This window comes from Flammeovirga agarivorans (assembly GCF_012641475.1).
In the GTDB taxonomy this organism is placed as follows: Bacteria; Bacteroidota; Bacteroidia; order Cytophagales; family Flammeovirgaceae; genus Flammeovirga; species Flammeovirga agarivorans.
Window position 1 is genome coordinate 671331 of the sequence record NZ_JABAIL010000003.1, and the last position, 57671, is coordinate 729001.

Annotated in this window: 35 protein-coding genes and 1 other RNA gene (2 of these 36 cut by a window edge); 18 read left to right on the plus strand and 18 right to left on the minus strand. The window is 34.9% G+C overall.

The annotated features are described in order from the left end of the window. The 3 genes from HGP29_RS11630 to HGP29_RS28725 form a co-directional block, all read left to right on the plus strand. On the plus strand, positions 1-1094 hold the 3' portion of the coding sequence (locus tag HGP29_RS11630) for a glycoside hydrolase family 2 protein (RefSeq protein WP_168882577.1). 1600 nt of this gene lie to the left of the window's left edge; only the last 1094 of its 2694 coding nucleotides appear in the window; its start codon lies off the left edge, out of view; it ends in the stop codon at positions 1092-1094. Between the two features lie 451 nt (positions 1095-1545). Further along, on the plus strand, positions 1546-4131 hold the full coding sequence (locus tag HGP29_RS11635; RefSeq protein ID WP_168882578.1) for a family 78 glycoside hydrolase catalytic domain: 2586 nt from the start codon (positions 1546-1548) through the stop codon (positions 4129-4131). A gap of 39 nt (positions 4132-4170) precedes the next feature. After that, a complete protein-coding gene (locus HGP29_RS28725) occupies positions 4171-5817 on the plus strand; it encodes a sulfatase (protein ID WP_211093274.1) in 1647 nt (548 codons plus the stop codon). A gap of 65 nt (positions 5818-5882) precedes the next feature. Here HGP29_RS28725 and HGP29_RS11645 read toward each other — a convergent pair whose 3' ends face one another. Beyond that, entirely contained in the window at positions 5883-6767 is an 885-nt protein-coding gene (locus HGP29_RS11645; protein ID WP_168882579.1) for a catalase family peroxidase, read from the minus strand. Between the two features lie 265 nt (positions 6768-7032). Between HGP29_RS11645 and HGP29_RS11650 the strand changes: the two genes are divergently transcribed. After that, positions 7033-7866, plus strand: a complete 834-nt coding sequence (locus tag HGP29_RS11650) for a Cof-type HAD-IIB family hydrolase (RefSeq protein WP_168882580.1) — start codon at positions 7033-7035, stop codon at positions 7864-7866. Positions 7867-7935: 69 nt separating this feature from the next. Here the strand turns inward: HGP29_RS11650 and glsA are convergent, their stop codons facing one another. Both glsA and HGP29_RS11660 read right to left on the minus strand, forming a co-directional pair. Continuing rightward, positions 7936-9003, minus strand: a complete 1068-nt coding sequence (gene glsA, locus HGP29_RS11655) for a glutaminase A (RefSeq protein ID WP_235958292.1) — start codon at positions 9001-9003, stop codon at positions 7936-7938. A gap of 267 nt (positions 9004-9270) precedes the next feature. Beyond that, positions 9271-10065: a hypothetical protein gene (locus tag HGP29_RS11660; RefSeq protein WP_168882582.1), complete on the minus strand. Its 795-nt coding sequence runs from the start codon at positions 10063-10065 to the stop codon at positions 9271-9273. Positions 10066-10402: 337 nt separating this feature from the next. Here HGP29_RS11660 and HGP29_RS11665 point away from each other — a divergent pair, with 337 nt between their 5' ends. From HGP29_RS11665 to HGP29_RS11690, 6 genes are all read left to right on the plus strand, one after another. Continuing rightward, on the plus strand, positions 10403-11785 hold the full coding sequence (locus tag HGP29_RS11665; RefSeq protein WP_168882583.1) for a TolC family protein: 1383 nt from the start codon (positions 10403-10405) through the stop codon (positions 11783-11785). A gap of 117 nt (positions 11786-11902) precedes the next feature. Then, the gene (locus HGP29_RS11670) at positions 11903-12997 is read left to right on the plus strand and encodes an efflux RND transporter periplasmic adaptor subunit (RefSeq protein WP_168882584.1); all 1095 of its coding nucleotides are present in this window, start codon (positions 11903-11905) and stop codon (positions 12995-12997) included. 82 nt (positions 12998-13079) lie between these two features. Beyond that, positions 13080-16238, plus strand: coding sequence for an efflux RND transporter permease subunit (locus HGP29_RS11675; protein ID WP_168882585.1), 3159 nt, complete (start codon positions 13080-13082; stop codon positions 16236-16238). 111 nt (positions 16239-16349) lie between these two features. After that, positions 16350-19511, plus strand: a complete 3162-nt coding sequence (locus tag HGP29_RS11680) for an efflux RND transporter permease subunit (protein WP_168882586.1) — start codon at positions 16350-16352, stop codon at positions 19509-19511. A 390-nt stretch (positions 19512-19901) separates the two neighbouring features. Next, positions 19902-21566, plus strand: a complete 1665-nt coding sequence (locus tag HGP29_RS11685; RefSeq protein WP_211093275.1) for a hypothetical protein — start codon at positions 19902-19904, stop codon at positions 21564-21566. A 318-nt stretch (positions 21567-21884) separates the two neighbouring features. Further along, positions 21885-23228, plus strand: a complete 1344-nt coding sequence (locus HGP29_RS11690) for an FN3 domain-containing metallophosphoesterase family protein (RefSeq protein WP_168882588.1) — start codon at positions 21885-21887, stop codon at positions 23226-23228. A gap of 97 nt (positions 23229-23325) precedes the next feature. On the opposite strand, the gene HGP29_RS11695 is transcribed toward HGP29_RS11690, so the two are convergent. After that, on the minus strand, positions 23326-24546 hold the full coding sequence (locus HGP29_RS11695) for a GTP-binding protein (RefSeq protein ID WP_168882589.1): 1221 nt from the start codon (positions 24544-24546) through the stop codon (positions 23326-23328). Between the two features lie 120 nt (positions 24547-24666). After that, complete coding sequence (locus HGP29_RS11700) at positions 24667-25332, minus strand: murein L,D-transpeptidase catalytic domain-containing protein (protein WP_168882590.1); 666 nt, start codon at positions 25330-25332, stop codon at positions 24667-24669. 215 nt (positions 25333-25547) lie between these two features. On the opposite strand from HGP29_RS11700, the gene HGP29_RS11705 reads away from it, so the two are divergent. Then, a complete protein-coding gene (locus HGP29_RS11705) occupies positions 25548-26360 on the plus strand; it encodes an SDR family NAD(P)-dependent oxidoreductase (RefSeq protein ID WP_168882591.1) in 813 nt (270 codons plus the stop codon). Positions 26361-26431: 71 nt separating this feature from the next. On the opposite strand, the gene HGP29_RS11710 is transcribed toward HGP29_RS11705, so the two are convergent. Both HGP29_RS11710 and HGP29_RS11715 read right to left on the minus strand, forming a co-directional pair. Continuing rightward, complete coding sequence (locus HGP29_RS11710) at positions 26432-30925, minus strand: cadherin-like beta sandwich domain-containing protein (protein ID WP_168882592.1); 4494 nt, start codon at positions 30923-30925, stop codon at positions 26432-26434. Positions 30926-31533: 608 nt separating this feature from the next. Continuing rightward, positions 31534-33174, minus strand: a complete 1641-nt coding sequence (locus HGP29_RS11715) for a leucine-rich repeat domain-containing protein (protein ID WP_168882593.1) — start codon at positions 33172-33174, stop codon at positions 31534-31536. 447 nt (positions 33175-33621) lie between these two features. On the opposite strand from HGP29_RS11715, the gene HGP29_RS11720 reads away from it, so the two are divergent. Further along, positions 33622-35085, plus strand: coding sequence for a sulfatase family protein (locus HGP29_RS11720; protein WP_168882594.1), 1464 nt, complete (start codon positions 33622-33624; stop codon positions 35083-35085). A 274-nt stretch (positions 35086-35359) separates the two neighbouring features. On the opposite strand, the gene HGP29_RS11725 is transcribed toward HGP29_RS11720, so the two are convergent. The 3 genes from HGP29_RS11725 to HGP29_RS11735 all read right to left on the minus strand — a co-directional run bounded on the left by HGP29_RS11725 (position 35360) and on the right by HGP29_RS11735 (position 40653). Then, a complete protein-coding gene (locus tag HGP29_RS11725; RefSeq protein WP_168882595.1) occupies positions 35360-39427 on the minus strand; it encodes a caspase family protein in 4068 nt (1355 codons plus the stop codon). A 209-nt stretch (positions 39428-39636) separates the two neighbouring features. Then, positions 39637-40046: a transfer-messenger RNA gene (gene ssrA / locus HGP29_RS11730) on the minus strand. A 220-nt stretch (positions 40047-40266) separates the two neighbouring features. Further along, complete coding sequence (locus HGP29_RS11735; RefSeq protein WP_168882596.1) at positions 40267-40653, minus strand: hypothetical protein; 387 nt, start codon at positions 40651-40653, stop codon at positions 40267-40269. A 327-nt stretch (positions 40654-40980) separates the two neighbouring features. Here HGP29_RS11735 and HGP29_RS11740 point away from each other — a divergent pair, with 327 nt between their 5' ends. From HGP29_RS11740 to lysS, 3 genes are all read left to right on the plus strand, one after another. Continuing rightward, positions 40981-41868 carry a bile acid:sodium symporter family protein gene (locus HGP29_RS11740; RefSeq protein WP_168882597.1) on the plus strand — a complete coding sequence of 296 codons (888 nt, stop codon included), beginning with the start codon at positions 40981-40983 and terminating at the stop codon, positions 41866-41868. 114 nt (positions 41869-41982) lie between these two features. Next, a complete protein-coding gene (locus HGP29_RS11745) occupies positions 41983-43308 on the plus strand; it encodes a coiled-coil domain-containing protein (RefSeq protein WP_168882598.1) in 1326 nt (441 codons plus the stop codon). A 196-nt stretch (positions 43309-43504) separates the two neighbouring features. Continuing rightward, a complete protein-coding gene (lysS, locus tag HGP29_RS11750; RefSeq protein ID WP_168882599.1) occupies positions 43505-45259 on the plus strand; it encodes a lysine--tRNA ligase in 1755 nt (584 codons plus the stop codon). Between the two features lie 114 nt (positions 45260-45373). Here the strand turns inward: lysS and HGP29_RS11755 are convergent, their stop codons facing one another. Continuing rightward, positions 45374-45826: a VOC family protein gene (locus tag HGP29_RS11755; protein WP_168882600.1), complete on the minus strand. Its 453-nt coding sequence runs from the start codon at positions 45824-45826 to the stop codon at positions 45374-45376. Between the two features lie 353 nt (positions 45827-46179). Between HGP29_RS11755 and HGP29_RS11760 the strand changes: the two genes are divergently transcribed. After that, a complete protein-coding gene (locus tag HGP29_RS11760) occupies positions 46180-47070 on the plus strand; it encodes a 3-hydroxyacyl-CoA dehydrogenase family protein (RefSeq protein WP_168882601.1) in 891 nt (296 codons plus the stop codon). 290 nt (positions 47071-47360) lie between these two features. On the opposite strand, the gene HGP29_RS11765 is transcribed toward HGP29_RS11760, so the two are convergent. The 3 genes from HGP29_RS11765 to HGP29_RS11775 all read right to left on the minus strand — a co-directional run bounded on the left by HGP29_RS11765 (position 47361) and on the right by HGP29_RS11775 (position 49650). Continuing rightward, on the minus strand, positions 47361-47957 hold the full coding sequence (locus HGP29_RS11765) for a hypothetical protein (RefSeq protein ID WP_168882602.1): 597 nt from the start codon (positions 47955-47957) through the stop codon (positions 47361-47363). An 88-nt stretch (positions 47958-48045) separates the two neighbouring features. Next, positions 48046-49335, minus strand: a complete 1290-nt coding sequence (locus HGP29_RS11770) for a lysophospholipid acyltransferase family protein (protein ID WP_168882603.1) — start codon at positions 49333-49335, stop codon at positions 48046-48048. 108 nt (positions 49336-49443) lie between these two features. Next, positions 49444-49650: a hypothetical protein gene (locus tag HGP29_RS11775; RefSeq protein ID WP_168882604.1), complete on the minus strand. Its 207-nt coding sequence runs from the start codon at positions 49648-49650 to the stop codon at positions 49444-49446. 217 nt (positions 49651-49867) lie between these two features. Between HGP29_RS11775 and HGP29_RS11780 the strand changes: the two genes are divergently transcribed. Beyond that, complete coding sequence (locus tag HGP29_RS11780) at positions 49868-50395, plus strand: DUF4442 domain-containing protein (RefSeq protein WP_168882605.1); 528 nt, start codon at positions 49868-49870, stop codon at positions 50393-50395. Between the two features lie 296 nt (positions 50396-50691). On the opposite strand, the gene ggt is transcribed toward HGP29_RS11780, so the two are convergent. Continuing rightward, positions 50692-52398: a gamma-glutamyltransferase gene (gene ggt / locus HGP29_RS11785; protein WP_168882606.1), complete on the minus strand. Its 1707-nt coding sequence runs from the start codon at positions 52396-52398 to the stop codon at positions 50692-50694. 153 nt (positions 52399-52551) lie between these two features. Here ggt and HGP29_RS11790 point away from each other — a divergent pair, with 153 nt between their 5' ends. Then, positions 52552-53673, plus strand: a complete 1122-nt coding sequence (locus HGP29_RS11790) for a GNAT family N-acetyltransferase (protein WP_168882607.1) — start codon at positions 52552-52554, stop codon at positions 53671-53673. Positions 53674-53750: 77 nt separating this feature from the next. Here HGP29_RS11790 and HGP29_RS11795 read toward each other — a convergent pair whose 3' ends face one another. The 3 genes from HGP29_RS11795 to HGP29_RS11805 all read right to left on the minus strand — a co-directional run. Further along, positions 53751-55370 (minus strand): flavin monoamine oxidase family protein, encoded by a 1620-nt coding sequence (locus tag HGP29_RS11795; RefSeq protein WP_168882608.1) that lies wholly within the window; start codon positions 55368-55370, stop codon positions 53751-53753. Between the two features lie 10 nt (positions 55371-55380). Next, entirely contained in the window at positions 55381-57183 is a 1803-nt protein-coding gene (locus HGP29_RS11800) for a thiamine pyrophosphate-binding protein (RefSeq protein WP_168882609.1), read from the minus strand. Positions 57184-57345: 162 nt separating this feature from the next. Continuing rightward, positions 57346-57671 carry the 3' end of a carbon starvation CstA family protein gene (locus HGP29_RS11805; protein ID WP_168882610.1) on the minus strand. The gene runs 1132 nt beyond the window's last position, so the window shows 326 of its 1458 coding nt (coding positions 1133-1458); its start codon lies beyond the right edge, outside the window; its stop codon occupies positions 57346-57348.

Consider the following 57671-nt stretch of genomic DNA (forward strand, 5'->3'; position numbering starts at 1 on the left):
AGGCCATGCATTACTTTAAAGAAGAATGGATGGAAGATGGTGAACTACAAGAATGGCCGTCTATGACGATGATTTACGGAGCAAGTGAATCACTATTCGGAGCAACATTATGGCATTCATTTGATCATCAAAGAGGGTATCACCCCGATCCATTTTGGGGAGGGATTATGGATGCATATCGTCAACCAAAGTTTTCATATTACCTATTCAAATCACTTTTACCGACAAGCGGATTAGAAGATGTTCCTCATGTAGATGCAGAACCATTTGTTTACATCGCACACCTGATGACACCATTTTCACCGAAAGATGTAGTAGTTTTTACCAACTGCGATGAAGTGAAACTGACCATGTATGGAGAAGAAATTGGTATCAAAAAATCAACAGACCCCAACAGTCCAGTACCCAGAGTTCCAGTTGTTTTCACAGATGTCTTTAAGAAAATTGATGCAAGAAATAAAAACAAAAAAGGCTATGGCAAGATTGATCAGAAATGGGTAGAAGGTGCTGTGATGAAAGCTGAAGGTATAATAGATGGAGAAGTAGTAACTGAACACAGTCGTTGGCCGGCCGGAAGAAAAAGACGTCTCCTCTTAAAAGTAGACGATATGGGCATTACTCCACAGGCAGACGGTAGCGATATTACAACTGTAGTAGCTTATTTAGTAGATGCTGGCGGTGCCATTAAAAGACTAAGTGATGAATATGTTCGCTTTACTGTTGAAGGCGAAGGGGAATTGATCGGAGGAGTAAACAATGAAATCAACCCTCAAAAATTACTATGGGGAGAAGCAGTTGCTCTAGTGAAATCTTCTACCAACCCAGGTAAAGTGAAGGTGAGAGCAGAGGTACTAAAAGACGGAATTAATGCACCTAGTTTTGCAGAAATTGAATTCAATACCGTTGGTCCAAAGCATCAATTACACTACACTGAACTACCTCAAAAAGAACAAGAATATATCCCAACACCTCTACTTGTAAATGAAAGCGAGGAAATGAAAAAACTCCGAGTTGAATTACAAGAAGTAAAAAAACAACTTCAAGAATACAAACTGAATGAAGTAGGGAAGCAGCAAGATACTTTTATTGAGTAGGTCATTCAATTCTTCTATTTATGAAATAGTATGAAAAGCAATTTAGGACTTATAGTAATGGGATCTTTTATAGGCGAGACCATCAATAAGTATTTTTATTGCCAATACTAACCTTATTTTGACTGAAAAATAAAGAAGCAATTGGGGATGTGTCAGTATTTATCCAAATAACTTTATTTTTAAATTATATAGTAAAAACAGCAACTATATAGTGATTTTTGTAAATACTAAAAGACCTTACATTGTACCGATAACCAGCAGTGTATTCGGTAGGATAAGATCAAGATTGTATTACTTTTGTAATAAGCAATTACTTATTTTTTGAAATGAAATGATTGGAGCAAGGAGAACCTAATGTCTTCTTTGTGAAATAGATAAGAGTGCTTATAAGTAATGAAATGTGACTTCAAAAATCAATTCAATAGAAAACAGAGATTAATTAACTAACAAAATGATAGGAGCAAAGAAAATATCAGTAGCCTTGTTATGTGCATTGCCTTTTTTTAGTTGGGCACAAACATCGGACTTAGATAATGGTATTACCGGACATTGGGAAGAATCTTATGCCCCTCAAAAACAAGATTGGCAGGCCTATTGGATTTGGAACACTGATGATGGAAAAGAAGAAACAAAGCAACACAAAGTTTTGTTTAGAAAGTCTTTCCAACTTTCAGAAATACCTGCTGATGCTATATTGAAAATAACAGCGTCCTCTTTGTATAAGCTCTATATTAATGGTGAGTACATCAATAGAGGTCCAGCAAGGTCAGCTCCTCATCATCAATCATATGATGTGTTAGATATTAAATCAGCTTTACAAACCGGTAAAAATGTAATAGCGGTGGAAGCACATTACCAACAAGGAGAAAATGCATACCACTTGAAAGGTAGAGGTGGGTTTCTAGCAGAACTGTCTATCGGTGATCAATTGATTTCAACGGATAATACATGGAAAGTTGCAGTAGATAAAACTTGGAATAACGAGGCTCCAAGAATCAACCGTTTTCAGTTGGTGGTTACAGATCAGGTAGATTTGAGAAATAAAGAAGAAGGCTGGAATCAACTAGATTTTGATGATTCGAAATGGTCTTCTGCAGTGGGGTTACAAAGGAATTCTGGTTGGCCCTCTGCACAAAAGAATGCAAAACCAAGAGCAATCACAACCCCATGGACCAACTTAGAACAAAGACATATACCCTATCTTATTGAGCAAGATGTAAAAGCAACATCACTTATTGATGCCGAATATGTTGATAGCTATTTTACCTCTGAAGAAAAATGGGATAGAAAAGTGAAGCTGAAACGTTCTGTGCTTTCAAATATCAAAACCAAAAACTATCTAAAGGGTAAAGGTCCTTTGGTATTAGAAGTATCTGATCAACCTTATTTATTGGTTTTCGATTTTGGAACTTTGCTTAACGGTATGCCTAAATTCGACATCGAAGGAGAAGCAGGCACAAAGGTAGAAGTGGTAGGTATTCCTTATATGGTTGATGATCAGTTTACTTGCAAAGTAGTTGATTCTCGTTTAGTAGATGAGGTAATATTATCCGGAAAGAGAGAGCAATGGGAGGCCCAATATTTTAAACCTACTCGATATTTGGCGATGGTTATTCATCCTCAAAAAAATCCTGTAAAAATATATGATTTCTCTCTGCACCAAATTAAATATCCTTTTGCTACAGATGGAGATATCAGTTCAACAACTGCAGATTGGGTGAAAGCATATACTGAAGCTACAGAAGAAACAATAGATGTGTGTACTACCGACGGATATACTGACAATTATCGAGAACGTAGACAGTATGCTCAGACAGGGTATTATGGTGCAATGGGTAACTATTGGACATTCGGAGACTATGCATTACAAGCAGCAAAACTTGTTCAAGTAGCTCAAGAAGCAGAATCCAATGGACTATTTCCTGCTTATGGGCCATTACTGAATAATGATTTTATGGTGATCTTAGACTCCGATATTTTATGGGTCAGAAGTTTACATAACTATCTACTTTATTCAGGAGATCAGGAAACAGTAGAAATGTTGATTCCAGCAGCTCAAAAATTAATGAACCTGTTGGAAACGTATACCAATTCTGATGGTTTGATTGATAACCCTGCATACGCCTATTGGTTAGATCATGCCAAAAATGATAGAAGAGGTGCGAATCTAAACTTAAACGGCCATTATATTGGTGCACTTCAGGATTTTGCAGAAATTTTATCATGGATGGGTCAAGAAGGTGGTGAAAAATATATTCAACAGGCCAATAAGGCAAAACAGGCCATCCAAGACAAATTTTGGAACGAAAAGAAAGGATTATTTGCCGATGCTTTAATTGACGGACAACAATCCAATCAGTTTAGTGAGCATGCACAAGCAATGGTACTGACTTTTGGGATCGCAACAGATCAACAGGCGGAAAAGCTTATTCCACAACTACTAAAAAAGGATGAGTTGAATTATGTAAAAAGAGAAAACGGCATGTTTATGGTGACTCCGGCAATGTCTTATTTTTTACATAAAGGATTGGCGAATTATGGTTTTATCGATGAATCTTTTGAGCTATTCAGAAGAAGATTTGATGAAATGTTGGCTCCTGAAATGAACGGGACTTTATGGGAAGAATGGTGGAGAGATGCTTCAGGAAGATTTGGCAAAAAAGGTATGATTGGTAGAACAAGGTCTGATGCTCAAACAGAAAGTGCTTTTGCAACAGCTTTATTCGCAGAATATCTAGTGGGTATCCAACCAACAAAACCCGGTATGACGGAATTGGTATTGGCAAAAACGGAGGCCTCAATAGAAGATATCTCTGCTACAATTCCTACCCCACTAGGGATGCTGAAAATAAATTGGAAAGTGAAAGGAGGCGTAACCTCTTTAGAGGTGGAAGTGCCAAAAGGTACTACGATTAAGCTGGATCAAAAATCATTGGGTTCCCAAGTGGAAATCAATGGCAAAAAACAAGATAATAAAGAAAACTATGTTCTTTTGGAAGAAGGTAAATACCAAGTTTCGTCTTCAAAAGAGATGTAGAATTCAATAAAGAAAAATCACAAAGTAGAAAATATAATTATGAAGAAGTTATTCGTTACTCTTCTTTCAGTACTGGCCATAAATAGTTATTGCAGTGCTCAAAATACGCAAGACAAACCCAACGTATTGTTCATTATTGTGGATGATCTAAACGACTTTGAAGGTAAATTCGGAGGGCATCCACAAGCGAAGACACCAAATATTGATAAGTTGGCAGATTCTGGTGTTACCTTCAATAATGCACAAACCAATGTGCCTGTTTGTCAGCCTGCAAGAAATAGCCTATTTACAGGTGTCTACCCTCATGATTCTAGAGATTTTGGCTGGACACCCCGTAAGCAACAATATGTAGTAAAGAACAATAAAACGCTTTTTGAATTATTTAGAGAGAATGGATATGCGTTATATGGTTCAGGGAAACTATTGCATAAAAATGATAAAAAACTTTGGGATGAATGGGGTGTGCCTGAGCGTATTAATTATGGTCCACATGCTTATAATGGAGAAAAAATCATTCCTCACCCATCAGTACCAGAGCCGTTTAGAAGTATAAATATCGTAGATGGTTCGTTTGCGAGATTATCAGATGTACCTCAATTTGACAGTACGAAAACAACATTAAATCCGGGTTGGGGTTACCCGAAGAAAGAGTTCAGATATGTCAATGATGAAGACAGAGATCTTTTTCCGGATGAGCAGCATGCGAATTGGGCAGTAGAAAAAATAAAGGAATTAGAGAAGAGTGGATCAAATGAACCGTTCTTTATGGGTATTGGTTTTGTAAAGCCTCATACACCTTTGTATGCTCCTGATAAGTATTTTGATATGTTCCCTTTGGAAGACTTGAAATTACCGGTCATCAAAAAGGGAGATGCTGACGATAGCTTCTTTAAAGACAACTACCCGATGTCTCAAATGGGATTGAAATATTATAAGGCCTTGTGTGATTCTTATGAAGATGACGAGGAGGGTTTAAGAAAAGTGATTCAGGCCTACTTAGCTTGTATAGCCTTTATGGATGATCAAGTAGGTAAAGTGATGGATGCTTTAGATCAATCAAAATTTGCAGAAAATACGATAGTAGTTTTTACTGCCGATCATGGTTGGAACTTTGGAGAGAAGGACTACCTATATAAAAATTCACCTTGGGAAGAATCGGCAAGAATCCCAATGATTGTTCGTTATCCTAAATCACAAAAAACAGGTAGTGAGGTAGATCAGCCGGTTTCGTTAATTGATATTTATCCTACACTAAAAGATATGTGTCAATTAGAAGGAAGTACTAAATTAAACGATAATGCAGCAGCACTTGGCGGATATTCTTTTGCCCCTTTTATGACAGATAAAAATGCAACTTGGGAAGGACCTGAAGGTGCTCTTACAGTAATGGGAGTAGGTATTTCAGAGCCTATCGAAGGATTAGCAGTATCAACGAACCCTCAGGCTTTATGGCATATCAAAGTGCTAAAAGATCTTGGGCAAGAATTTATTTTACAGCAGACTTATTCGTACAGGACGAAAGATTTCAGATACATTCTCTACAAAGACGGGCAAGAAGAACTATATGACCACCGTAAGGATCCTTACGAATGGAAAAATGTAGAGGCAAAGAAATCTTATGCTAAGGTTAAGGCTGAACTGAAAAGACAAATGTTTGATATTATTGGGGTTAGTGCACCGCAATAAATAATGAAAAAGAGTTAGTGGTTAGATATAAATGTCTAATCACTAACTCTTAAAATCTATATATCCTATTGTCTATTTTCTTTTGAAATAGGATAAGTTTTATCTCTGATTTTGACCATTGGGTCAGCTGCTTCAATACCTTCTACAAGGTTGCCAGGTAAGAACATCAAGTTTTTATCTGTGGCTTCTTCGGTATTTACTTCATTAATTTTTAAGATCCCTAACTCTACAATTTCATTGTGATCGCTCCAAACCACTGTAGGGTTATCGATCACATCATTATCATTAGCCAATTGCAAAACGAGTCTCAAGTTGATTGTTTTGTTTGCGACCCTATCACTAATTTCATTCATTAGAAAATTATTAGCTAAAGCTTTTACTTGATCGTCCGGATAATATTCTTCTACCTCAGGTAGAACCTGGTATCTACCAAATCGAACAGCTCCATCTTTATTGATAAACTTAAATGCATTAACCCCATAGTAAGGTAATGTTGCAAAACTCTTTGGCATTGGTTTGTGAGCTGTAAGAAATGCCTTCGCAGTAGAGTGCTGTTCTAGATAATCGTTTAAGGTATCTCCGCCTTGCCCCAAAGCCATTAAAAGGTTTCTAAAATCTAAGGCTGTTGGTGAGGGAAAACCATTAAAAGAATGACAAACAATATCTGTACTTTCTTCGTTGGCTAGATGAAATTTTATACCTAAACCTTTGGGGTTAGACATCTCATCGTTATCTGGAATTGTTGGTACACCTGCAAAGTTAGAAAAACGTATCGTTACCGGACTAGATTTTTCTTGTAAGTGTATCGCCTTTGTAATGTTTTGAGCTGATGAACTCGGTTGAAAAGATCCTGTTAAAATAATGCCTTTTGCATGTACAGCCCTAGCTTTATGCTTTCCAAATACACCGTTTAATGATTGGACTAATTGAGAAGGTAAGTTATTTTCCATAATGTTTTAAGGGAATGATTGTGTGTGATATAAAAGATATTCTTATCCTTTTTTAACGGCATTCCCTATCAGCATTTATGTTATTATTAGCTTATTCTATACAAGGATCTTATCAATTTTTGCTTGTAGCAATACCTTTTTCTATTCAAAAGAGCCTCTATATAAGATTAATAACGAATTTTTGAATCTGTTAATAGTAGTTCTGAGAAAATAATCGTAATAATGCATGTTTTTATAAAAGCGGTTGTGAATTAACAAACTAAATATGTACTTAGGTTATAAAATGTTGGTCCTAGATATGGACGATACTCTCTTAAACGACGATCATATAATATCTGAGAGAAATAAAGAAATGCTCATGAAAGCACAGGAGGAAGGCATTAAAGTCGTATTGGCTTCAGGTAGACCTACTCCAGCGATGTTATCGTTTGCTAGAGAATTAGAATTAGATAGATTTGGCTCTTATATCATTTCCTACAATGGAGGGACATTGATCGATATGGCTGATGAAAGTGTTGTGTTCTCACAAAGTTTATCGGTAAATAATATCCATACATTGTATGATTTTGCCAATGAGAATAATGTAGATATCATTACTTATTCTGCAGATAGTATTATCAGTGAGTCGCACTCAAAATATATTCAAGTAGAATTGGATATTACTAAAATGAGTTTCGACCAAGTGACAGACTTCAAAGGTGCAGTAGACTTTGAACCAATCAAATGTATTATGTTAGAAGAGCCTTCAAAATTACAAGAGGTGAAACCTGTTTTGGAAAGTAAATTCCCAGAACTTAGTGTTTCTTTCTCCAAGCCGTTCTTCTTGGAAGTTACACAAACAGGAATTGATAAGGCAGCAACACTATCTAAATTAGCAGAAATTACAGGAATCAAGAGAGAAGAAATCATTGCCGTGGGTAATGCTGGAAACGACCTTTCTATGGTAGAATATGCTGGTTTAGGTGTTTGGGTTGACAATGTAACAGAAGAATTACGTCATAAAGCAGATGTTATTGTTGCCTCAAACAATGATGACGGAGTAGCGGAAGTCGTAGAGAAATACCTATTGAAGCAAGAAATGAGTTTAGAAGTACTCTAATAAAAAAGGAGTCAGGGATTAATCAAATATCCCTGACTCCTTTGTTTTTACATATATATTATTTCCTTTTTATTTAGGCTCAACTAAATAAGGATTAACACCTAACTTCTCGATAATATAATGGATAGCAAGTTTTGCTTTCACACTATTACCCGCTTCGTCTAATGGAGGAGCGATGGCAGCAATTCCGAATTTTCCCGGAACGACAGCAACAATACCTCCACCTACACCACTTTTGGCAGGGATACCTGTATAGAATAACCATTTACCTGCATCATCATATAAACCTGACGTTGCCATCACAGAAAGTGCATGTTGAGTAGCATCGGGTAAAATCACTACTTCATGAGATAAAGGGTTAGTACCACCATTTGCTAACGTAGATCCCATTACTGCTAAATCTTTTGCATTGACACTTACCGCACATTGTTTCGTGTAGATGTCTGTAGATTGTAGAGGATCAAAATACATTCTTCCATAAGAAAGTAATAACATAGAGATGGCCTGATTTCTCTTATTGTCATTCGCCTCACTATTGTAAACGTTCCAATCGATATCAAGGTCTCTTCCTGCAAAGGAGTTTAATGTATTTCTGATGTTATACCATTTTTGAACAGAGTCTCTACCTGCCATTAAGGAAGTAGTAGCAATAGCACCAGGGTTTACCAATGGATTAATTTTTTTTCCTTTTGAGCGCTCTATGGCTGTGATGGAATTAAAAACCTCGCCAGTAGGTTCAACGCCAACAGCATGAGCAATACTATCTGCTCCGATTTCGTCAATCACTTTTGCCATGATAAATGCTTTAGATACACTTTGGATGGAAACTTCATCGGTTACATCTCCGATAGAATACACTTTACCTTCTACAGTAACGATCACAATTCCGAAGAGATCTGACGGTACATTGGCTAATTCTTTTATGTAGTCGGCATTTTTACCTTCCTCTACATCTTTATATTTAATATATGCTTCATTTAAAACAGCTTCAATGTTTTTCCCCTTTAGCTTTTGTGCCTGTGAAGGAGACACAATAAAGAAAGTTGAAATAAAGAAAAATAACGGTATGTATTTAGTAACTAATTGCATATTTCTTTTGGGATAATTAAAAAGTGATGGATATACGATCCTTTTCATTAAAACGCTAGTATTCAGTACATCAGATTATATATTTCGATTGTAAATATATAAAATTCGGCTATTTAGAATTCAGACTCCAATGCAAGTGATTTTAGTATCAATATAAAAGCCCCTCTCCATATCATGAAGAGGGGCAGGTAGCTGTTTGTTAGTAGTAGTCCTTATTAAAAGGAAGGAATTTATGGTAACGAATCATCAAGCAGTACATCATTAAGCTGACTGAACAATTCATGTTGGTTTTAAATTAAGCTAAGTGTTAAAGGTTTATTGTACTCTTTCTGAAGTATGGAATGTAAATTCTTCACCATCGCTTTCGATTGTGATAGTCCCTTTATAATCTACATTAACTAAAGTGGCATCATAGTCTGTTCTCTCACCATGTTCAAACTGTCTCTTAAAATATCTTACTTGATTATCGTCTGTCATAGCAAGTATATCAATTACTTTTTCACCGTTATTATCATAGGCATTCACTTGTTCGTATATTCTTAGTTTGGCATCCAATGTTTCTTGTTGAGTATCATGTTTTGTATGACCTAACCATTGGTTGATAGCTTTTTGGTTGTTAGTGACTGCTTTTTTTCCGTAGTTATCCACTAACTGTTGTTCTTGAGCTTGTTGTCTACCTTTTAAAGCACTAACACTAGCCGTATATTTTTGATTATTTGTCGCCAATTGTGCATAATCACTGTTTTTACTATGATCTAACGAAGGTACTTTATTACCATAAACTTGATCAGGAGTTGCAGCTTTTTGCGGAGCGACTACTTTTTGTTGTTCAGGAACCGGATAATCATTGGTTTCTTTGGTGGGTTGCTGTGCAACATTAGTATTTTTTTGATCGGTATTTTTGGTTTCCGTTGTACTTGCTACATGGTGTGTAGTAACAAAGTTCTTAGTACTATCTTTTTCAGAATTAGTATTGTTTTGATTCTTGTTATGATTAATGACTTGATGAGTATTTTTTGGAACTATCGGAGTAGGTTCATTATCATGTGAACAAGCAAACATTGTAGAAGCGATAACTAACGTAGCGATAGTAGTAGATAAATTTTTCATGATTGAAATATGTTTTGTAATTAAGAATGATAATTAGTCTAACGCCGATACTGATATCTAGATGTGTGTTTTTACAGTGCTTGACATTGGAGGGAAGAATGGTCATTAAATGGGAAAAATTGTTAACCAAATGGAGGTGTTTTCTTAAAATTATTTAAAAATAGCTGTAGAATATCATTATTTATAGAGAGCCTTCTAACACCTTTTAAGAATTGATTCTATCAGCATCCGATTTATTAATATCAAGATCTGACTTTGGAAGGGGGCTTTTCATGAAAATATGAAACGATGTTTCTAAAAGTGCGTTTGTGAAATCAAAATCTATTCAACGCGCATCATGAAAAATTATTTACTTCTGATCATTGGCATTTTAATGTCATCTCAAATATTCGCTCAATCTACTTTAGATTCTATTCCAGAAGAATGGTCTTCACCATTAGATAGTATTCAGACAGTAGAAGAAATAACAGGATGGTACAAGACATTTAACGATCCTATACTTAATGAGCTCATTCAAAAGACAGCTGAAAACAACCTTAATGTGGCTCAAGCAGTCAACCGAATTGAAAAAGGAAGAATTATGCATCAACAAAGTCAAGCAGGATATTTTCCTAGTATTGGCGTAGATGTATCGACAACATATAGTAACAACAACAGATTGGATGCTTTAACTCCAGATGATGTAGAAGACCAAGGCGATTGGTATTACAATGCAGGAGTTTCTATGAATTGGGAAATTGATGTTTTCGGAAGAATTCGAAAAGGGGCTAAGGCAGCAAAGTATTCCTACGAACAAGCTCAAGAAGATAAAAACGCTGTAATGGTAAGTATTTTATCAGAGGTGTCTACCGCTTACTTAAACCTTAGAATTTATCAGAACCAAATTCGAGTAGCTGAACAAAACGTCTTTTCTCAACAGAGAGCTTTAGATTTAGCTAGAGATCAATACCAATCAGGTACAAAGTCAAAACTTGCCGTTTTACAGTCTGAAGGAATTTTATTCCAAACGCAGTCAACGATAAAGACTTTAGAAGCAAGAGTCGTTTCTCAAATCAATATGATTCAAGTGTTGATGGGTGACCTACCTCAGGGGTTAAAGTCAGCATTAAGTCAGTATGCGCCACTTCCTGATATTCCACAGGAGTTGCAAACACTTTTACCCGCTCAAGTGATTCGTCAACGTCCAGATGTTCGTTCTGCAGAAAAAAACATGATGAAACTTTCAGCGACTGTAGATATGGCTACCGCTCAACAATTACCTGTTATTGCCATTCAAGGTAAGGTAGGTTTTGTTTCCAAAGAACCGGATGAGTGGTTTACTTCTGAATCGCTGAGTTATTTTATTGGGCCGAAATTGACATGGAATGTATTCTCAGGTTTCTATCAGAAAAGAGAGAAGCAGATTTCTAAAATAGAATGGCAAAATGCTCAAATCAAATATCAAAATACAGTATTAACGGCATTCAAAGAGGTAGAAAATAGCCTAATGAATATCAAACAGTTAAAAGAATCTGCGAATTGGATGGAACAATCTGTTTCTGCTACTTCAGAGGCGTTAGACATCTCATTGAACCAATACCAAGAAGGTCTAATTGATTATACACCTGTCTTGAATTCCCAACAAAACCTCCTAATGGTACAGAATCAGGATGTTGAGATTAAAGGAGATTTACTGATCCAAATCGTTAAGTTGTACCAATCTCTAGGAGGAAATCTATAAGAATATGATCGGAAACTATCATGATGTGACTTTAGAAATTAATATTAGTAACATCGTGATAGTTACATCGTTACAGAATATATACACTACAAATACTGAAAAAATTTATTCTCAATAATGAAAAAAATTCTCTCACTTATATTGATGGGCGCTGTTTTCACTTCATGTTACAAGAAGCCCGACTTATACCAGGCACCCAAGGTTCCTACGGTAAAAGTAAGTCATCCACACAAAGAAGAAATTGAACTTTATGATACGTATACAGGGTATACTGAAGCTTTAGGTAAAGTAACGATCGTTCCGAGGGTAACAGGAACATTAGAACGTCGTTATTTCGAACCCGGTGAAAAAGTTCGTAAAGGACAAGTATTGTTTACGCTGGAAAAAGAGCCTTACTTATCTCAGTTAAACCAAGCGAAAGCCAAAGTGGAAAGAGCAAAGGCAGACCTTGAAATGAAAAAAGTAACTTACCAATCGTATGCAAAATTAGTCAATACAAGTGCTGTTTCTGAGTTAAAATACTTACAATCGAAAGCAAATGTAGATGAGGCGGAAGCTGGTTTACTAAATGCTATTGCTGATTTGGAAGCACAGAAGAACACTTATAGTTATACTAAAATCAAAGCTCCTATTTCAGGTACAATTTCCAACTACTATGTAGATAACGGGAACGTAGTAAAAGCAGAGTCTTCTACAGAGTTAGCGTATATCGTGAACAGCTCAAAGATGAACATTTTCTTTACAGTGCCTGCGACAAAATATTATGAATTACAAAAATTACATGAGTCGCTAGATGGTATGTCAGTTGATGTACTTGCAGATGATAATGAAACGTTATTAGCGGAAGGTAAGGTTATCTACCATGACCCTAATGTTGATTTGAAATCGGGTTCGATTACTTTAAAGGCTCAGGTAGAAAATAAAGACGCTGTTTTGATTGACGGTACTTATGTTCGTATCAAATTGATCAAAAGAGAACATGAAAATGCAATGTTGATTCCTCAAGTGGCCATTGAAAGAGACCAAGTAGGACCATATGTATATACTGTAGAAAGTGATACTGTACGTCAGCATAGAGTAAAATTAGGTGAAGAAATTGGCGATCAGATTATTGTAAAATCTGGTGTTAAAGAATCGGACGACCTCATTGTATCAGGTATTCAGAGAGCAAGAGATGGGATTAAAGTAAACCCTGTCACTGCTTCAAAATAATAACTCATAAAAGAGAGTGTAGTTGAAAAAGACTACACTCTTATTTCAACCTACACATTCACACTATCAATCCTATTCAAAGATGCTTTCTCGGTTTTTTATTCGTCGACCAATATTTGCCGCTGTATTAGCGATTGCAATATTGATTATCGGTGGTCTGTCGATTGTAGAGCTGCCGATTGCACAGTATCCTCAAATTACCCCTCCAACAGTAGTTGTAAAAGGGTTATATCCAGGAGCTGATGCAACAACCATCGCCCAAACAGTGGGTGCTCCTCTAGAAGAAGCTATTAATGGCGTAGAGGGCATGATCTACATGTCATCTACAAGTAATAATGATGGTACTTACAGCTTAACCATTACTTTTGAGGTGGGTACAGATGTAAATATCGCCACTGTACTTGTAGAGAATAAAGTATCACAAGCCCTTCCTATGTTACCGTCGATTGTACAGCAATTGGGGGTGACCACAGAGAAGAAATCAACCAATATGGTTATTCTTGCCAGCTTATATGCTGATGAGGGGTCAGGAATGGATTCCACTTTCTTAGTGAATTATGCTGATGCATATATTGCTGATGAGCTGCGAAGAATTGAAGGTGTGGGTGATGTATCCATCTTCGGTGTTGGAGATTATAGTATCCGTATCTGGCTTAATCCTAAAGCACTAGAAGATCATCATTTATCTGCTACAGATGTAATGAATGCAGTGAAGAACCAAAATGTAGAAACAGCTGCAGGACATGTTGGACAGTCTCCAGAAGTGTCCAAACAAATCAACACTTTTGCTATAAACTTATACCCAGGCCGTTTAAAAACGGTAGAAGATTTTGAAAATATCATCGTACATACCAATTCAGATGGAGGAAGTGTCTTCTTAAAAGACGTTGCCCGAGTTGAATTAGGAGCACAACAGTATACCATGTCATTTAAAAGTACAGGTATGCCAGCTGGTGGTATTGGTGTTTATCAGTTGCCTGATGCCAATGCATTAGATGTGGCCGATGCACTTATTGAAAAACTAAATAGTCTAGAAGAAAAATTCCCAGAAGGATTACATTATAAAATTAACCTAGATACAACCACTTTCGTTAGAGCTTCAATCCATGAAGTAGTAGAAACATTGGTGATTGCAGTGATTCTGGTATTTGTTGTCATGTACATGTTCTTACAAAGTTGGAGAGCGACAATTATACCTTCTGTAACGATTCCTGTGGCATTGATTGGTGCTTTTGCAGCCATGTTAGCTTTCGGATTCTCCATCAATCTATTAACGTTATTCGGTATTGTGTTAGCCATTGGTATTGTAGTAGATGATGCCATTGTGGTAGTAGAAAACACCTCAAGGTACTTGGAGCAGGGGATGTCCTCTAAAGATGCAGCGATCGAGGCTATGAAAGAGGTAACAGGTCCTATCATTGCAACAACATTGGTATTGATGTCGGTATTTATTCCAGCTGCAATGATGTCTGGCATTACCGGAGCACTGTATGAACAATTTGCTTTAACAATTGCCTTTTCAACCTTCTTTAGTGCTTTAAACGCACTTACTTTAACACCTGCACTTTGTGCATTAATTCTTAGAAAAGAAGAGCCAAGTAATTTTATCGTAATGAGATATTTCAATAAAGGATATGATTACTTGGTCCATAAATATGAAAAAGGAGTAGTTTTCGCGATTCGTAAGTTTGTGATGTTCTTAATTATTTATGTAGCAATCACAGTACTTTCAGTGGGTGGTTACGGAATTTTACCAGCTACATTTATACCTAATGAAGACCAAGGGTATATGTTGGTATCCGCTCAGCTTCCTGATGCTTCTTCTTTGAATAGAACATCAGAAGTTTCAACAAAACTTGATAGTGTTTTTACACATGTTGAAGGCGTTGATAATTGGGTATCAATTATTGGTTACTCAGTAATTGATGGGGCCACAGCATCCAATCAGATCACTGTCTTTGTAAGATTAAAAGATTGGGATGAAAGATTAGAAAACGGAAGAGACCTTTTAACCATTCTAAATGATATCAACGAACATGCCTATGCGATAGATGATGCAGTAATATTTTCTTTTATTCCTCCTGCAATTAATGGTTTGGGAGCATCTGGAGGTATTCAATTAGTACTTCAGGATAAAAAAGGAGATCAGTTTGGTAAGCTACAGTCTGTCGGAGCCAAGTTTTCACAAAAGGCACAGGAAAGCGATACCTTCAAAGGAATTAACTCTACATTCAGAGCCAATATCCCCAATGTGAAAATCTTTATCGATGCCGAAAAGGCCATGATGTATCAGATTCCTCTCAATGAAATTTACGCTTCATTAAACTCAATTACAGGTGTTTCTTATGTCAATGATTTTTCTAAATGGGGTAGAACATACCAAGTGAATGTTCAAGGTGAAATGGAATACCGTAAGGTAGTAGACGATATCTATAAGATTAAAGTGAAAAACAAAAAAGGAGATTTGGTATCACTTGATAATATCGTTCAAACTCATTACTCATTTGCTCCCCAAGTAGTTACGAGATACAATATGTTTAATGCCAGTAATTTGATTGCTCAAGTAAGCCCGATACATAGTTCTGGTGATGGTATTGAGGAAATGAACAAATGGGTAAAAGAAGAATTAGACATCACCATGGATGCAGAATGGACCAATATGGCTTACCAAGAAATCAAAGCCGGATCGAATGTAGTATTCATCTTTGTAATGGCAATTCTGTTAGTATACCTTGTTCTGGCAGCACAATATGAATCTTGGTTAGATCCTTTTGCAGTAATTCTTGCCGTACCAATAGCCTTATTTGGAGCTGTATTATTTGTAGCTTATAAAGGGCAAATGAATAGCGTTTACATGCAAATTGGTGTTGTTTTATTGGTGGCATTATCTTCAAAAAACGCCATTCTTATTGTCGAGTTTGCCAGAGAGAACCTGTCTAAAGGAATGTCGCTAAAAGAGGCCATTATTCATGCTTCAGTACTTCGTTTTAGACCTATCTTAATGACTTCCTTTGCTTTTATTCTTGGTGTATATCCATTAGTAATTGCAACCGGAGCTGGCGCCAATGCAAGACATGGTCTTGGTTCTACAGTATTCGGAGGGATGCTTTCATCCACCTTATTATCCATCTTCTTTACACCAGTTATCTATTATGCTTTGCATTATGTATTTAACAGGAAGAAACACAAAAGTAACGAAGATACAAATAATGTTAAACAAATAGAACAAGATAATAAATAACAGCGTTTCTTATAGTGTATTCATCTTATGAACACACTCTCAATTCGCTAATATTCAGTAGGTAGTTTACTATTTTCTGATTTATATACACACTATTCATACACACTTAAAATGATCTCAAAATTTTTCATCAACCGCCCGATATTCGCAGCAGTATTGGCTATAATTATCGTACTCACCGGTAGTATAGCACTGTTTGAACTGCCGATCGCAGAATACCCGAATATCACACCACCAACTGTAAGTGTTACTGCTTCTTACCCTGGTGCTAGTGCAGAAGTTATTGCAGAAACAGTAGGAGCCCCTATTGAACAGTCTGTCAATGGCGTAGAAAATATGTTATACATGAGTTCTACTTCCAATAATGATGGTACTTATTCTTTAACCGTGACCTTTGAAGTAGGTACTGATTTGGATATTGCTACAGTATTGGTTCAGAATAAAGTAGCTCAGGCCTTACCAAAGATTCCAGATATCGTTCAAAAGTTAGGTGTTGTGACAGATAAATCTTCTTCTGGAGTGTCTGTACAAGCAGCCAATCTAGTAATGATTGCCGCAATACAATCGGATGATGACATTGTAGATTCTTTATTCTTAAGTAACTATGCTAAAGTATATATCGCTGATGAATTGAAAAGAATTCCTGGTGTAAGTAACGTGAGTATTTATGGTGTGAATGACTACAGTATCCGAGTGTGGATGGACCCTTCGAAATTAAAAGATAGAGGTTTATCTACAGATGATGTGAAAAATGCTATTTTATCACAAAACGTTCAGGTAGCGGCAGGACAGTTGGGTCAGACTCCTTCTGCAAGTAATCAAAAAAATCAATATGCTTTAATTGTTTCACCTGGCCGTTTGTCAGATGTAGAACAATTTGAAAATATCATTATCCGAGCGGATGAAAAAGGTAGATCTATTCATCTAAAAGATGTAGCCAATATTTCTTTAGGTAGTAAGGATTATACCATGTTTTTCCACCTAAACGGAAAACAAGCAGCAGGTATAGCGATCTATCAATTGCCATCAGCCAATGCACTGGAAATACAAAAGCAGGTAACGGAAAGATTAACAGAATTAAGTAAGAAATTCCCAGAAGGGATGTCATATACAGTACCTTTAGATACCACAAAATATGTAAAAGTATCTATCGATGAAGTAATTGAAACATTGGTGATTGCCATTATTTTGGTATTTATCGTGATGTACATGTTCTTGCAAAGTTGGAGAGCTACTTTAATTCCTGCAATCACAATTCCTGTCGCCTTGATTGGTACCTTCGCAGTAATGAGTGTGCTAGGTTTCTCCATCAATATTCTTACGTTGTTTGGATTAGTATTGGCCATTGGTATCGTAGTAGATGACGCTATTGTAGTAGTAGAAAATACCTCTAGACACTTGGAAGAGGGGATGAATCGAAAAGAGGCAGCCATCCAGGCCATGAAAGAGGTAACAGGGCCTATTATCGCGACAACATTAGTATTAATGTCGGTGTTTATGCCTGCGGCTTCAATGAGTGGAATTACAGGGCAACTTTATAAACAATTCGCCTTAACAATTGCAGTGTCAACCTTGTTCTCCGCTTTCAACGCTTTAACCTTAAGTCCATCTTTATGTGCATTAATCTTAAAACCTAATGAAGAGAAAAAGCAAAGTTTTATCTTTAGATGGTTCAATAAAGGATACGACTATGTTTATGGTGGATATTCAAAAATCTTATTATTCTCAGTAAGAAAATACGGTCTTTCATTGTTAGTCTTTTTAGGTGTTGCTGCCTTTGGTTTGGTAGATTTCAATATGTTACCGACATCATTTATCCCTCAAGAAGATCAAGGGTATGTGATGACATCAGTAGAACTGCCAAAATCGGCGTCAATGAACCGTACAGCAGAGGTCAACAAACAATTGGATAAAATTTACGGTAATACTCCAGGTGTTGCTTCATGGATGACAGTGGATGGTTTCTCTATTATGGACGGAACAACAGCACCAAACAGAGCGACAGTCTTTGTGATTTTTGAACCATGGGACGAACGTATCGATGAAGGGTTGGATATCGACCACATCATGCAAGACCTATCAAAAAGATATGAGGAAGTATTTGATGCAAAAGTTACTTCTTTTGTTCCCCCAGCAATTAGTGGTCTTGGTAATACTGGTGGCTTCCAAATGGTGATCATGGACAAATCAGGAGCGGAGTATGCGAACTTACAGAAAGTAGCAAAAGGATTTGTTAGCGCAGGACAGCAACAGCCTTCACTTACAGGCGTTGGTACAACCTTCGACGCTAAGATTCCACAACTTCGTTTGGATGTCAAAAAAGAAAAAACAGAGATGATGGGCGTATCATTGAATACAATTTATGATGCTTTGAACGCCTTTACAGGACAACAATATATTGATGATTTCACAAGATGGAACAGAACCTACCAAGTGAACATCGAATCAAAAGCAGAATACAGAAACAAGGTAGATGACCTTTGGAATATGTATGTGAAATCTGATAAAGGAGAGATGATATCTATCGGTACGCTTGTAGATATTTCTTACGAAGAAGCCCCTGAGATGGTGACGAGATACAACCTTTATAATGCAGCATACATCAATGGAGATGCAAAGTCTGGTTTTAGTTCTGGTGATGCCATTACAACGATGGATCAACTATCTCAGAAGCAACTAGACGAAGGTATGGTGGCAGAGTGGACAGGCCTAGCCTTCCAACAAATTCAGTCGAATGGTAGTGTCATCTTCGTCTTCCTTTTGGCAGTAGTCTTTGTATACCTTGTATTAGCAGCACAATACGAGTCTTGGTTAGATCCTCTGGGTGTAATTCTTGCCGTTCCATTAGCTTTATTTGGAGCAGTAGTAGCCGTCCAACTAAGAGGTTTAACAAACGATGTCTATATGCAAATTGGTATTGTATTACTAGTGGCACTTGCCTCTAAAAATGCCATTCTAATTATTGAATTTGCAAGAGACAATATCGCAGAAGGTGAGAAACTATTTGATGCCATTATAGATGCAGCCAAAGTACGTTTCCGTCCTATCTTAATGACATCATTTGCCTTTATTCTTGGTGTTTACCCATTGGTAATTGCTTCAGGAGCGGGTGCAAATTCAAGACATTCATTAGGAACAACAGTATTTGGAGGTATGTTGGCAGCCACATTCTTAGCCATCATTTTTGTTCCTTCCAATTACTATATCCTACATAAATATTTAGGAAAAAAAGAAACTGAAAAGTTAGAAGAAAATAAAGAAAAATCAGAATAGATTTTTGAGTAGTGTAGAATAGTAAAAGTCATCCTCACCTTTGGAGAGGATGACTTTTTTTGTGGTAGAAAAACCTGACCTTTAAAAGTTGCTGCTAACCTTTACTTAAACAATATGTATTCAAAAAAATCATCTATTTTATCTTATTGTTACTGTATATTATTCATTTGTCATAATATTGATTTATAGATAATTAATGTTGATAGATTGTTGTTATAAGCATTTTTTAGGATTGAATTTTTTAATTATTTGAGTAGAAATATATCCAAAGATTAAGATTTTTTACTTCAATGATGAGCTGCGTTTTCTAAGGATATAAGCTACTCTTTTTCATTAGAAAATTATAATTAAATTATGTATTACAACAGACAAATTCTAAATGTTTGCTTCTTGCTAACTCTACTTATAGCCTCTTGTTCAACAGAGAAAAAAGAAGAAGATTTACCAGCCCCTACAACAATAATTTCAACAGATATGCTTCCAACATTAACATTGGAAGAATCGGATTTTTTAAGAGGGACTACCTCTTTTGAAGTCGAGGTGACCAATGAAAACATCGACTTAGTAAGTGTAGAAGAAATACAGCTTTTATTGGAAGGAAAAGACTTAGATTTTGATGTGAGTAATGAAAACAACAAATGGCTGTTTACTTTTAATTCCCTACAATTAGAAGATGGTATGCATGAGCTTACTTTTAGTGCTTCATTATCGAGTGAGTTTGAGTTACCTGAGAATGAAGTGTTAATTCAGCATACTGTAGAAGTAGATAACTACCTTCCGACAATTACGGTACAACAAGGTTATATTGGAGGCTACTTTTATGAAGATATTCAAGATAACCAATATTATTCTTCTGTAAATAGAAGAAACAACCATGAGAAAAGTATTTTTATCATCGATAAAGAAGGAACAAAAATATCTGAAGTATACGATCTTAACTTCAGTGAAGGGAACATAGACATTGCTATCCCTGAAACAACACGAGATAGAGATTTCTTTTTAGTAGACTTCTTTACATACGACCATTATTTTAAGACAGATCATCATGCCTTTGATGATTTGGATCAAGAATCAATGATTACTTACGGCGAATTAACATACACAGCAATCAACTCTATCAGTGAAACATCTCCAAAATATGAGCATATAGAAAACGAAATAGTAGAAAATGAGACTAAGGAAGTAACAATAGCTTATCCTACTGATGACAATATTTCTATTACTCTTAAGCTCATCAATGAGAATGAAGAAAACATTACTGAAACTATTGAAAATGGAATGCGTTATGTTACTATCAAAACAGAATATTCTTCTTTAGGAGATAATTATCGAGAAACAAACTGTTTGATGGTGTCTGAAGATGAAACAAACAATCACGCAATTGTTATTCTGAATTTATTGAATGATGGGGATACATTAACTGTATCTAAAAATGATTTAAAAGATGATGTAGAAACATTCAATGTAAGTAATGAAGAAAACTTTAGACAAGTTGTCCTTTCAGATGACTTAAATTTTATCGGCAATGGATTTTATTCTTTTGATATTCTAGAAGACAATATCATGGAAAGAACATATTTCAGAAATGTAATTAACAGAAATGTTGAGGTGAAATATTTCTCTCTAAAGAGAAAGATCGAAAACCGTTTCTTATATGCGTTTACCAATCATGTAAGTTCTGCATCAGAGTTTAATAGCATTCAAGAATTTACAGAAAACGATATTCAAGTCACATTAGAAAATGATCTCTTGACTATAAAAACAGACCTCCAAATAGCTAGTGATGTAGAAGTAAATGGATTAATATATTATGATGAAATTTTCGTTGGTGAACATGAATTTAGATTCAAACAAAAGTTTGTGTCTCCATTTAATACATCAATTGCTTTTGACATCAAAACACTAAATAGTATTGATCACATTAAGACACTTCATAATAGTAATTATGCTAATGTAGATGACTTTACACAATCGGCTGTAGGAGGACAGATATCTAACGATTTACTGTATTATGATGATGGTCGAATCTTGATTTCGAAATCAATAGAATTATAATTTGAATTAATAAATAGTATTTGATCGAGAAATAGTCTACCAGTTTTGGTAGGCTTTTTTTATTTCTTTTGTGATATAGCATATATAAAGTATTACGAATATTAATAGTAGTTATTAATACAAGAAATTCATGCAGATATATGTTCATATAATTGATTAATAATGGTTTATATTTTTGTGAATTCTTCCATGTGTAATAGAACTTGTAGCAGTATAATATTCAGATAAGAAATGATTAATCAAAAATTAATCGATTATGCTTAGTTTGGTGATGACAATACGTTAATATTAGATTCTAAATCATCAAGCATATTATTTATGAAATTTCTTACAGTACTCTTCTTTTCATTTTTTCTATATCAGAATACGTTAGCACAACATCATCACCATGATCATGGACATGATCATTATAAAGGACTTCATCATTGGGAAATTCCAAGTAGAGACCCAGACAGAATTATATTAAACTTTAATGGTGACCCAGCAACGAGTAGAGCTGTAACTTGGAGAACCGATAGTACTGTAACCAATGCCTATGCCCAACTTGCTGTTGCTACCGTTAATTCTAAGTTTACAGATAAAGCAAAGCAATTAGAGGCAGTAACTGAACCTTTTAATTTAGGTCAATATAAGGGGAATGCTTCCTTAACTGTCCACTATCATAGTGTTGTTTTTACTGAGCTTAACCCTGATACACAATATGTATATCGAGTAGGAGATGGTAAAGACCATTGGTCAGAATGGATACAATTTAGAACCGCAAAAACGGAGTACTCGGCCACTCAATTTGTTTATTTTGGGGATGGCCAAAATGATGTGTTAGAACATTGGTCTAGAGTAATAAGAAAGGCATATCAAACAGCACCCAATGCAGCATTTGTAATTCATGCAGGAGACTTGATCAATCAGGCACATAGAGATTACGAATGGGCAGAATGGTACAAAGCAGGTGGTTTTATACATCGCCAGTGGACGGCTATCCCTGTGGTAGGTAATCATGAGTTTAGAGGGATGACAAAAGGAGCTCCAAAGCGCCTTTCGATACAATGGAGACCACAGTTTACCTTACCTGTAGAAAAAGAGTTAAGTAAAAAATTACATGAAACGGTATATACTGTCGATTACCAAGATATTCGAATCATAGTACTCAATTCGACCGATAAATTGGAAGAGCAAGTAGAATATGTTGAAAATCAGCTAAAGGACTGTACCGCAAAATGGAAGATTATCACTTGTCATCATTCTATTTTTGCACCTGCTAAAGGGCGTAATTTTCAATTTGGTAGAGATAAATGGAAACCTATTTTAGATAAGTACAATGTAGACCTTGTATTAAATGGTCACGACCATACGTATGCAAGAGGACATGTGCCTATCAGAACTACAAAAAATAAGAAGAACGAAGATCTTCAGACGGTTTATGTCACTTCTGTAAGTGGGCCAAAACAATACAAATTGGATACTGAGCAGATGAAAAACTATAAGGTAGATGGTTATGAATTGGATGCGTCCGGAGAGCAAACACAGTTTTATCAGGTCATCACCATTGAAGACAATACATTAAAATATGTGGCCTATACTGTATTGGGAGAGAAGTATGATGAGATGGAAATTTCAAAGGATTTTAAGACGGGTAAGAAGAAGCTAGTGAATGCTCAATAATAAGCATTTCAAATAAAAGAGAAAGCACATTCCATTTGTAAGGTACTTTACAAAAGGGTGTGCTTTTCTCATTCTATTCTAAAACATCTATTGCATTCTATTCATCATAAGCGAATGATCTTTCGACCGGCCAATCATCATCATAGCCCAGTTTCCAACGAAGTGTTTTTAACTCCTTATCAGTGGCAAGACATTCATCCAGATCTTTTCTAATTTGCTCTTCATCCATATCCTGACCAATCAATACGATTTCGTTGTTTCTGTCACCGAATGTTTGATCCCATTTTGCCTCAATTGATGCTTGGTTTTCTAAAAAGGCTACATAATTTAATCTTTTATTGAGGTGCATACTACTCCACCATACTCCAGCACTATCTGCTTTTAAGGAACCTCCTGCCTGACTCCATACTAATGCTTGATCAGGTCTTGAGGCCAACCAAAATAGACCTTTACTTCTTATTACAGTAGTAGGGAATAAGTATTGAATATATTTCCAAAAACGTTCAGGGTCAAATGGTTTTCTATTTCTGTAGACAAACGAAGAAATACCATATTCCTCTGTTTCTGGAGTATGTGATTCTTTATTTAACTCTTCGATCCAACCTGCACTTTGTTCAGCTTCTTCAAAATTAAATAGACCAGTATTTAAAATAGCAGAAGGAGCTACTTTACTGTAAGACGATTCAATAATTTTAGCTGAAGGGTTGAGCTTTTTAATAGCAGCATGTAACACTCCCAAATGATCTTTATCGACAAGATCTGTTTTATTCAGAAGAATCACATTGGCAAATTCAACCTGATCTGTAAGTAAATTGACGATGGTTCTATAGTCACCATCAATATCTGTCAGTTCTCTATCTACAAGCCTTTCAGGGCTACCAAAATCTTTAAAGAAATTAAACGCATCTACAACCGTAACCATAGTATCGATATAACTGAATTTAGAAAGGTCGATACCGTTTTCTTCATCGATAAATGAGAAGGTTTGTGCTACCGGAACAGGTTCACTAATTCCTGTACTTTCAATAAGTAAATAATCGAATCTATTTTCTTTTGCTAAACGTTCTACTTCAACCATTAGGTCTTCGCGGAGTGTACAACAGATACAACCGTTGCTCATCTCTACTAATTTCTCTTCAGTACGCGATAAGGTATTTTCGTTTTTTACTAGATCTGCATCTACATTTACCTCACTCATATCGTTCACAATAACAGCTACTTTTAAACCTTCTTTGTTGTGAAGAATATGGTTGAGTAGTGTTGTTTTTCCTGCTCCAAGGAATCCACTTAAAACAGTTACCGGTAATTTATTGTTCATAATTTCTCTTCTAATTTATGCGACAGTGTCGCAATATAATAATGAAAAGATTGTAGATGCAACATATACACCTCATTTCCTTTCATCTATTTAAGAATTAATTCCTGAGTAGGGAAGAGATTATTGATAGATCCACATTAATACATCATCCTCACTTTTTAAAAGAGGATCCAAATAACGCATAGTAGTATTGGAAACGGCAGGGCATCCCCAACCTTCTGCAGTTCCTTCAGGGAAAATCTCTTCATCTTTTACTGCGTCCCAAGAGTGTAAAACGATAATCCTTTTATAAGCATTACTATTACTACTTTCCAAACCATGCATCTTATAGTTCACATGGATACCCCAATTGCTGTAGCCTCTTTTTCCGATCTTATATTTTCCCAAAGAAGACAAATGACTTTCAGAGACATTACTAAAAGTAGGTTTGGCTCTGGTTTCATCACTAGACCACATAAAGTCACCACAGCCATGCGAAACCAACGCTTCTTTTAATACCGTTTTCTTTTCAAGATCATATACAAAAAAGCGATTTCTACCAGAGTGTATTCCCATATCAATCAGAATACAGTATTTAGAGGATAGATTATTTTTTTGATTATAGATTAGGGCTTCTTTTGCTTTTTCTTCAATACGATTTTTGATTTTCTCCTGAGAAAATTTCTTTTGATCATTCTGATACCTCTCCTTATTCCATTCTTCCAACCAATGGCTAGTAGTATCTTCTTGAGCAAACAACTGAAAACTGAAAAATATAAATATCAATAATGAATATATGGCTTTCATAAGGGTAAATTGAAGTGGATTTGTCACAATAGTATAACCGATGAGTGCATTGAATATGCACAGCTTACTTATATCATAAAGTGTACTAGTTTTGGTGTTGACAGTGTTGTGTAAAATATTATAACATTATTTAGATTTATGGAGGAGATGATTGATCCGAATTCAATGATATTTATGAAATTAGCTCTGACACACTTCATCAATGCAAAGAACACATGAAATACTTTAATAATAAGAATGTTTTTATCACCGGAGGGACAAGTGGAATCGGCTTAGAAATGGGAAAACAACTTTCTAAGTCTGGAGCTCATGTAGTACTTTTTGGAAGAAAAGGACTAGAGGAAGCAAAGGAGACAATAGCCCTCCAGAGTGATACCAATAAAGTACATGCTATTTATACTGAAACCACTGATTTAAATACTGTTGTTAGTGCTTTTGCAGAAGGGAATAATTTACTCGGTGGGGTAGATATCGTGATTCATTCTGCAGGAATCGGTCGGTGTGTTCCCTTTAATGATTTCACAAAAGATGATTTTGAAGAATTGATAAATGTAAACGTTTTTGGTACTAGAAATGTAGCTGAAGCCGCTTTCCCATTATTAAAAGTATCACAAGGGCAGTTAATGTTGATCGCTTCTTTAGCAGGGATTGTGCCAAATTATGGGTATTCAGCCTATTCATCGTCGAAGTTTGCGACAATTGGATTTGCTGGAGTATTAAGAAGTGAATGGAAACCTATGGGAGTTCAGGTGTCAGTAGCTTGTCCTCCAGAAATAGACACACCTTTAGTAGAGGCAGAAAGGTTAGAATCGCCCAAAGTAGCCAAAGTTTTAAAGCAATTTGCAGGAAACCTTTCTTTGGAAGTCGCCTGCAAAAAATTGTTGAGAGGATTAGCAAACAAAAACTATATGATTATACCAGGCTGGAAAGCTAAGTTTGTGGCAATTAACCAAGGTTTATTTCCTAGTTTAAATAACAGAATTACTGATTTTATCATCAGAATGTTTTTAAAAAAGGAGAAAGGATAAGCTACTATTTATCTCAGTTATCTTTAGGATAGATCAGATAAATAGTAGCTGGGATTAGAATTTTATCTCGCTTAGAAAACCACTTTTTCGACAACATTCAATTCCTGATCAAATACCCTTACGATCATTAATCCTTTTTGATCGATATGAATTTTCTCCACGGTATTTTTTAAGGTTGATGCATACAGTAGCACCCCATTAGAGGAGATGACTTGGATGTATTTTCCCTTCAAAGTATCGTCAGATGCCACCGTAAGTTGGTGTTCACTTGACTTATAAATTTGTAGACCAAAATCCTCTTTGGATTGGGAGTAAATGGATCGATTGTTACTTGTTGAACTACTCAAACTAGGACCATCAATTGCTGAAATATAGTATTCAACTCCTTCAGTTTCATAGATATCACCGCCACCAAGAAATAACAGTAACTTATTGTAGGTAGTTTGTGATAGATCTTCATTCGAAAAATCAAATATATATTCTACCCATTCATCTTGAACTGTAATAGAGGCTCTTTGGTCATAACTAGGGCCAATATTATTTTTGTTCATGATCTTTAGGATAAGATTATTATTCCTTGGATAGTTGGCCTGACCAGAAGCCTGATATATTTTTACTCTAAATAGTTGGTCGGAACTAAAATCGATATCTCCATCTAGATTAAATACAATTACTGCATTTTGTACTCCTTGACGAACTACTTTTCCTACTTTAACAGCACTGCCAACAATATTATTACCGGCAGGGTTGGTGAGGTTTTGAGTGATAGTTGTCGTTCCAGAATGCATGCTTGTAGGGTAGGTATTGCCATCAAATTTATAGTACTCTCTGCCTGGAATATCAAAATGTAACCAATAATATGCTGTAGCAGTTCCATCCTCGGAAGTGACCGTAATTAGAGAAGAATCATAAAAGTTTTTGGCTGTTATAATTTCAATAGTAGCATTTTCATTGTACGGGATGACTTGAAGAGACGGAAGATTAGTCGTCCCAATAGGTAAATTGATGGTGTACTCAAAAGTAGTAGGGTGAAATGATGTGATACTTATATCGTCCAATAAAATATCTACTAAAGTAGCATTCGATGGGTCTTTGGCGATATCAAAAGTAAGCTGATATAATTTAGCCAGGGAACCATCTTCACTTGTGACTTGAATATGTGTAGTATCTTGAAGTGATGTGGCCTCTTGGAGTAATATTGATGCCAATTCACTATTTTTATTAGCGGTAATCGATGGTACATTTGCTGTTCCAAAAGGTAATGTAATCCTGTAATTTAAAGTATTGGGATCAAAACCTTGTAGGGGTTCATTATTGATGGTAATTGATTTTAAATCAGCATCTTGTGAGTAGTTGATGTGCGGGCCTTCAACATCAGCGATATAATATTCCACGCCACCTGTCTCATTGATATCCCCGCCACCAAAAAAGATCAATAGCTCATCGTAATCGGTTAATGTGAAATCTTTATCAGAGAAATCGAACACATATTCTACCCATTGATCTTGTTGAGTTATAAGGATAAAATCTTCATATTTGGGTCCATTATTCTTTCTATTTTTAACGGAGAAATAAATATTATTGCGTTTAGGATAGGCACCCTGTTCAGAGGCCTGATAGACCTTAAAGCGAAAGACTTTTTCCCCTGTTTTATCCAATTGTCCATTAAGGTCGAAAGCAATTAACGCATTCTGATAGGGCCCTCTAGTGATTTTGGCTACTTTGGTAGAAGCAGCAACAGTCTCATCGGGAAACGGATTGTCTAAATTTGGTGTGACCGTTACGGTATGTCCTCTTAAACTAGGATAATACTCACCCTCATCAAATTTGTAAAATGCTCGACCGAGGACATTGAGTTTTACCTTGTAGGTTTGCATAGAACTACCATCTTCGCTATATACATTGATGATCGTAGTTCCATAAAAGTTTTCAGCAGGTATGATCTCAATTGAATCCTTGGCATGATAACTAGTGGCTTGGATGTGTGGAGTTTCCACTGTTCCTTCCGGTAAATTCACTTGATATTCAGTGGTATATTGTGAGAAGTTTTCTAAGGGTATGTCATTGACGGTGATTTCTTGTAAAGAGGCATGCTGAATCTTCTCTACAGTGAGTGGCGTTCCTTCAGTAAATAGGAATAGTTCTATTGCTGCTGTAGATTGATTTGTTGAAGAAAGTGTCACTTCATTAAACCCTTGTTGAGCTTCAAAAGTGCCTTGTAGATCTACATCCACTTCACTTGTTAAGTTCCAATTTTTATCATAGATTTTTGCTTTATCACCACCTCGGTATTCTATATACTGACTTTCTGTTGCTGACGCCAAAATAGTAGTCGGTACAGTTAAAGTAGCACCATTGATATGAATACTAGGGTGAACAACATCTTCATTTCCCCACATGACTCTGATGATAAATTGAGGTGCTTGAGTCGAGTATTTATTTTCCAAATATTTTGTAGCTCCAAAGTTTGTATTCACCCTCGGAATATACATTCCATCTTCTTGTTTCGAATGGAAATATTGTAAAGCAGGTTCTACTTCTAGCTCATCTTGAATTGAATCTACATGTTGAGACATCATTTGGATAGGGACTAACTCATATTCTTGGTCTAACTCTTTAAGTTCATAGGTGACTTCAGATGCCCATTTATTTTCATACTTAAAGTGTGTTGAAGTCATGACCTGTCGTTGAGCTGCAGTAAGCTTTTTATTTGCATTTTTCCACTTTGGTAGTAATGATAATAACTCTTCAGTCTTTCCGTACTGTGTTAGCTCTTCCAAAGAAATACCAAACATAGGATCAGGTCGTAGTATTGAGAAATTCCTTCCATTTACCGCAGCCTGAACACTTAACATAAAGTTAGCTGCAAAGAGGTTTGACGATTCCCTTACCTCATTTTTATGGGTAGTACTTTTTCGTTCTAAACGAAGTGATGGTCTGCCATGGTTATGGTCTCCAACAGGAGAAGTAAGGTAAGCCTTTGTACTATTTAATTGATATTCAATATATCCTGCTTCAGGCTCTTTTCCATTGGAAGTTCTCACAACAATCGGATGATCTACTTGTTCATATACTTTCTGTGCAAACTTTCGGAACCCCCACTTTCCGTCAAAGACATGAATCTCTGCACCATCAAACAATGCGTTAGATACCTTACAGTCATTTAATAGCTCTGCATATTTCATGGTAATCGTATCGAAAAGAGCGGAGTTATTTTCAGGAACATAAACTTGATTATAGGCTAAGATAATCCCTTTCACTTTTGTGTCTTTGGCATGTTCAGAGCGGGGAGTATTAAAGATACTTCTGTTTTCAATATTAAATTGCCAAGTGCCATCAGGTAAAGTTTGGATACCGTTTACTTGGACCATTTCATCACCAATTTGTAGGTATTTGTAATGAAAGAAGGTAGGTAAGGGACCACTTAGATGCCCAAATGTGTTACTCTCCTGTGAAAGTGTAGAGGGTGCATTATACCATGCTTCTTTTGGTTTAAAATATACCACCAGCTCATTTTCTGATATTCCTTGATGCAAAGTACCCTCTACCCAAGTCGCTAGGTCATCAGATAAATTATCCATTGCGTAAAGTGGGTCTTGTTTTCCAATACCGCCACTAACATAGTGTAAATTAATACTTCTATCATTTTGGGCTTGAGTATTGGAAAATGCTTGGAGTTCTTCTTTCCCATTAAAAATTCCGTTAACCTCCCAGTTTAGTGTATTTGATGGCCAAAAACCACCATGCCATACGTCCGTAAACATATTGATAGTGGTCACATCTGCCATTTCAAAATAGGGTTCAAAAAGCGGAAGCTCCTGTGCATTATTGGGACGAATATAAAATACACTTTGATCTTCAAAAGTAGCTTTCCATTCTTCAATCCATTGAACAGCTCTTTCGTAATTCCAAGTTCCAGGAACTGTAGGATGTGGCATGAGCTCTCTACCCCAAGCTCGTAGTATACTTTCATCCTGTTCTTCCTCATTGGAGAAAGTATATAGGGCAAAACCTCCCAAAGTATTTCCTTTATATCTTTCCCAAAGATGTTCGAAAGAGATACTTAGATGAGATACTGTACTTTGATCCAAAGTCATATAATCAAAAGAAAGCAACTTTGTATACTCATCAGTATTGATCGTAAATGTCATCGTTGCTCCTAAAGGTAGATCTCCATAAAAATCAACCAAATTAAAAGCGATATAGGTACTTTGTGCATCGATGTTGAAAGTAGCATAATATTGCTCATTGGTAGTAGCGAATACAATGTTATCAGCAGAAGTGAAGACTTTAGTAAACAAAAGGTCCTCTTCATTTGGTATTTGTAATCTTAGTCCATTGGTGAAATTATTTCGTAAAACTTCTTTTCCACTACTTAATTTTAGTGATTTTGGATGGGCATCACTTCCTATTTCAAATTGAAAGCGGCCCGATGTAAAAACCAAAGAAGATGTGACTGGAACTAATTGAGTAGGGATGACTTGGGTAGATAAATCTTGACCATAAGTATACAACCCTACAAACAATAGCTGTAGCACCATTGAAAGTGGTAATAATTTATTCATTTCATGTGTGTTTAATCAAATAAGTAATATTCCTCGATTTTACTTATCCCATTTAAAAATTATTTCTGAAAATCTCTATTGTCTGCTAAAGGGTAAGATCATTGATTTAATCTTTTAGAGTAAAGTGGTTGTCAGACAAAAGATAGATGTAGTGATCGATAGCAATTGCTTTCTTTATTTAGGAAGCATAAGGTCCATTGACAGTATTTTCATGTTACTTTTATTTAGATGTAAAGAGCTGTATTATAACTCAGTAGAGAATTGATTTCTTGTAAGTGTTGTTGTTACAATTTTAACGCATTGGAGTAGACTCTACCGTACTCATATCTTTCAAAACCTTCACTTGCAGTATTGAATTTTGTAAGTGATTGATTATAAGTAGTATGTGTTAGGTGGGATAAAACTGCAATTTTATGTAAGAAATGGGTTATCGTTGATATTGCAAAGGTGAAATCATTTGTATCGAAAGATAGTTAGGAGCAAAAACAATGGAATAAATAGCAAAAGTATACTTAGATAATAGGAAAAAGAAAAAGCTTAACATAGGAGAAATTGTTTCTTTCTACCTATGTCAAGCCTTTATTTATTTGTGCAATACGATAAATATATTACATTGTTCTTTCGTTAGCTTCATCAAAAGTCAACTCTTCCAAATCCATATCTAAAATTGCTTGAGGGATTTCACCTGTAAAAGAGTTACCTTCTAATTTTAGTATTTTAAGGTTGGTAAGGTTACTTAATCCTTCAGGAATTTCACCCGTAAACTCATTATTATTAATATAAAGATTTTCCATGTCTTCATACTCAAGTAAGAAAGACGGAAATTCAGTATTAATCTTGTTATTACCAACATATAACGTCTTTAATTTCGTTAGGTCTGCTAAGCTTTCTGGTAAGTAAGTAATTTCATTACTACCCATATAAAGTACCTCTAAATTGACTAATTTATTGATGTCATTAGGTATACTCTTTATATAGTTTCCACTGAAACTCAATGCTTTCAAATTAGTACACTTGAATAACCAATTGGGAAGTGTTCTAAAGGCATCCCAGCAATAACTCATATATAAAACCTCTAAATTAGGCAATACACTAAGGTCTGGAGTAGGATCCATGTTACCGTTGTCTGAAATAGACAATTTTTCTAGGGTCTTCATTTTTGTCACTACAGCTGGCAGGGGACCCGAAATAATTGTTTGTCCCATATTCAACTCAGTAATTGATAATTCAGCAAGAGTACTTGGTAAATCATCAAAACTTGTATCGTAAACATTAAAGATCTTTAATTTTGTCAGTTGGTTGATTTCATTAGGGAAGAGACTGAAGTAATTATAGTTAAACTTTAAATTTACTACATCAGTAAGGTTAGCAAGGTCCCTAGGGAACATTAATGTTCCATGTAACTGGAAATCTCGATCTAGTCCCCTAATATAGAGCTCTCTAATTCTGTTATCGCCATTTACTTCAACATTCGTGAAATCTTTAAGTTCAAGTGAAGCATCCCAATTGTATCGATCCAAGTTAGTCTCATCGATTTGGTAGAAAACATCTTTTATAGCTAATAGAGTAGCTTTATCCGAAAACCCTTCTTGTAAATCAATAATATCAGACGTTTTGACGATACTACTAGATGTACTGATAGAACTAAATTCAGCATACGAAGTTAAGAACTTTGAGTTCTTGGCATCTTCAGAGACCGCAGTAATAAAAAAGGCACCGCTGATAGGGTAGATCGCCTTATTTTCACCTACTTGATCTGTACTTGCTAATAGCGTACCATCTAATGCTGTAATCTCTAAGCTTAAGTTTTTGAATGCATTTTTATACTCTTCCTCAAGCTCAATAACTAAAACATTGATATCAGTAAGTTTCTCCTCGAAGGATAAATTCGTATCCTCATTAGCTTTGATATCAATCGTAGTTTCATATTTAAAAGCAGGAGTACCGATACTCTCAGGGTTATTCGTGATATTCACCGTATAAGATCCAACCCCTAGTTCATGAGTTTCGTTTGTGATTTCATGTCCAGCTTGTCTACCCGATAAAGTAGCAGTAATCAAGACGTCGGAAGGCTCAAGTGCTAAAATTTCAGAGTGTACAGAAGTTTCAATGTTAAGATGCATCTCAGATAATACAAGATTACCGTTTTCCCATTCTGTTGTTTGCTCATCTTTGGTAGAATCACATGAGTAGAAAAAAACAAAGGCTAACACAGACAGAGATAGCCATGAAGAGTTAAAAAGTTTCATTAGTTAATTAGTTGATATTTCTACAATAGTTATACTATACAATATTAATAAGAATAAGGGGAGAATGCAAAGGGGAAGATGACCGAGAAGGATTTAAGAATTAGAAATCTACCTATAGCAAATACTCGTTGTATTGGAATTAAAGCAATAAACGGTTTATAAGAGTATCATCAAGCAAAGATTTGAAGGAAGGTGGCTTACTCATTCCCCCAAATTAATTTTTTGAACAATCTCTGTTATTTTTTATTGAATTCAAGCTATTACATCACTAACGATTTTTCTAACTAGTAGAAGGAACGACCAATTTTTTAATACAACAAATATACAATTTGTAGGAAAGTTGATTTCATAAATTATAAATATGAAATACAAAATACAAATATATGATTAGTTGTAGAGGATTTATACTTCAACCTTAAGATTGAATAGTACATAAGAAAAAATGAAATGAAAAAAATACACCTCTTTCTACCCTTAGTTTTTATACTAATAAGTTGTCATAAAAATACTTTTGATAAAGATAAAACAACGGACAAACCCAATATTGTACTTATTCTTACGGACGATTTAGGGTACAATGATATAGCCTCTTATGGAGCTCCCAAAATCAAAACACCTCATCTAGATCAGATGGCAAATGAAGGAATAAAGTTTACAAATTTCTATGCACAACCGCTTTGTGGACCTTCAAGAGCAGCATTGTTAACCGGTTGTTACCCCATTAGAATAGCAGAACCGAATAATGCGAAGAACTTCCATACAAAACTTCACCCAAACGAAATAACTATAGCTGAAATGCTAAAAACTGAAGGTTATACTTCTGCCTGCATAGGGAAATGGCATGCAGGGGAAAGTGAAGGGCAAATGCCATTAGATCAGGGTTTTGACCTATTTTACGGAACACCTAAATACAATGGAAATACGAAATTGATTGAGGATAACCCTAAATTTAGAGCAACTGTACTTGATAATACGGACACCGTTATGACCATCAATACGGTAAAAGAAATGGGGTTACTGACGGGCATGTATACGCAGAAAGCCACCACCTTTATTAAAGAGAATAAAAACCGTCCCTTCTTTTTATACCTAGCACATAATATGCCCCACGTACCTTTGGGAGCTTCGCAAAATTTTAGAGGTACTTCTGAAGGAGGTTTTTATGGAGATGTTATTGAAGAGTTGGACTGGAGTGTTGGGGAGGTACTTAAAACATTAAAAGCAGAAGGATTAGAGGAGAATACATTAGTTATTTTCACTTCTGATAATGGCCCTTGGGTCGAAGATAAAATTGGGGACCATGGAGGAAGTGCATATCCTTTAAGAGGGAATAAAACGCAAACATGGGAAGGAGGCGTAAGAGTACCATGTATTATGCAGTGGAAAGGAAAAATGACAGAGGGTCTAACGAACCATGAATTATTAACCACCATGGACTTTTTTCCTACTTTTTCAAATCTAGCCAATGCTAGAATACCTCAAAATCTCACCATAGATGGCAAAGATTTTACAAAAGTAATCCTTGAAGGAGCGGAAAGCAGCCATCTGTATTATTACTACTATTCTTATACACATTTGCATGGTGTTAGAGATAAGGAATGGAAGCTGGTACTTCCTCGACAAGCAAAACCTAAATTTATGAAATGGGCAAAAAGAAAGATTGATGGAGTAAGTGAATTACTACTCTACAACCTTTCTACAGACAAAGAAGAGCAATTCAATGTCGCTGATCAATATCCAGAAAAGGTAAAAGAACTTATGTCGAAAATCGAAACAGCCAGAAAAGAATTGGGCGATAAAGACCGTATCGGTGAGAACGTCCGTTTTTTCGACGATACTCCTAACACCCAACGCATTGAGGAGTACAATAGATTAATGAATACGGTGAGTGTTGGTGATGTTCGGTTGTAGGGGAGAGTGGAGTTGATATAAAGGGATGGTTTTTTATAGGCATCCCCTCAACCACCCAGGATTTAAATCCTGGGTGGTTGAGGGGGAGTCAGAAGTTGACTATTCCCAATTTTGTGGAACTTACTTTTCCTATGACCATTCATTATGCTTTCGTAATCCTCCTTTTAATGGACTAGGGTCTCTGACACAATTATTAGACTAAACGTTATGAACATTTCGATAGAATTTTAAATGTATCATATAACATGGTTCACACTAATAGATTATGTTATTTTTATTCAAATAAAACAGTTTTTTTAAGATTCAGTAAACCATTTTTAATGAGAGGTATACAATGTACATTATTTTTATTTTCCTGTAAGCTGATTTCACCTTCATATAATCCATCGGAATTAGAGATGATTTTTAGATACCCAGAATAAAAGTTAGCAGAAAAAATTTTTCTATTAAAACTTAAAGTGACCAAATTTTTTCCCTCATTATTTAGAATACTGACCTTATTATCTTTAATCCCGATAAATAAATTCTCATGATTAAAAAAGTTTATAGAATTATAATTAGGACCTTTATTAAGGTATTCTAACCTGTTCTTACCCACATAGTAATTAAAAAAATATGAATCTCTTTCATTTTGTAATACAATGAATTTATCCTTCTTAAAAAGGACGTGAATATAATCGTCATCATGATTAGATGGAATTTCAATATGTTTAAAAACGGAATCTTGAAAAGTAAATTTATTTGGGGTATCAGGGTCGTGGTTATCTTTTATATAATATTCTTTTGAAAGAGTCGTAAATGTTTTTGATGAATATATATTAAAATCATTTTTCTGAGTAATAGGCTTGAATTCTTTTATTGGATTAAGACTTTTGTTTGGTACATCAAGAAAATACAGTGTGTTATAAGTTTTAACATAAATGTCTTCACCAATATTTATTATTCTTCTGTTGTAAGATTGGTTATTAGAAATTTGCTCATTTTGATTAAACAAACATATTGTTCTCAAAGTATTTCTATTAAGTAGATTTAAAATAGTATTATTTTGATATGAATAATAAGCTATGTATTTACTAGAGTTAGTATCTAAATCATTATTATTTATTTCAAATGGTATTGGATCTGTGAAATTTCTATTAGTCAAATTTACCAATATGGTTGAAAAGGATCCTCCAATATGAGAGTATAATTGAATTTTTAGTATTTCATTAATAACATGATATGAAATAGAAGTGTTTTCAAGTTGAATTGGTTTATTTAATTTATAAATAATTTCTTTGCTATTTATATTAAAAATTAAAATATCTGTGACAACTTTATTATCTAGTATATTATGATTTGATAATGAGAACAAACTATCATTGATTGTTTTACTATCGTCATATTTGATATTTATTTGATTGGTATGAGTATATTGGGAGTTAAATACTTCTACTTGGTCTGTTAATAGTATCGGGGTTAATTTGTTGTTAATTCTAGTGACAGTTTTTTTTCTTACTGGTAATGTTCTTTTATCTAAAAAATTAAAGATATTATAATTAACATTTAAAGATACACCATAAATCAAATTAGAGCTTTCAACCCTATTCCAACCATTATCAAACCATTTATAAGCCCAATCTTCATCAATACTAGACAAAAAAGAAAATGATAAAGAGTCTAAATGATTTAATTTATCAGAATAACTTAATGGATGATTATATGACTCTAATTCTTTTTGAAATAAATATATTATTTCACCATCTGAGTTTATCTCATACATATAAGGTTTCTTAGTATTTTCTTCTGCAGTTAGTAATATATAATGATTATTTTTTATTCTAATAATCTTATCCATCCAATTATCGTTTGTCCAATATTGATTTATAATAGTTCCAGGTAGTATTTTAATTATTTCACCTTTAGAATTAAAAATTATTGGTTTCCCTTCTAATTTTTTTTGTTCATAAACTTCATAAAATCCACCATTGATTATAAATGTTTCTTCATTTAAAAAATAAGCACTTCTTCTAGTATCAATAGGACCGTCATCACTATTAAAAAGTAGACATTTAAATCTCAAATTTTTATTTAGAACAGAAAATCTTCCATTCCAATAATATACTATAATAGTTTCATTTTTTGGTGAAAATGAAAAATCAATACAAGTGCTTAAAGGTAATTTTGTTTCATTTATAATAGTTCCATTTTTGGAAATGTGCTGTATAGATTTATTTGTTAGTAAATAAAATCCATTGCCATTAGTATACATTTTAATAAAGGAACCATTTATTTTAAATCTTGAAATTATCTTATTTGAAGAAATAGATTTTATAAGGATGTCATGTTTATGTGCAATGACAACAATAGAATCATTCAATAAAAGAAAGTCATGAGGGTAATCATTACTGTTACTAATCTTTAAAGAGTCATTAACTTCTTTGATATATGTAGTTTTGTCGTCTCGTAATTCAAATTTCTCTTTAGTAAGCTTGAAACTTTTATTGATGTAAAAAATATAATCAATAGAATCGTTATTCATTTGGATTTCATCTAAAAGAACATTGTTATTGATAGTTAATAAAACATGTCCATCGGAAGAGCTAAATATATTTCTGAATGAATAATAAAAATTATCTTTTTGTGGTATAGTTTTGACTTTTTTACCTTTCAAGTTATACGTAATATACTCTCTACTTTCACCTTCATTATTTTTCGTCATTTTATGATAACAAAATGTAATATTCTGGTTCTTATCAAAGAAAATATTACTGACAAAGTCAGAGTTCTCAATTTTAATATTCGCTATTTTTTTGTTCCGTTTATAGAACATATAAGAGCCTTTTGATTCTTCTATTACAATCAATTCATCTTTTGAGACTTGAAAAGCTCCTTTGTTATTTATAGATATATCATTATTGATTTTGAAATCATAGACTTTTTTAAATTCATCATTGTATACATTAAGTTTTCCATCATAATATGTATATATTCTATTATTCTTAAAAATAGCAGAGTTGAAATTGAATTCTTTATCGAATGATTTTAATACATTTCCATTAAAGTCAAGAATATGGTATAATCGGTTATATGGATTATCAGAATAGGCAAATATTTTTCGTCCTTCATAATCTACACTGATCCCATAATAAGAAAAATCGGAAATAACAGAAGAGTCAGTTTTGATTAATTTTTGTTGTGGAAGAGGAGGCTCACTTAACTTTTGACTAAAGTATAAAGAATCATGTTCTAACATCATCTTATAATATACTTTTTGAAGGTCATAATTAGTACTATCTAATTCATAAGCATCTACTAGGTTTCGTACAACATCAGTATAGTTCTTCTGAGCATAAGCCTCTCTAGCGTCTTGAGTAAGTACAAGGCTTCTTGCCTCTCTCTCCCTCCTTTCGGCTTCTAACTTAAGGTTTTTCTCTTCCAATAATTTGTTCACAAGAGATGAGTTATCACTACTTTTTATTCCTCCAATGATAAACTCGCTTCCAGGTTGGTTATCTCCAAAGAAACCATACATTGATTCTGTTATATTTAACTGAGCTTGTTGGTGGAGCCATGACAGTGTGATAGGATGTCCATTTTTATCACCATTTTCTAAAGCATCAAGTAGTAAATAACAAAAAGGTGAGTGCTTTTCAGCATACCCATCGGGTACAGGTTCTAATGCACCTGATGTTAAGAATAATCTTGATTTTTTAGCTAATTTCTGTTTTGCATATGTCGTAGTACTTTTTGAGTCATAAACTTTATTCCCAGATCGATAAGAGTTTACTTTGTTATTAAATGTTCCTCCAAAGCAAACATCTAAAATAATTCCAACATGTTTAGAAGGTAAAGAATTAAGAATTCCATTGAGTTGATTATATGCCAAATAAGTACTTCTTGCAAAATCTTCAGTAGATGGTTTTGTATCTTTGAAAACTAAAAAACCATCATTATAAATAGTCTTATCATAATCTCCATGACCAGCAATAAAAACTAGAAATCGATCATCCCTTTTAAGTTTATCATGGTAAGATATAATTGTCTTTAAAACATCATTTTTTGTAGGAGAAAGTAATAGTTCGGTTTCAAAATTATATTTAACTTCTAATAGTTCTTTCATACTTGTTGCATCATACTCTGCATTTTTAAGGTCTCTCCACATAGGTTTACCTTCATATTGATCAGAGCCAATAATCAGAGCATATTTACGGCTATCAGTAATTTTAGAGCTATAATTGTCTATTTTAGGTGTAAGGCCTCTATTGGTACTATTGGTATCTATTTGTTCTTGGGCAAATAGTAGTAGAGAGAAGAAGAAGGTAAATGTAAGTAGTAGCGTGATACGTTTGAAAGTCAACATTATTGTAGGTAAATATTATAAATGATATACTAAGGTAAAAAAATATTTTTAGGAATAGATTTTTTATTTTAAAGTAATAGAAGGGTGTGAAAATATAACCGTATTTATAATTTAGTTGGTATAGTCATACTTTGGATTTATGGCTATTAAAATTCATGTTTTTTCACTAAACAAAAAAACCGCTCATACAATACTGTAAAAGCGGTTTCTAGTGGAGTCGGAGGGAGTCGAACCCTCGTCCAGAGAAGCACCTTGTCAAGCCTTCTACATGCTTAGTTTCACTTAAATTTTCGTGATATATCCCGCCGGAAACAACCAAAATATATCCTTATCTGCTTAAAGCTTCATCCTCAACCCACAGCAGGTATCAGACTAGATCAATGATTACGGCACCGCCGATTCTTCGCCCAAAGATCAAGGCAAAGGACGATGTAGCTCGGGAACGCGATACGCGTTCAACCATTTAAGCCCAAATGTCTACAACCCTAAGGGAGACTAGGCAGCCATAGCAAACGAATTGTTGCCAACTAGATTTTGGAACTATCTTTCAAGGCTCTCATCCCATGAGCCTGCATGCTTATACTTGCAAAATATCAACCTGTCAAAACCAGTCGACCCCAAAGTGAACTGGCCGTTCTCATTTGAACGGACTACAAATTTAAGCGGAGAAAAGGACATTATCAAAATGATTTCACAATAAAATAATAATGAACTGATCTACAGGATAAAAAATATTGAAGGTTAACATCTTTTTTAGTTTTACAAAAAATAAAACCACTTGAGTGAACTAATACCCAAGTGGTTTCCTTAATATTTTTAATAATCTTTGGCGATACTAATTAACGTAACGCCGAAATCGAAAATCTTACTAATTGGTCTTTTACATCCATGTAACGATTAATTACTTCATCTAACTTCTCTTTAAAAGAGTGGTATTTTTCAAAAGTATCTTCACATACCTTTGTGTTATTACTTTCATGTAACAATGAATCATCAAAGGAGTCAATCTCTTGATAAATAGCCTTAATGTCTTCTGATAATTGAATGTTTGTTGTCTTAAATTCGTTAAGCTTATTTTTTTGGAATGTATCTAAATCTCTATTCAGGTAAAGGTCTATTCTTTCATTTGATAATTTTATTTCATTTAAATAGAAAGTTATTTCGTTTTCTAAGAACCTAATTTCAGATTTAACATCGGAGATGTACTGAAGCAAACTTATAGTCATATCTTTTTTTCATTTTTGTTGAGTTGATTTAATTTAAATAACGGCAAATTCAATATTCGGTTGCCTTTATTAACCTTTCTTTTTGATTTTAATATAGGATGCAAGTTAGAAATCTTAATAATTTTAAATCTTCTGAAATAATTAAAACTATTTTTCCCTTCTCAAATTATCGTCAGATTAACTAGTTGTATACTAGTGATCTATATTTACTTAGTTGGTCTTCTTTTCTCCCTAATTTGGTAGCCTTCTTGAAAATTGGAACAAAATCTGTGAAATCATATTGACTTGTATTTAATCGTAACATTAACTAACTAATTTTTTACTACTATGAATGAAACTAGTACGCTATTGCTCGGCTTGGCTTTAGCCATCATTATGTTGGGTATGGGATTGTCGCTCACCTTAGATGATTTTAAAAGAGTAGCAGAAAATCCTACTGCTGTAATTTTAGGACTCGTTTTACAATTGGTTGTTTTACCGATTGTGGCTTTTGGTATTGGCTATTATTTAGCGTTGCCATCGTTTATTGCAGTAGGATTAATTATCCTTGCAGCATGCCCAGGGGGACCAACATCCAATCTTATCACACATTTGGCCAAAGGAGATACTGCATTGTCGGTGTCATTAACAGCCGTAAGTAGTTTTGCTACAATTGTTACTATTCCTTTTGTGATCAATATGGGATCAACATTTTTTATCAGCCAAGATCAGGAGATCTTATTGGATGTACCTGAAACAATCAAGAAGATTATGATTGTAAGTATTATTCCGATTATTTTGGGAATGGCGATTAGAAGGTTTTCAACCACCTTTGCACATAAGATGGCTAAACCTACAAGAATTGCATCTGCAGTTATTTTAATTGTGATGATATTGGGTATTGTGATCAAAGAAAGAGATAATGTGATCGAATATTTCTCTCAAGCAGGATCGGCGGCATTACTTTTAAATGTAATCACAATGGGAATCGGTTTCTTAGCGGCTAAATTATTCCGCTTAAAAACACCTCAAGCAACTTCTATTGCCATTGAAACAGGAATACAGAATGGTACTATGGCGATTACCATTGCAATAGGTATTATGGGAAGAGTAGACCTATCTATTGCTGCAGGTGTATATTCATTAATCATGTTCTTTACATCTGGAGCATTAATCTTCTTTTTCTCTAAGAAAAATGAAAAAGAATCGAGTAGGATACCACTTACAAATAACTAAAACATCAAAGGCCTCAAATATTTAAAGTATTTGAGGCTTTTTTATAAGTAGCTGATTACAAAACTATTATTTGACTTTCATATATAAAACTCAACTATCCACTAAAACTTAAAAATGGAATACTTAAATTTTTTTACTCTCTCTCACTGTGTAGTATTTGCCTGCCTGTTTCTAATTATCGGTTTTAAAAAAGAAGGATTTTCTGTAGATAGCGATCCGTTCAAAGTTCATGTGCAAAAATCTGCATTGTTTGGAGGCTTTATTGTCGTTCTTTTCTCATTAATGCTATTATTGAATTATATTCAACCGGCGTTTATTGAGCATTCAAAACACCCTAAAGAAGAGGACCCGGGTAAATACGCCAGTTTGTATATCTCATATGCCATTACCTTGGTGGCCACTTTTGTTCCTTTAATCACAAAATGCCTGAAAGAAAAAAAGGAAGACAAGAACAAAGGTTTTCTACCTTATAACTCTATTGGTTTAATTGCTATCGTACTTGGTTCTACCGGATTGATCTCAACTCTAATCTTCTTTTTCAGTGGTGAGATCACTTATGTAGACAGCTATGTTTCTTACTTAAGTCATTTTATTCCTGCAGTAGCAGGTCTAGTCGCCATTCTTGGAGAAACTTTTTACAGTGAAAAGAACATTTCAAAACTTACTGATCTAGGTAAAGTTTTGGGTGTCGTATTATTTATTGGTTTCTCTTTGTCATCGTTTAATGCAAGTATGGCGGATAAGCAAAGTCAACAATTGAATAAAAGAATAGAAGATGCCCATAAAGACTTAGACGATATTATTAAGAAGTCTTCAGGATTAGACGCGTCACTTACCAGATTAACTGATGTGATCAATAACAGTAATATCATTCAATTTGAAGATAAGGTAGATGCCTTGAAGAATACGTTAGCGGGGCTTTCAAAAAATATTTCTGCCTTGGATACAAAAGTGAAAAAGTTACCCAAAAAAGATGTAGTTGAAAAGGTGATGACAAAAGTGACAGCAATTGAAGCTTTAGAAAAAGACTTATTGGCTAAAGTAGATCAATTACCTTCTGACGAAGACATCAATGCTATTAATACCCATCTCACGACATTGGAAGAAAAGGATGCTCATTTGGAAACACAGATAAACAAGATTCCAACAAGTATTCAGAAAATAAATGAAGAGGTGGCAAAACTAGACCAAACCATCCAATCAATAAAGGAAGGCATGTTGGATAAGGAAGATATCAATCGTAGGTTGGATGAGCTGGATGCTTCCTATAAAACGCTTAGTGAACTGATTGAAAAGATGCCAACAGAAATTAGTAAAGATATCGCGAAACAAAAGACTTTAAAAGAGACAAAAGAAGATCCATCAAAACCCACTGGTGATTTAGCTGAGACGGGTAATGGCAACACCGATAAATCTTTAAGTAAAAATGATGGTGGATAAGATAGAATAAGAACAATACAGCAATTCTTATTTAATTTTTGATTGATTTATCAAAATATATTTTAATTATTGAAATTCTGATTACGAATTTCTTTCAATAGGGCAATTATTCAAATTAAATCTATTACTTTCGTTGATTGAAATTGTGTAGTAGCATCAAATTAGGCTACTATTCTCAAGAATAAAACATTCAACAATGCAAATTCTTAGCGAACAGGAAGTACTCCGTAGAGAAAAAAGACAACAGATCATGGATCTTGGTATTGATCCATATCCAGCGGCAAAATTTGACGTAAACGTTTCTGCTGAAGATATATTAAAGAACTTCGAACGTAGACCAAACGATTACGGTACAATTACTATTGCTGGTCGTCTTATGAGCGTTCGTGAAATGGGTAAAGCATCGTTTGCTGAAATTCAAGATGCAACAGGCCGTATCCAAGTTTACATCGCAAGAGACGAAATTTGTCCAGGTGAAGACAAGACGATGTACAATAAGGTGTTCAAGAAACTTTTAGATCGAGGAGACTTTATTGGAATCGAGGGTTTTGTATTCAAAACTCAAGTTGGTGAAATCAGTATTCATGCGAAAAGCTTGAAGGTTTTATCAAAATCGTTGAAACCGCTTCCAGCTGTAAAGATCACTAAGGATGAGGACGGTAACGAAACTGTTCATGATGCATTCACAGATCCAGAATTAAGATACCGTCAACGTTATGTTGATTTGGTAGTAAATAAAGGTGTTAAGGAAACGTTCTTAAAGAGAACGAAAATCATTAACGCTATGCGTAGCTTCTTCAATGATCACGGTCATTTAGAAGTGGATACTCCAGTGCTTCAGGCAATCCCTGGTGGTGCAGCAGCAAGCCCATTTGTTACTCATCATAATGCTTTGGATATACCTTTATACCTTAGAATTGCCAACGAGCTTTACTTAAAGCGTTTGATCGTAGGTGGTTTTGATGGTGTATATGAGTTCTCTCGTAACTTCCGTAATGAAGGTATGGACAGAACACACAACCCAGAGTTTACAGCTGTTGAGATCTATGTTGCGTACAAAGATTACAACTGGATGATGGAGTTTACTGAGCAATGTTTAGAGCATGTTGCTATGGCAGCAAATGGTACAACAGATGCGAAAGTAGGAGATAACGAAATCTCATTCAAAGCTCCATACCGTCGAGTAACAATGGCTGAGGCAATTATGGAACACACAGGTAAAGACATCAACGGTAAGTCTGTTGAAGAATTACGTGTATTCTGTGATGAGTTAGGCATTGAGCATGACGAAACTATGGGTAAAGGTAAATTGATCGATGAGATCTTTGGTGAGAAATGTGAGGGGAACTATATCCAACCTACATTTATTACTGACTATCCTGTAGAGATGTCTCCTTTATGTAAGCGTCACCGCGATAATCCTGAATTAACAGAGCGTTTTGAGTTGATGGTAAATGGTAAAGAGGTAGCGAATGCTTACTCTGAGCTTAACGATCCAATCGACCAAAGAGAGCGTTTTGAAGAGCAAATGAAGTTAATGGAAGCTGGTGATGACGAAGCAATGTTTATCGACCAAGACTTCTTAAGAGCATTAGAATATGGTATGCCTCCTACATCTGGTTTAGGTATTGGTATCGACCGTCTTGTAATGATGTTAACAGATAATGCTTCTATCCAAGAAGTATTGTTCTTCCCTCAAATGCGTCCTGAAAAATGGCCTGTAGCTTCTTCTGAAGAGCAATGGTCGTCGATCGGTGTTGAGAAAGATTTAGTTCCTGTGATGCACAAGTTAGGTTTCTACATGGTATCTGACTTAGCAGATAAAGCCGCTGGTAAATTAATGAACGACTTCATCGGTATGAAGAAGAAGTTGAAATTAAAGCAAATCCCTAACCCATCGAAGGACTTAGTGGAAAGCTGGATTACAAAAGCAGCTTCAGTAGCAGAATAATTTTGAAGTAATTACTTCAATAGAAATATAAAGCGATGAATTTCGAAAGGAGTTCATCGCTTTTTTCTTTTAAACCCAGGAATTAATTCCTGGGTTGATAAGTAGTAGTTAATGCTAAGAGATATACCCTAACTCTTCAAGATCAGGATTAAAATACTTTTTCCCTCCATCATTGACTTCCGCCAACTCAACAACATAGCCGCCAGGCATTTCGAACCTTCCTTGGTACCCGATAGGTACAGGAGTTTTCTCTTGATGAATGATGAAGTTTTCTTTCTTTGCAGCGGCAATTACTTTGTCAATATCATCTGTCCAATAAAGAACTTTGGTATTGACAAGGTAAGCAGGAAAACCCTCTAATGAGTCTGTAATTACTACAGAGATATTGCCAAAAGGAGAAGTTAAAGCAACCACTCTTAGTTGACCATATTTAGGCATTTCAAACACATATTCGACCTTAGCATTAAAGTTATTGATATATGAATTGATAAAATCTTTTTCATCCTTGAATTTGATAAAAATGCGAATGTACTCTTTACTTGTATAAAGTGATGATAATGTTTCCATAGGAATAAAGTTGTTATGTGTAATAAATTTGTTAAGAGTGTAGGACGCTAAAAAGTTGTGGTTAGTTACTTGAATTATATAGTGTTAACGCTTTGTCTATACATTCATTAACACCTCAAAGTAGACTTTAATTTTACTGGTAGAATCGTATTAGATATCTATAAAAAAGGTGTTTTTAGGGAGGGGAAATCGATAATAATTCTATCAGTTATATTGATGATAAAAGGTGGATTTTTTAGAATTCATATTACCTTTTTTCTAATGCAATGCCTATATTTATCAGAGATTGAAAAGTGAATAACTATTCAGTTTCTAAACACATGAACTTTTTATACCAATAAACACAATTAACAATGCAAAACATCTCAGTCATTGGGTCAGGTACTATGGGCAATGGTATCGCTCATGTTTTTGCGCAGAACGGATTTAAAGTATCTCTTGTAGATATTTCTGAAGCGGCACTTGAAAAAGCAGTGAAAACGATCACTAAAAACTTGGATCGTTTGATTGCAAAAGAAAAAATCACAGAAGAAGTAAAGCAGTCTACTTTAGCCAACTTAACTACTTATTCTAAGATGGAAGAAGGAGTAAAAGAAGCAGATCTAGTAGTAGAGGCAGCAACAGAGAATGTTGATCTCAAATTAAAGATCTTTGAGGACCTGGATCGTTTGACAAAGCCTGAAGCCATTTTAGCTTCCAACACCTCATCAATTTCTATCACAAAGATTGCTGCGTGTACTCAGCGACCAGAGAAAGTCATTGGTATGCATTTTATGAATCCAGTACCGATGATGAAGTTGGTGGAAGTGATAAATGGGTACCTCACTGATGAATCAACCACTAACTTTGTTGTTGACATGTCAAAAAAGATTGGTAAGGTTCCAGTACCTGCCAATGACTATGCCGGCTTTGTTGCCAATAGGATTTTAATGCCAATGATCAACGAAGCAATTATTTCACTTCAGAATGGTGTAGCAGGTGTAGAAGAAATCGATACGATTATGAAATTGGGTATGGCTCATCCAATGGGGCCACTACAATTGGCAGATTTTATTGGATTAGATGTTTGTTTATCCATCATGAGAGTTTTACAGGAGGGGTTAGGAGATGATAAGTATGCTCCTAGTCCATTGTTGGTCAATATGGTGCAAGCGGGCATCAAAGGAGTGAAATCTGGAGAAGGATTTTATGATTGGGTAGAAGGAAACAATAAAGCTCTTGTAGTGAGTAAGCGTTTTAAATAGAAATAGCAAAGTGGTTCAAATTAAAAACTTGAACCACTTTTTTATAGGTGACTTATTAATAAAGATAATTTAATTGATAGTCGATGTAGATAGTTGTGTGTGTTCAACCTCTATTCGAGTGGTTCGCTCATTGTTGAAATGACGATGTTAATATCTTATTGTTTAGCTCATCCTTTTAGTATTACAAAGTTGTCAATTATTTAATAGATGGTCGTGTAAAAAATGGCTATTGATAATTGAAAACTGACTTTTGAGCAAATAAAAAAAGGTGCCTTATAGCACCTTTATCTTTATTGTAATGTTTTCATATAACTTTCGAGTAATGCACTGACGTTTTTGACGTCATATACTTGCCACCCGTCATCTGTTTTTCTAAGTTTTACGATGAGGTCATCAATTCTATCACTCCCTTCTAATTGAAGCTGAAAAGTGAGTGAAGCTTGATGCTCATCCACCACTTTTTCTTTAAGTCCTTTAAATACAGCTCCATCTCCTTTGATAATCGCTAATAAACCCATTACCTCAGTACTAATTCCTTCAATTGTATTCGGGATATTATGATTTCCGGTAACGATGCTATTTTCCACCTGCTCTTTTACAATAGAAACAATAGAAGGTTTCATAAAAGCAATTAACCCTGTAGCAATATCAACTTCACCATTATTTTGAGCCATCGCAAAAGTGATATACTGGTCGACTAAACTATTAATAATAGCATCTTCATCTACATATTTTTTAAAACTGTCAAGGTCCTTATCATCAATCGCATCTTTAATTTTTACAAAAGTCATCTCGGGACCACCTTGCATGGAAAAGTAAAAAATTCCTCCAACTGCAGCAATTCCAACAATAACGCTCAGGATAATAATTAAATTCTTATTGTTCATTCTTTAATTTTTTGTATTCACTATGGAATAAAATAAAACGGCACTTGATTTCAAATACAAGTGCCGTTTTATTTTCAATTTTGCTTATTTATTTTGATGAGAAGATATGTAACAAACCTGCAATAGGGGTGTAAAACAATAAAATCTCAGGATTTTCAACGATAGTATCGACCACAGAACTCAATGAAACATCTAATTCTTTTTGTTGATCGACGATAGGCCTTACAATATCAAGTTGCTCTTGTGCATCTTTGGAGTAGCCACCATTCTCTTCCAATTCTTTTCTGAGTGATTTAAAATCTTCACTGTGCTTTTTGAATACTATAGGCCACAGTGCAGGGAAGAATTTAAACGCTCGGTTGATGTCTTTTAGATTAACGGACAACAAATCCATTAAATCATAGGGTTTCTGACCATAAATAGCAACAGCTTTATCAAGTTCTATCTGCATTTGATCATGAATTTCCTCGCTAAGGGCATAAATTTCTTCTTCGGAAATATCCTCAATACTTCTTTCACCTACCATTTTATAAGGGCTGATTCTTTTACCTCTTACAAAAGTTAAGTTGGCAGGGAAGGCAAAATAAAACATCCACGGCTGAATAGGGATCAGTGTGGTCATAACCCCAATCGGTAGAAATGGGATTCCCAGTTTTTGAACAAAATCATTCAATAGGGAAACACTATAACTAAAAGGATTGATGTATTCACCGTTGACTGTTGCAAAAGGAACAATATCTGTTTTATACTTAATACTCATTCTCAACGTAGAAGTGGCTAAACGTTGAAGGGAGTATTTATTATTGAAACCTTTGCCAATACCGGGAACACCTTCTGGATATACCAAAATATTAGAGCCATTGTAATGCATGGCTGTTTCATAATTCAACCAAGTAGCATCAATGGCACCGAGTTTTTTCCAGAAGTTCTTTAAAGTGAAGGGATTCATAAACTGACTACGGGAAAGAGCGGGGGCTGTAATTGCTCTAACACTATTCTGTAGGTCGTAATCCGTTTTATCAAATAATCCAGAAACAAAGGCTATTGCATCCCATGGGAAAGCCATTCCTGAGTGATTACTTGCATATATAATTGGGGCATCAGGGTTGTTGCGTTCAGGAATCTTATCGAAACCGACAAACTTAATTCTGAAATAACCCTCATTGATAAATTTCAGCAATAATTTAGATATACTATAAGCATACCCAACATCGAAATGATCATCTAAAATATGAGCATTCTCTTTGATTTCTTTTGGGGCAGTATCATTAATCAAACGAACGCTGTCATTTGTTTTTTCTTCTGATAATACCTCAGTAGCTAGTGATTTCTCCGATTTTTTCACAATACTGTGTAATTCCGTTTGTTTAGAGGTCATTTCTAAATCAGATTTAATTTAGGTTATTATTGTTTATCATCAAAATTATAACAAATAACCTATAAATTAAAACTTATTAAAGAAATGTTCATTCACTAAACAACTGGATTACATGTTCATTGTCAGGATATCAAGACCATAACCATTGGTTACTTGATTGTAAAAGAACATATCGGCTGAAACTAAAGCGGCAATGATAAAGATTAAAGTTGCGAAAGCATTTTGTACTAACATCTTTTTTAAGAAAAGTTGGTAACACTTAATGATAATAGCAACGTTAGCAATGATAAAATAAATAGTAAGCAAAATTGTCATAAGAATAGATGTTTTTTATGATTGAGTTTCTACTATATACTTCTTAACCCTACTAAGAGTTTGTGATTCCACTTTAATATATGTGAACACTGTTAAAGGATTTTAAATTGCTAAGCGATTGAATCTGATTAAATTATAGAATTCTTCATTATTATAGTTATATTGTAAAACAGTTCATTCATTTAAAACTTGAAATACCAATCTTAAACAACACTAAATGGATACCACAGAAATAACGCAGAACACGATTGAACTTACACCAAAACAAGAGAAGTTTGCACAGAAAATGCTGAACCCATTGAAGTTCAAACTATTTACGATGACGCAAGTGCCTTTAGGTTTTATAGCAGGGATGAAGCTAAAAACGTTGGAAGCATCAAAGTGTTCAACAACGCTACCGTATAAATTTTTAAACAAGAATCCGTTTAAGTCCACTTATTTTGCTGCACAAAGCATGGCAGCAGAATTGTCTACAGCAGCTTTGGGAATGTTACACCTTAGTGAGCATATGAAAACCATTGCCTTTATCATTGTAGATATGGAAGCGAAGTTTGTGAAGAAGGCAACAGCTAAAGTGACTTTTACATGTATAGAAGGAGATAAAGTGAAAAAAGCTATTGAAGACGCTTATGCAACGGGAGAATCTGTTGAGGTGAAAATGCTCACAGAAGGGAAAATGCCTGACGGCACTGTAGTCTCTAGATTTTATTTTACATGGTCATTTAAAAAGCGATCTAGAAAGTAATAGAATGAATATTTACTATTCAGATAGAAGGAGCGTACAACTTGGATGTACGCTTTTTTTATGAATCTATGAGCATAAAAAAAAAGCAGACCATAATTTGATCTGCTTTTTCTAGTGTTGTGTGTGCGATTGTGTGTTTCAAACAATCAAGAGACGTTCTCTAATCTCTCGATCTAGCATTGTGTTATTACTATATTGTTTATCGGTTATACAAATGAAGTAAAAGTGTAATTAATACGCAACATTTAAAACGTATAAATTACAATTATGTCATAAATTTAACATTCTATAACATTTTAATACCCCAAAGCACATCCATCGCCTCTTGTATTATCCGAAGCTCCCTCTAAAGAGCCATCTTCTAATACTCTTATACAATCCATCTTTCCTAGTTGTGGAGTGGTTTCAAGGTGATGTCCAAATTTCTTTAATGTTGAAATGGTCTCTTTACTGAAAGCACCATCTTCATAATATACAATATCAGGTAGCCATTGAGAATGGAACTTCTTCGCATCTACAGCCTCCTGCATAGTCATACCAAATTGTGTCACATTTAATATCGTCTGTAGTACCGAGGTAATGATTGTTGATCCTCCTGGAGTACCCACAACTAAGAATAGCTCTCCATTTTTTTCTACTATTGTTGGCGTCATGCTGGATAGCATTCTCTTATTTGGAAGGATCTTATTAGCTTCTCCACCCACCAAACCAAATTGATTAGGAGTACCCGGTTTAATACTAAAATCATCCATCTCATTATTCATAAAGAAACCTGCTTCCTGTATAAAAACTTTACAACCAAAGTTGCCATTCAAAGTTGTAGTAATTGAGACGGCATTTCCCATTTTATCGACAATAGAAAAATGTGTCGTTTCAAAGCTTTCAATATTTTGAACATTTCCTGCTTTTATTTCTTGAGAGTTGGTCGCCTGATCATTTTTGATGGTCGAAATCCTGTTATATATGTAATCATCGGATAATAAAGTATCGATAGGGACAGGATAAAAATCTGCATCGCCAATATGAGTGGCTCGATCAGCATAAGCCCTTCTTTCTAGCTCAACAACATGATGTACCCATCCACTTGAATTATGAGCATAATTATGTGGATCAATCATATCCATGCCTTTGAGGATTTGACCTAAAGTGATTCCTCCAGAAGAAGGTGGTGGCATACTGATCATTTTTAATGAATCTTGAAAGGTAACTTCTATCGGCTTTCTCCATTCTGAATGATATTCAGCAAGATCTTCTTTTGTGATGATACCATTTCCTTCCTTCATGGCTGTTACAATAGCATGGGCAACTGTTCCTGTATAAAACCCATTTCTTTTATTGTTTTGAATAAGTGCAAGTGTTTTTGCCAGATTAGGGTAGTATATAACATCGCCCTTATTCCATTTTCCTTTCTGATTAAATGGATAGTCGAAATGATTGAATGCTTTAAAATCATCAGCATATTGATTGATTTTTTCTGCTTCTTGTGCGGTTAATTTTACTCCATCTTTAGCCAATTGTATAGCGGGAGAAAGTAATTCTTGCCAATCAAGTAGCCCAAGCTTTTCATGCATCTTTACCATTCCATCTACAGAACCAGGAACTCCAGCAGCTTTTAAACCCTTTAAGCTAAGATCTTTAATGGGTTCTCCATTGTCATCTAAATACATGGTAGTAGTGGAGGCATGTGGTGCTTTTTCTCTGAAATCTAGCGATCCTGTTACTCCACTTTCTGTTCGGTATACCATAAATCCACCTCCACCGATATTACCGGCTCTAGGGTAGGCAACCGCTAAAGCAAAATGTGTAGCAACTGCAGCATCAAAGGCATTTCCTCCTTTTTTAAGGATCTCTAATCCAATTTTTGTAGCTAAAGGATGAGCAGTGGATACCATACCATGCTTTCCAATAGGTCCAGTATTTTGATGGGTGAGATGATCGTTTTTTTGTTGACAGCTTATTAAAAAGGTAAGGTGTAATAAGATTAGGGTGTATATTTTTTTCATGAGTGAGATAGAAGTGAGTTATAATTCCATAAAACTTCAAAAAATTGTTTTTTGAAATATAACTTTTCGAATTAATATTTATATCATTCTATAAAAGTCTTAAATTGCGACTTGAATTTAAGAAAAGCAAAGTCCAAGGAATAAATATAGATTATGAGTGTCGAAATCCGTCCTGTAGTTTCTAAGAAGGATCAAAAAGAATTTGTGAACATTCAGTTTGAACTTTACAAAAACAGTACATATTGGGTGCCACCCATTAAGAAAGACGAGTTATCCATTTTTGAAGCTGATAACCCTTTTCAAAAATTTTGCGACACACAATATTGGTTAGCTTACAAAAATGGTAAGTGTGTGGGTAGAATTGGGGCGATTATCAATCATAAATACAACGAAAAAACCGAAGAGAAGAATGTTCGTTTCACTAGGTTAGAATTTGCTGATGATAGAGAAGTTGTTCAAAAGTTATTAGAAACTGCAGAGCAATGGGGTAGAGATAAAGGAATGACAGGTATTGTTGGACCTTTAGGCTTTACAAATCTTGACCATCAAGGAATGATGATCGAAGGACATGACTACCTTCCTTCAGTAGCATCAGAATATCATTTACCGTACTATAAAGAGCATTTAGAAGGGTTAGGTTATGATAAACTAGTTGACTGGATCGAATTCCGTTTAACTATGGATGATGCCGTTGTTGAAAAAGGAATTAAAGGAGCTTCTTTATTAATGAGAAGAACAAAAACTAAGATCATTTCTTTTAACTCTTCAGATGAGTTAGTAAAATATGCGGATGAAATCTTCAACTTATTAGGAGAGGCATTCAAAGATCTTTACAGTGTGATTACTTTCGACCATGATATGGTGGAATACTATAAGAAGAAATTCTTGAAGTTATTATCACCAAAATATGTAAAAGTACTCGTTTCTGAAGAAGATAATGAAATGATGGGTTTTGTAATCGGTATGCCTTCATTGTCTAAAGCGTTACAAAAAGCAAATGGTAGCATTTGGCCATTTGGTTGGTGGCACATTATGCAAGCATTAAAGAAAAATGATACTTGCGATATGTTGTTAACAGCAGTTCATCCAAAACTACAACGTCTTGGTGGTGGTGTAATGCTTGTAGGTGAATTACAGAAGACAATGCAAGAAAATGGTATTAAGTACCTTGAAACAACAGGTATGTTCGAGACAAACCAAAAAGCCATTCAGAACTGGAAAAACTACGATCATATTCAGCACAAACGTAAACGTTGTTTTACTAAAGCTTTATAATCATCTTAGTGATTAAGAATAAAAAAGAGTTACTTCATAATAGAAGTAACTCTTTTTCTTTTATTTATAAAGGAGTATTATGCTTTTGAAGCTCTTAATTCACCTTTCTCATTTACCTCTTCTTGATCGACACCATATTCTAGAATATTTTGAGTTTCTCTTAATGAAGAAATCAAAGATCCTTGAATCCAGGCTTGATCTGTAGAACAGTGTTCGCCAGCAAAGAATAAACGCCCTTCTGGTTTTAATACATCTGCCCATAAATGCTCTAATTGACCTGGCCATAAGAATGCAAATGCACCTGCTGACCATTCATGAGTACTCCATGCTATTGAAGCCGTATCCTTAATCATTCCTTCCTCTTTTAATTCTGGGTGGAATAGGGAAACTTTATCAACAACCACTTCATGTCTTTTTTCTTCATCTAGCGCAGCTAAACGGTTGGCATCTTCCCCTAATACGTAAGAAGCTAGCATTACTCCGTCTTTTCCAGATGGTGTATCACCTTTTACTTCATGTGGGTGCATGGCCATACCACCAAAACCTTTTACTCTTAGGTTTTTGTCGATATTGTTTTCTGTTTTTACATGATCAGAAGGATAGTAAGTCCAACGAGTGATCTCATCAGATAAACTTGCTCCGCCATAGATTCCATCTTTTGTTTCCCAGAAACGTTCTTTACAATAGATAGCAGTTTTCGTTGCTGCAGCATATTTCATTTCTCTGATAGCTCTTTGCTTTCCAAATGAAATACCTCTAACCGACATGTTTCTTAGAACACTAAACGGGATAGTACATAATACATAGTCGGCATGAATCTCTTCATATTTACCGAACTCATTATGTAAACCAATAATTACTTTGTCTTCCTTATTATCGATACTTTTAACGACAGTTTTTAGACGGACATTTGGACTCACTTCTTTAAATAAACCATCTGTTAGTTTACCCATTCCGCCAACCACTTCTTTTAGCCCATCATCAGTATCCACAATATTATCACGGATAAACATAGTAATGGCTTTGTCTCTCCAACCGTCTAGACCGATGAAGTTACCTACCAGTTCATTTGCATCTTCTCCTACACAAATTTCGTTGATAAACTCACCTAAAGAGGTGTTATCATATTCTCTTAATCGGTCAGTAGTGATTTTTCCATTGAACAAATCTTCTACTTCTTGATCTGTAAGCAAAGAAATTAGGTGGTTTAGTGCAGCACCAAATAGCTTTGCAGGTGGTTGATTACTCTCTAACTTTTGATAGGTCGTAAGGTCGTATCTTGGAAGAAGATCATCATGGATATTTTTGATACGTGATTTCTTTTGTCTACAATAAGCATAAGCATTATCGTTTTCAAAGATCGTTACAAACCTTCTTAACTCACAACCCATTTTATCTAGGTAATAGTGAGTGTAATCATGGCTTTGAGGAACTCTCATGGCACCTAATTCACCATAATTTTCATCAGGGTTTTCTTCGTCAAAACGATAGGTATATATTCTACCTCCGATACGATCGGAAGCTTCAAGTACTTCTACTTCGTGGCCTAAGTTTAATAACTCATAGGCACTGGCAAGTCCTGCAACACCGGCACCAATAATTGTTACTTTCTTTTTTCCAGATTTTGCACTGGCAGCAATGATATTGTCAATTTGCTCCTGAATGGGAACATGTGGGTAGGTAATATTACTTTCCATGATACACTAATTATTTCATTATTTCGTCGTAGTAAGGAGGTACCTCATGTGTGTTAATGTGAGCCACAATAACTTGAGGGATATTTTCGTTTTCAGCTCTTTCGATAGCTGTCTTCAAAGCCACTTTTGCTTCAACATTATTACGAACATCATAAGCTTCGGCACCCAATGCTTCTGCAAACTTTTTACAATCAGGGTTTCCTAATTGGTAATAGTCGTACCATGAACCTTGTGCAGGGTCTTTTGGAGGGAAGAAGTGAGCCTGACCTTGACTTACCATTCCTAAATCATTATCATTTAAAACGATCCAGATAGGAGCTACTTTATATTGAACTGCAGTAGTGATCTCAGTACCATGCATCATAAAAGCACCATCACCTACAATTGCAATACAAGTTTTATCAGGAGCACCCAATTTACCGCCAACAACTCCAGCAACACCAAATCCTAAAGGACCCATGTTTAATGAGTAGTGAATTTGTTTCGGTGGATCAACATTTAAATAGTGTAGCGACCAACCAACACAATTGGCACAATCACTAAAGATATTGGCATCATGTGGTAACTCTTCGTTGACGATTTGCATCAATGCCTGAGGATAGATAGGATCTGCCTTAAGTGTCATTTTCTCAGGATGCAAATAAGGAGAATGTTGCTCTTTGATCCCATGGATAAAGTTCGCTCGGTTTTTAATCACACTCTCAGGTAGGTGATGATCTTCATCGGCTAATTCAAAAAGAGTATCCAAGAAAACACCAATTTCCGCAACAATACCCATAGAAATTGGCATCCCACGACCAATAATACTTTGATCCAAGTCGATTTGAATTACGTTATGTAACGAAGGGTTTAAATCATCTTCCCAAGAGTTGGTAGCTAATTTACCCAAGCTAGAACCCATAATCACTAAGCAATCGAAATCGCCATCAAGGTCTTCACCTTTTAGGTAATATTGTGGCCATTCTGATTGGGCAGCTCCAAATGTACGCAATGACATCACATCGCTTTCCGGGTAGATCCCTTTTGCATCTGGAGTAGTCATTACTGGTAAAGCGTACTTATGCGTAAACTTCTTTAGTTTTTCTAATCTTTCTTGATCTCTCAAGGCTTCTCTAGCGCCGTTACCTAAAAATAGTACGGGTCTTTTGGCCTCTCTAAGTTTCTGTAAAGTTTCTTTTACTCTTTTGATATTACAACCATCAGGTACTGCTCTATAGTTGTTGACTTTCTTAGGAATCTCAACATCTTCAATATCCATAGCAACAATATCGTTGGGTAAACTGATATGCGCTGCTCTTCTTGGGATACTCCAAGAAGTTCTTAATGCTTGTTGAAAAATAGTAGAGAAGTTAGAGCTGTCTGTAACGAGACCACTATATTGATCAGCGTTATTAAAGATGGCAGAAACATTTAGTTTGGCATCAATCCCTTCTTGTAAATAAGATTTCCCAAAATATTTCTGATCTACTTCACCAGAAATGGTAAGCATGGCAGAATTGTTTGCTTGAGCATTCATACTACCAGTTAGTGCATTGGTAGCACCAGGACCTGCGGTCACTAAAACTACACCTAGTTTGCCTGAAGTACGGTAATATCCTTCTGCGATATAACCAGCACCAGTTTCTTGCTTTGTGATGACATATGTAAATTCATCACGGTTGTTTTTTAAAGAAGTAATGAGATTGGCCACTGCGGCTCCAGGTATACCAAAGATTTTGTCTATACCTTCTAGTCTAAAATAATCAAGTAGTAAGTCAGCAACAGATGTACTTGGTTTGTGATTAATTAGACTTGATTCTGAAGAGAATTTCATATGCTAGTTTTAAAAAATTATGAGAGTGTAAGGTAAACTAAAATAGAAATGAATAAAAAGAGTCTAAGTCATCTATACGATACTTTAAAGACTTAGAGAATGATCATCATTTTATGATAGTTTCCCTTACAATGAGCCGTTTTATCCAACGACTAGACGTTATTATATAGCATCTACCGCTTCTGTTTTTTGAATATCAGAAGTAGAGGATGATTTTTTTACTTTCAAGAGAAATAATCCAAGTAGAGCAAGAGCAACGGTTATTCCTACCCAATTAGATACAGTAGAAGAGAGGTGGAACCCGATTGGTGCCAACATAATATAAGTAACAACCACTGCAGTCATAAATGTGGCAGGGAGGTAAACATACCATGCATTACCTTTTTCTTTTTGCATATAGACAGCACAAGCCCATAATACAATAGTCGCTAAAACTTGATTTGACCATCCGAAATACCTCCAAATAATTGAGAAATCGATAGTCGTTA

Excerpts from the sequence above, each read along its gene's own strand:
- HGP29_RS11645 (WP_168882579.1), bottom strand. The coding sequence starts at position 6,767 with ATGGAAAATAACTTACCTTCTCAATTAGTCCAATCATTAAACGGTGTA.
- HGP29_RS28725 (WP_211093274.1), top strand. The coding sequence starts at position 4,171 with ATGAAGAAGTTATTCGTTACTCTTCTTTCAGTACTGGCCATAAATAGT.
- HGP29_RS11680 (WP_168882586.1), top strand. The coding sequence starts at position 16,350 with ATGATCTCAAAATTTTTCATCAACCGCCCGATATTCGCAGCAGTATTG.
- HGP29_RS11755 (WP_168882600.1), bottom strand. The coding sequence starts at position 45,826 with ATGGAAACATTATCATCACTTTATACAAGTAAAGAGTACATTCGCATT.
- HGP29_RS11710 (WP_168882592.1), bottom strand. The coding sequence starts at position 30,925 with ATGAATAAATTATTACCACTTTCAATGGTGCTACAGCTATTGTTTGTA.
- HGP29_RS11720 (WP_168882594.1), top strand. The coding sequence starts at position 33,622 with ATGAAAAAAATACACCTCTTTCTACCCTTAGTTTTTATACTAATAAGT.
- HGP29_RS11790 (WP_168882607.1), top strand. The coding sequence starts at position 52,552 with ATGAGTGTCGAAATCCGTCCTGTAGTTTCTAAGAAGGATCAAAAAGAA.
- HGP29_RS11690 (WP_168882588.1), top strand. The coding sequence starts at position 21,885 with ATGAAATTTCTTACAGTACTCTTCTTTTCATTTTTTCTATATCAGAAT.
- HGP29_RS11705 (WP_168882591.1), top strand. The coding sequence starts at position 25,548 with ATGAAATACTTTAATAATAAGAATGTTTTTATCACCGGAGGGACAAGT.
- HGP29_RS11725 (WP_168882595.1), bottom strand. The coding sequence starts at position 39,427 with ATGTTGACTTTCAAACGTATCACGCTACTACTTACATTTACCTTCTTC.
- HGP29_RS11660 (WP_168882582.1), bottom strand. The coding sequence starts at position 10,065 with ATGAAAAATTTATCTACTACTATCGCTACGTTAGTTATCGCTTCTACA.
- HGP29_RS11700 (WP_168882590.1), bottom strand. The coding sequence starts at position 25,332 with ATGAAAGCCATATATTCATTATTGATATTTATATTTTTCAGTTTTCAG.
- HGP29_RS11650 (WP_168882580.1), top strand. The coding sequence starts at position 7,033 with ATGTACTTAGGTTATAAAATGTTGGTCCTAGATATGGACGATACTCTC.
- HGP29_RS11760 (WP_168882601.1), top strand. The coding sequence starts at position 46,180 with ATGCAAAACATCTCAGTCATTGGGTCAGGTACTATGGGCAATGGTATC.
- HGP29_RS11695 (WP_168882589.1), bottom strand. The coding sequence starts at position 24,546 with ATGAACAATAAATTACCGGTAACTGTTTTAAGTGGATTCCTTGGAGCA.
- HGP29_RS11740 (WP_168882597.1), top strand. The coding sequence starts at position 40,981 with ATGAATGAAACTAGTACGCTATTGCTCGGCTTGGCTTTAGCCATCATT.
- HGP29_RS11795 (WP_168882608.1), bottom strand. The coding sequence starts at position 55,370 with ATGGAAAGTAATATTACCTACCCACATGTTCCCATTCAGGAGCAAATT.
- HGP29_RS11715 (WP_168882593.1), bottom strand. The coding sequence starts at position 33,174 with ATGAAACTTTTTAACTCTTCATGGCTATCTCTGTCTGTGTTAGCCTTT.
- HGP29_RS11735 (WP_168882596.1), bottom strand. The coding sequence starts at position 40,653 with ATGACTATAAGTTTGCTTCAGTACATCTCCGATGTTAAATCTGAAATT.
- HGP29_RS11670 (WP_168882584.1), top strand. The coding sequence starts at position 11,903 with ATGAAAAAAATTCTCTCACTTATATTGATGGGCGCTGTTTTCACTTCA.
- HGP29_RS11765 (WP_168882602.1), bottom strand. The coding sequence starts at position 47,957 with ATGAACAATAAGAATTTAATTATTATCCTGAGCGTTATTGTTGGAATT.
- ggt (WP_168882606.1), bottom strand. The coding sequence starts at position 52,398 with ATGAAAAAAATATACACCCTAATCTTATTACACCTTACCTTTTTAATA.
- glsA (WP_235958292.1), bottom strand. The coding sequence starts at position 9,003 with ATGAAAAGGATCGTATATCCATCACTTTTTAATTATCCCAAAAGAAAT.
- HGP29_RS11665 (WP_168882583.1), top strand. The coding sequence starts at position 10,403 with ATGAAAAATTATTTACTTCTGATCATTGGCATTTTAATGTCATCTCAA.
- HGP29_RS11800 (WP_168882609.1), bottom strand. The coding sequence starts at position 57,183 with ATGAAATTCTCTTCAGAATCAAGTCTAATTAATCACAAACCAAGTACA.
- HGP29_RS11635 (WP_168882578.1), top strand. The coding sequence starts at position 1,546 with ATGATAGGAGCAAAGAAAATATCAGTAGCCTTGTTATGTGCATTGCCT.
- HGP29_RS11745 (WP_168882598.1), top strand. The coding sequence starts at position 41,983 with ATGGAATACTTAAATTTTTTTACTCTCTCTCACTGTGTAGTATTTGCC.
- HGP29_RS11770 (WP_168882603.1), bottom strand. The coding sequence starts at position 49,335 with ATGACCTCTAAACAAACGGAATTACACAGTATTGTGAAAAAATCGGAG.
- HGP29_RS11775 (WP_168882604.1), bottom strand. The coding sequence starts at position 49,650 with ATGACAATTTTGCTTACTATTTATTTTATCATTGCTAACGTTGCTATT.
- HGP29_RS11675 (WP_168882585.1), top strand. The coding sequence starts at position 13,080 with ATGCTTTCTCGGTTTTTTATTCGTCGACCAATATTTGCCGCTGTATTA.
- lysS (WP_168882599.1), top strand. The coding sequence starts at position 43,505 with ATGCAAATTCTTAGCGAACAGGAAGTACTCCGTAGAGAAAAAAGACAA.
- HGP29_RS11780 (WP_168882605.1), top strand. The coding sequence starts at position 49,868 with ATGGATACCACAGAAATAACGCAGAACACGATTGAACTTACACCAAAA.